A 54,275-nucleotide genomic window follows, 5' to 3' on the forward strand; every position below is an offset into this window, starting at 1 on the left:
CAATTATTGGGACGCTTCCTATGTGCCTTGGAAACAACGGTCAGTCAAAAAGACCATGAAATTGCTAACTAGATGAATCCCGGATTTGCGGGCTATGTGTTCCAGGCACCGCTCAATTATCAATCAAAAGAAATTGACAAAGGATTCACGACGCGGGCGATCGCTCCAAGCGTCATCTCTTCCCTAAAAGCGACAGACCAACTCGAAAACGCACGTGAATATCAGCGTCTATCGCCAGCCACGTGGCAACCTTGTGACAGAAAGCATTCCTAAATCATTGGGATAATTGTCACCCGTTGCCGGTCGTTGCTATGAAACGTTGTTTTGCGAAATCGCTTCGCCTTTTTCAAACATTGGAAGAACGAGTCCTGTTTGACGCTGCGGTTGCTACTGAGCCCCCCGCCGAGTCGCAGACACCCGATCAAGCTGAACAAGCTGATTCAGCGACGATGGTTAATGACGAATCCGCCTTAGACGAGGCCGCTGCGGAGAACCTGCAGCTGGTTGAGAAACGCCGCGAACTGGTCATCGTCGATCCGGCCGTCGAGTCGTACCAAGAACTCATCGACGATCTCATTAATCGTTCGGAAGAAGACCGCACACTCGAGGTGATCCTATTGCAGGGAGATGCGAGCGGTTTTGACCAAGTGAGCGAACTGCTAGCAAGTCGACAGGACCTCGATGCGATTCATGTGGTGTCCCACGGCGAACAAGGAGCGTTTCGCCTTGGAAACGACTGGGTCGACTCGCAGAGTCTGTATGTGAATTCAGGAAGTGTCGCGGCATGGGGCGATGCTCTGACGACGGACGCTGATATCCTGCTGTATGGTTGCGATATCGCAGGATCCGAGCAAGGCATTGAGCTGGTGGAACAACTCGCCAGTCTGACAGATGCCAACGTCGCGGCCAGCGACGATGACACGGGCGCATCTCAACAGGATGCGGACTGGGAGCTGGAACATCATCATGGATCAGTCGAAACCGAGATTGCGTTTAGCGAATCGGCTCAGAGCTCCTACTCGCACCGCCTTGCTGCAGGGCCTCAGGTCACCTTGCCAAACGCGACCCGCGACGTGCAACTCGGCTCAACATTCAACTTCGACGTGACGTTTGAAAACACGGGAAGCGATGTCGGATATGGGCCGGTCGTCGACTTGCTGTTTCCTGCCGCGGGCATCGACGGATACGATGGAGTATCGTTTGGCTCGGCTAGCTATCTTGGCACTGTGGTCAACTCGACCGTCAGCACGTTCGCCAACGATTCCAATGGATTCGGAGTGGTGGAGCATCCTTACTTTGAAATCGTTCAAAACGAGACGCAAGCAATCACGATTGATTCCGCGACGACCGGTGGGACGTTCACGTTAGGCTTTGGTGGTCAGACTACAACGGATCTTGCTTTCAATGCGGATGCCGCCACGGTGCAAGCGGCTTTGGAAGCACTTAGCAGTGTCTCGCCTGGTGATGTCAGCGTCACCGGTGGAATGAGTGACGGGTATGTGTTGGTGGAGTTCATCGGCACCCAAGCTCAAACGGACGTCAGCGACATCACAGTGAACAACGCGAGTTTGGTCGGTGGAACGGCCGCCGCATTGACCGTGAACGACGGCTCCGCGACAGCAACGAGGCAACGTCTGTTTGGACGCGCAGGTGACCAGCTCGTCACTTTGGAGTTGCCCTTTGGCTCGTTTGCTCCGGGGCAGCCTGCGGCAACTGTGAACGTCACTGCCACCCTGAGTGAATTCGCTGATCTCGGTGAGGCGTTGACCATTGGTGCACGGAGTGGTTTTCGTTTTGGTGAAGACCCCGTTGATAATCCTGACGCAGACGCCGTTTTGCTGAGCGACAACGAGGTGGACGTCAGCGGTGCTTCAGCGGGCAGCCAATGGTCAGAAACCATGGCGGTCAATCCAACACTCATCTCGCTCACCAAATCCTATTCGGGAGCGGAGAATGAGATGGCAACCGGTCCAAGCTACGAATCACAGTATGTCATTCGAGTAGACATTGCCGATGGTCAAACGATTTCGGATTTAGATGTCATTGATTCGCTTCCAGACAACATCGTTGTTACCAGCATCGACTCGGTGACCGTCGGTGGATCAAACGCAGCCTACACCGATAATCTCGGCAGTTTGACAACGCCGGGCACCTCGCAAGACCTGATTGTCAGTTTAGACAATGACGTGACGGGGACGAGTTCCAGCAGCGACGTCGTTGTGACGTTCAGTTTCTATGTGTCGGAATTCGATGGCAATTCGGATCGCGTGATTCCAGTCAACGGGGAAGACGATACCACATCAACTCCAGATTCACGATCATTCAACAATGCTCGTGCCGAAGGAACCTGGACGCCGACCGATGGTCTGGATGCGCCGGCGGTCGCCATGGCGGATCCGACTGGTCCCGAGCACACGTTGGATAACAAGGCTATTGCGATTCAAAAGACAGTTGCGGTTGTCAACGATGTTGGTTCGCCTGGTGCGACGCCCGGTGACGTATTGGAGTACACCCTTGAATTTCAAATCAGTGACTATTTCACGTTTGGAGACCTTCAAATCACCGATTTGTTTCAGGACGGTCAATTATTTGATTTCGGTTACGGGGCGACATTTGACATCACCGATTTGAATGGCAGCGTCACTGGTAGCTTCACTGTTCGTGAAGTGATCGATCCCGACGGTGGTGAGACATTGGTTGTCGACCAAACTCAGATCGACCGCTCGGATGATACGTCCGAAAGTGGAACTTCCGACGGATCCACAACGCTGACATTCGATCTTTCGCAAGTACTCGTCAACAACGGTGCTGCCGACGGAATTTTGCAAGGCGGTTTGAGTGACGGCCCCACCAATCAAGGTGCCGCCACCGGGACGATCCGGTTCCGAACCGTGATCCAAGATGAATACGCCGATACTTTTCCATCAGGAGACCGCAGCGTCGACCAAGGCGACGTGATCACAAATTCCAGTCTGACGATTTCGGGGACGGTTCGGGAAAACGCCGAAGACGACGATCTCGCAGACGGATTCGCCTCGATGGAACGTGTTCTGCACACCGAGTCCGACACCTCATCGGCCTCCATTCAGATCCAAGGCGGCACGCTTGCAAAAACGGTTTATGCGATCAATGGCAGCACCACCTTGCCGACCAATCCGGATACTGGAAAGGTAATCTTGGTCGCGGGCGATGTGGTGACGTATCGGATCAACTACTCGTTGTCCTCGACCGACTTCGAGAATTTGGTCCTTACCGATTACTTACCACTTCCGATTTTTGACGTCACCGATCATGACGCGGATGGATTCGACAACGCGGGTGCCACCTATGGATGGACAGTCGACATTGGGAATTCGTTTGATACAACGCCACCGGGTTCTGGAGTCATCGAATTTGGTGCCAACGACTCCTTCTTCTATAGCAATGGGACGAACTCGAATATCACACCCAATATCCTGATTGACCCTGTCTCCAATTCACTTGCATTGGAATTTGGGAACTACGACGACCCAAGCTCACCTGCCACTGAAATCGAATTGTATTTGTCGGTGACTGCTAGCGATCTTCCAACGGCCGATGGTTTGTTTTTGACCAATCAAGTGAGGGCCTCCGAAGGGACCACCCAGCAAGATTCCACTGTGCTGGATGAGATCATTCAAGTTGAGATGACTCAACCCTTATTGGCAATCCAAAAAGGCGTCGTCGACACCGACAGCACCGATGCCAATATCACGGGTTCGGTTGGGCCAGTAACGTTTGCGTCCGTCGGGTCAGGCGGGACGTTCACGGGCACTCTCCATAGCGACGGACTAGAAGCCACACCAGTCGACGCGAACATTGACAATCTCGAAGCGGGCGATCGTGTTCGCTATGCCATCGTGATTGAGAACTTCGGTTCCTCTTATCGCGGAGCCCATGACGTCACCCTCCAAGACCAATTGCCTGACGGATTTACTTTCGTTGGCGGTTCGATGCGAATCGTCGACGGGACCGGGGCCGATCACACGTTCACCGACGTCAATGGCGGCAACCCAGGGCTCTTTGGAGACGGGATCATCATTGATGACCCTGGCCCCACCCCCGGATCGTCTGGAATCGATGCAGGAGCGATTGATGGAGACGACCCCACAAACGGCCGGAACATTCTCGTGATTTTGTACGACGTCGAGCTCACCGACGCGGCGACGATCAATCAAACGCACACCAACACCGCCGAGATCACGCACTACGCGTCGAAGGAAGGCGGACAGAATCATGCGGCTGGTTTGACTGAAACCGCTGATGCGACTACATCCAACTTTGATGGAACTAAAACGATCGTCTCGACGGATCAGGCGCACACGACATTCGAGAGCGGCGCCGAACGCGTGACCGTTGGCGAAACGATCCGGTATCGAATTCAAGTCGAAATTCCCCAGGGGAGTTTAGACGACTTTGTAGTCCGCGATCTTTTACCAAACGGCTTGACGTTCATGGACGATGGCATGGCGAATGTCGCATTCATTAGTGACGGTGGATTGTCGTCGGACACGATCTCAGGTGTCGGGCTGGATTCGACCAACCCGGCGTACACACCAACCTTCGCATTGCCTGACACTGCTGTTTCGATTTCCGCCAGCGGCCAAGACGATACGTACGCAACCGGCACCGACGTCTATTTCAAACTTGGGAATCTGACGAATTCAGATACAGATGCCAATGCGGAGTACGTGGTCATCGAATTCAATGCTCTGGTCGACAACAGCGTTTCAGGCAGCAACGACAGTGGCGATGGACGCTACAACGATTTTCGCGTCCAATCCGGGGACACGACTGAATTTGATCTTCCAGACGGAAGCCGGCCGTTGGTTCAAATTGTTGAACCATTAATCAGCCAACCCAGCATCACGTCCAGCATCGCAAACGTTGATGCAGGGGACGCAGTTGAATACACAGTGGACTTCGCGGTCACCAGCGGAACGAATCAATCCGACGCATTTGATGTCGTATTCGATGCGACATTGCCTGACAATTTCACCTTCGATTCCCTCAATTCCATTCGAATCGATGGCGTTGTGGTGAATTTCGGTGACGCGGACTACCCGACCATCTCTCAGTCAGGCTCTAGCTTGACGGTTACATTTGATCGACTCAATGAAGGTCAGACTGTTGAGATTGTTTATGACGGAGCGGTGGACGGTACTGTTACACCAGACGATACGCTGACAACCGCTTCGACGTTGACGTGGACCTCCCTGGCAACCGACTCTGGATCAGGGACAACCAACGGGGAACGCGATGGGAGCAACACCACCGGCGTCCCCAACGACTACTACCAAGCCGCGTCGCAGGATGTAGACGTCGCCACGACTTGGAACATCACGAAGACGCTCGTTGGAACCGAAATTGTCTCGGGTGGAAATGGTGCGAACCAAGGTGTGATTGGCGAGTTGGTCACCTACCGCTTGGTCATTGATTTCCCGGAAGCAACCGTTCCCCAATCCATCATCACGGATCAATTGGATGCTGGGCTGGCGTTTGTCAATGTGCTCAGTACATCGGATAGCGGGATCACCTTCAGCGGATCGCTGACACCCGCGATTACCAACAACGGCCAAACCATCACCTTCGATTTGGGGACGGTGACCGATAGCGACACCAGTGACGGAAACGGTGGGCAACTGACGATCGAGTACCAAGCTGTGGTACTGAACACCTCGGGCAACCAAACAACCACTGCACTCGATAATGTTGCCACTTATACCTGGGGCAATAACTCCGACAACAACGTTACTAATGACGCGGCTGACGTGATTGTTGTCGAACCTGAAATCACACTGGATCAAAGTATTTCCATTGCCGGGAATGCAGGCCAAACAACGGGGGATGCTGGCGACGCGATTCAATACACGATCGAGATCACCAACGGCAGCGGCTTAGACGCATTTGAGCTAGGCTTCCTGGATGATCTGCCAACAAACGGTTCCGCATCCGTATTAACAGGAGTCACCTTCTCGGTCACTGACACGGAAGGCTTGGTGTCCAACTCTGATTTCACTCTGTCTGGGTCGGACGGAACCGGATATTCGCTGGAATACACCGGTACCGATTGGGACATGCTCGCCTCACAGGTTGGACGGACGATCACAATCACCGTAGATGGGACGATCGCGTCCACCGTTACCCCCAACGCAAGCTTCGAAAACAATCCTGAAGTGGATTGGTCTTCGTTGAATGGGACCGTGCTAGATCGAAGCCCACACAACACTGCCAGCGACGAGCGAGTCGGAACGGATTCGAGTGATAACACGGCCGACTACATCAGTGGCGATGCACTCTCGTTCGTAGTGAACCCGCCCGGTTTTGTGAAGTCCCTAGTTTCAACGAATCAGACGGAGACGACCGGAAGCAATGTGACGATCGGTGAAGAGATCACTTATCGATTGTCGGTCACGATGCCGGAAGGAGAGTCCCCCGACTTGACCCTTGTCGATCAACTTCCAGATGGTTTGCAGTACGTATCGTTTACCTTGGATACGGCCGGATTCAATGGAACCGTCGGGGCACCGACCGTGACCGGTGGCACCTCGGACGGCGAGGATGTCACGTTCGCCTTTGGTGCGATCAGCACGGCAGTCGACAACAATGGAAGCAACAACTCGTTCAGTATTCTGGTAACGGCGGTCGTGACTGACAATCCTGGCACGACGGGATACACCGGTTCCCAATCAGTGCTCAGCAATGTTGCGACGATTGATCTATCTGGAGATGCGGTTGCCCCGGCTTCATCCAACTCTGTCGATGTGACCGTGGTCGAATCAAATCTGGGAATTTTAAAGTCGATCGACCTGGCCGACGTGAACGCTCGAGACGAGGTCACCGTCACCATTGAAGTCGAAAACGATGGCCCCCACGCGGCGTACGAAGTGAACCTGCAGGACGTTTTGGATCCAACGGTCTATGACATCTCCACGGTCAGTTTCACGACCACTGAATCAGGATTCACTGAGGCCAATAGTTCTGGGACCATCACCTATTCCGGTGGGGACATTACGTCGGGGGCGACCGCGACGTTCGAGTTCACCGTGCGAGTTCATGACGATGTTGTCGTGGGGCAAGATTATACGAACACGGCACGAATCACGTCGGCAACCACGTTGGATGGAACGGAAACCGGCGAACGCGACCAGACTGACGCCGATGGCGATTCGAGTGATGTGGACACGGATAGCATCCATGCACGTGAACACACACTGGATGGATTTGTTTACTTCGACGCAGACAACGACGGCGTTTTCGACGGCTCCGAAACTGGAATTGACGGGGTCACGGTCACCCTCACCGGTACCGACCACCTCGGGCGTGCAATAACCCCTCGAGTCTTCACGACCGGGTCGGGCGCGAATCCAGATGGTTTCTATCTGTTCGAAGACCTTCGACCGGGGACCTATTCAATCACCCAAACTCAGCCCACCACCGCCCCCAACGGAAAGGCTTACATGGATGGAACCGATACCATTGGAACCGGTGGCGGTGATGATTCGGCCAACGACACTTTCACGACCATCGTTCTGTCGACGGCAAACGAAAATGGCGGAGCCGACTACAACTTTGGTGAATTGGAAGAAGGCGAACTTTCCGGAATCGTCTATCACGACGCGAACAACAATGGCGTCTTTGACGCGGGCGACAGCGGGATCGACGGCGTGACAGTCACATTGACCGGGACAGATGACAATGGCGTGATCACTCCGATCGTGTTGGTCACCAGCGGCGGAGGGCTGTATGCATTTGATGAATTGCGTCCGGGCGAATACACAATCACGGAAACTCAACCAGCTTTCAATGCCCCCTCTGGCCGAGCCTACGCCGACCGAGCAGAGACCGATGGTTCGCTCGCGAACGGAGCTCTTTCCATCAATGACCAGATCCATAGTATCAACGTAGCGGCTGGGGACACCGGAACCGAGTATCGCTTCGGCGAAGTCATTGAGTCCGTGATTTCTGGCTATGTGTTCACGGACCAGAACAACGACAGTGATCGCTCTGACGGAATTGGAATCTCGGGACAATCGGTTCGCATCACAGGAACCGATGACGTTGGCAATACCGTGGACCAAACGGTGTCCACCGATGGCAATGGCTTTTACCAGTTCGCTGGGCTACGCCCATCCGATGCGACCGGATACACCATCACCCAAGTCAGTCAGCCTACCGGATATTTGGACGGGATTGATACCGTTGGTTCCCAAGGTGGAACGTTGGGCAATGATCAATTCACCGCGGTCGTGATCAACAGCGACACCGATGGCTCAGAAAACAACTTCGCTGAACTTCGTCCCAATTCGCTCGAAGGCTATGTTTTCAATGATCGCGACAACGATGGCGAGATTGACACGGGTGAGGGCGGAATCGCATTGGCCACGTTGCGATTGACCGGAACCGATGATCGAGGAAACGATGTGGACATCACCGTCCAAACGGATTCGAACGGCCGGTACGAATTCATCAACCTACGTCCTTCAGATGCAACCGGATACACCATCACCGAAACACAGCCACCGGAATGGAATGATGGCCAGCACGTCGACGGCAGTCTTTCCAATGGCGATGACAGCGTCGCCAACGTGATCTCTGGAATCGATGTTGTCGAGAATGCGGCAGGTATCGATTACAACTTCGGCGAGCGTGGTGCCTCGATCTCCGGAACCGTATTCTTCGACGACGACCGCAATGGAACGCAGCAAGCGGGAGAAACCACAGGTATTAATAACATTCGCGTCGAGCTCTATGACAGCGCAGGCACCAACCTGCTGGAATTCACGACGACCGATTCGGCTGGCGACTACCGTTTTGATCATCTCGCCGCTGGGGACTATGTCGTGCGTCAAATTCAACCACGCTATTACACCAGTACCAGTGCAGATGAGCTGAACGTGACCTTGCCAGTCACTGGTTTGACGGAACAGGATTTCGGTGAGACTCAATTTGAAATTGGAGGCGTTGTCTATTGGGACGCCGACAACGACGGAACCAACGACATTGGGACGGAAACAGGATTGTCCGGCGTCACCGTGACGTTACAAATGGACCACGATGGCGACGGGAATTTCGAAGAAGACTTTGTCACCACCACCGACGCGAACGGCAACTATCTGTTCACCGAAAAACCAGGCGTCGACTATCGAGTCGTTGTCACACCGCTTGCGGGCACGACCCAAACTGACGATCCCGATGCAACGCTGGATGATCAAGCCACCTTCGTCGTGGGACTCGCAAATTTGCCAACGGATCAGGATTTCGGTTATCGAGGCAATTCGTCCATTGGTGATTTGGTGTTCTTTGACTACTCCGGCGATGGCGGAGCTTTCGACGCAGGCGACAATGACCGAGGTTTTGCTGGTGTCGATATCACCTTGGAGATTGATGTCAATGGAGATACTTCGGTCGACTACACCCAGACCGTCACCACGGCAGCGAATGGCAGCTACTTGTTCGATCATTTGATCGCTGGCGACTACACCATCACCGTTGATTCAAGCGATCTACCAGATCAAGTTGGCAACAACCCGACCTATAACAGCGACGCCACGATTGACGACGCGACCATCATCGTTTTGCCTGTTGATACCGATAACTCCACAACGGATTTCGGCTACCACGGTCATCCGGATTACACGATCACCGTTGTTGACGGAAACGAAAACGTTGTGGCTGGCCAGAGCGTCACCCATGACATCACGCTAGTGAACAACGGCACGTTTCATGGTCAAAACGTCGTGGTGGTTGCCGAGTACCCGACCAACGTGTTGGAGAATGTGACTGCGACCAACGGCGGCGTCATCGACGCCAGCGCCGGAACGGTCACTTGGACCCTTCCCGTCGTCCAAGACGGGGAAACGGTTAACCTTTCGATTACCGGTGATGTTGTCGATGTCTTGGATGCAGAGAATGATCCGCTGACTGTAGACGTCAGCGTTTCTGACGATGCATTCAACGGCGTGGATCTGACAACGCTCAACAATCAAGATTCGGACACCGACCAGATTTCAAACCTTCAATCACTTATGAATGTTCTGGATGTTTCTGCAAATGGCGATCTTTGGGATGTGACCTTCGAGATTAGCATTGAGAACACGGGATCCGTTCGGCTCGATGAGCTAACCCTTCTCGATGACATTGAGGCTCAATTGGGAAGTCGCTTCGTTTCAGTGACGACTCCGGTCGTGGTATCCACCGGAGCCGGAACTCCAACGATCAACTCAGGATGGTCGAGCGATACATCACTTGACCTATTTGACCCCGTCGTGACGAATGAGTTCTTGGACGTGGGTGAATCTTTGACAGTGACTTTTGTCGCAACGATCGATCCTGATGCCAGCGGTACGTCGGCCGCGATCGATAACACCGCAATTGCGGGCGGCACCGATGTGACAACTGTCCCCGGCACACCGCTGCAAGTGACCGACGTTTCGGACGGTGGCAGTGATGTCGCGGGTACCAACCCTGGGGCACCTGGAGACCTAGGCACCGAAGACGATCCAACGCAGGTTTACATTGCCGATCTTGGCGTTGCAACGCACCAGTCATCAGCGGTGCAAGATCCGGCGACTCGCGACTACACCGTCACGTACACCTTGTTCATTGAAAACACGGGTTCCGTCACCTTGGATCAATTGTCGATTTTAGATGATGTCGTCACTCAGTTTGGCGACGCATTTGTCGAAATCGAAGCGGGGACTCTCGCGATCCAAAACACCAGTGGCACGGGAACATTACCAAGCGTCAACCCGGGGTGGGAAACCGACACGACACAATCCTTGATCGACGGCGCATCGGCTTCGCTCGATGCGGGGGACTCATTCGAGATTACTTTCAACGTTGTCGTCGATCCCGATGCGGTGGACGGGTTATCGCAAACGGCTGAGAATCAAGCTTCGGCTTCTGGTCGAGCGTTGGACGAGTATGGAGATGCCTTGCTTAATGGCGGGTCTCCTGTGACGGCAACCGATTTGTCGGATAGTGGGACAGATGCCAATTCATCAAACGCGGGTTTCGACGGCGACACGGGGTCAACGGATGACGCAACGCCTCTCGTATTGCCCGAGATTGGTGCAGCCAAACGCCTTGTGAGTTCCACTGGCGCACCCGATGGAAACCGCGACTTAACCTATGAGATTGTGATTCGGAACCTGGGCACCGTGCCTCTTGATAACATCACACTGACCGAGGACCTGGACGACCGTTTCGGCCCTGGCTTTATATCGGTCGTGAGTCCTCCCGCAATCGTCGCGTCCACGGCGGATCAAGATCCCAATCTTGCTGCATGGAACGGCGATTCCTTAGTGGAAATCTTCGATGGAGCGTCCGGAACACTCGATCCCGGCGATCAGGTTGTGGTTCGCTTCACGGTTCGAATTGATATTGATCAACTTGATTCAACGTCAAACAACCAGGTGGAAGTTTCTGGCGACTACGACTCACGCCCCATGATCGCCGGATACGACGGGACTGTGACGGACTTGTCCGATACCGGAAGTGATCCGGCCAGCAGCAACCCGGGTAACCCGGGCGATTCGGGCGGATTCGATGACCCAACATTGGTTCCCGCGATCGGTGTTGCTTTAGATCATGGCGATCCAACACCAGTCCCCGGCACCGACAACTTCACCGTGCCGGTCACGATCGTGGTAGAGAACTTGGGAGCAACGGATCTGAATAATCTTCAACTCAGCCAAGATCTTGCGGCGACTTTCGGAGACGTCTTTTTAAGCGTGTCCAATACGCAAATCCCAATCGCGGGAGTGACGGGGACGCCTCCGACATTGAATCCGAATTGGGAATCGGATGTCTCGCAAAACATGCTCGATCCCACCACTGGAATCCTGCGTCCGGGAGATGTCTTTGTGGTCACCTTTGACATGCAAGTGGATCCCGATGCAGGTGGAACATCGGCTTTCCTCAACAACCAAGCTGTGGTCACGGGGGCTGACCCAAGCAACGCCACCGCGGTGGTCAATGACCGAAGTGATTCGGGGCAGGATCCGTCAACCACGAATCCTGGCCAACCGGGAGATTCCAGCACGGCTGACGATCCAACTCCATTGCATATTCCTGATATTGGAATCGCGAAATCGATCATTGAAGCACGCCAACGCGGATTGACTTACGACCTGACGATCCAATTCATTGTCGAGAACACGGGCACGGTGGATCTTACTGATTTGCAATTGTTCGACAATTTAGCGACTGAGTATGGAGTCAATTTCGGTCGTGTCGTCGGATCACCTCAAATTGTGCTATCCAACGCGACCGTCGCCCCCGTCATCAACCACGCCTATGATAACGACACCACCCAAAATATTTTCGACGGGTCTACCGGGTTGGTCCGCCCCGGTGAAAGCCTAACGGTGCAAATGACCGTGGAAGTAGTGAGCCAACCGGGGCAAACCGAGGCGACGCTCACGAACCAGGCGCAGGCCGTTGGCAACCCGCTGGACGAGAACGGCGCCCCGCTTCGCAACCAATCCGGCGGCTTGGTCGGTCCTATCAGCGATCTATCCGATAGCGGCGTTGATGCCAACGGAATCAATGCCGGAGAGCCCGGTGATGAAGAAACATCTGATGATCCCACAACGATCGACCTGACCTTCTTTACATTCGATGCTTACAATGATTTCAGCCAAAACGAAAAAGGGCAATTGCAAGATTCAAAACGCGATTCGTCAAAACCGTTTGGTGAAACCGCAGATGGAGGTTTTTACCACCGACATGCGAATCAACCGCGTGTTCTGAGCCAGAACATTCACACGCTGGCTCCCGATCCGATTTTCAGTGGTGCAGCACGGCCAGGCACCCAGATCATTGGTCGGATCTATGACGGCGCGGGTCGGCTGCTGGGAGAGGAGATCTCGCTCACCGATGTCGGTGGCAACTGGATGATGCAGTTCCATCAAACGAACCCAGAACAGCACGTTCGCATCGAATTTGTTGAATTGCCTGGCCAAGCGGGATCGTTTGAGGGCAATGGCGGAGACGGTTTCGGATACCTCGGTATCGATCGCTTTGACAACGAATACGCCTCGCTCGAGCCATGGACTTCGTTCGATCAAGGCAGCGAATTCGTCGCAACGCTACGGCCTTCGGCGCGAAACTCGCTGATGCAAGCACATCGACATTCGACACGACCGCTCGGCCTCGGCAACCATTGATTGTCGGGACGCTTGGTCCATCGCTACGGCTGCTCGACGCGTGGACGAACGGAGTACTTCTCTACCAGAGCTGACGATGCCTGATCAAAACTTTCTCGATCGAGGAATTCCTTGTACACAGCGATCTCTGCGATGGTTCCCGTGAAGAAACTCTTGGTTCGGTGATAGTTGCAGCCGATCAGGTGGGAAGCTTCCGTCGCGATGGGGCAGTTGGCCTGATCTTCCGCGACGAGTTCTCCATTTGCAAACAATTGCAAGGTGTTCTCGGCAAGGCTGTAGCGACAAGCAAGTACGATGGGTGCTTCGGGCGTGATCGATGACGGAGCTCGCGTGCTATGAGTCTTCCTCTTTTCCCACCAAAAGACCTGGGCGACAGGTATGCTGCCCTGTTCCTGCTGAATCGACAGTTTGGCCCGCCCTGTCAGCATCAACAGTTTACCAAAATCGGTTTTTCTAGCACCGTCAAAGTCGCAAACGATGAACACCGTCATCTCATTGCTCGTTTGGATCGGCGTGGTTGCCAGAAAGTGTTTTTCAACGCCATCGAACCGAATCGCTGGGCGAGATGCTGTGTGACTCTCTTCGTAGAGTGGGCGATGGCTCGCCGCGACCTGCCACGCAGCGGAAGGGTACTCGTTGTTGCTGCTGGCAAGATTCTGCCACGAAACGACGCGTGAGCGGGGATCAAGCTGCACCCCGTGACCGGCCTCGAACCACATGACGAGATCGTTTTGGCGGGGCAGAGGCGTAATGATTGCGAGGTCCGATTGGACCTCACCCGATTCCGGAGGCATACGAATGAATCTCTGGGGCAGAGCTTTCATGGGTGTGCCTATCGAATTCTCATCTCCATCAAATCGAACCGCTTCGGTAGCGGTCAGCCGCGTGGACTTGGTGGGCGTATCGCTGCCGGTGTTTCTCCGAGTCGCGAGCAGCTCGACTTCGCCCTTGAAAACATGTGTCTCCGATACGCCCGCTGAAACTCGGACGGCGAACTCCGTACCATGATCGATGACGCGGGAGTCGGGCGTAAGGATTTCAAACCCAACGGCTGATTCTGGAACGACCGCTGTCAGCTTGCCTTCATGCAAAAAACCGCTATTACCAGACAGGACTTCTAATTCCGCAGGCGCTTCCAGCGTCACCGATGCGCCGCTGGAGAACTCAATCACGGCGACGCCTTTGGCCAATTGAATCGACTGACCGGATTGATACACAGACGATTGAACGTTCCACCGATCCTGTTCGAGCACACAGTCAATGCGTTGGGTGATCTTCGCGTCACTGGCGAGCGACGATATCTGGGGCATCAGCTTCGGCTGCGAATCTTCTGACCACCAACTCGGGATCAGAAAGTACCCGGCGGACATCACCAAGGCGACACAAGCGGCAGTCGCTAGATGCTGATAGAGTATCTTGTAACCATGCCGCAACTCGACTGCTGATTCCGGGCCATATCGTGATGACTCAGCATCGACACTCTGCACGACCGCATCATGCAATGCCTTTCCCTGCATCGCCGTACGTGTATCCAAATGAGTCGCCGACCATTGAACGAACTGCTGAGCATTGCGTGGATCTTTGTCAATCCAAGCTTCGAGCTCGACGAGCTCTCCCGGCGTGAGCTCGTTATCGAGATAGCGGTCAAAAAGTTCTTCAGGTGATTTCACGATGCAGTTCCTTCGACATCTAATGATCGATTGATACACTCTCGCAACGCCGTTCGAGCGCGGTGTAGCGTGACAGCCACGGTGCTACGGGTGGTAGCGAGCTCACGGGCGATCTCTTCGAGCGGCTTTTCTTTAATATAACGCAGTTCAATCACCCGCCTTTGTCTGCCTGCGAGGCGTTTGACACAGCCCTGCAAGGCTGCCCGTCGATTCGCAAGATCTTCTTCAGACAGACTCTGGACGGCAGATTCCAGATTGAGCAGCGTGGCGTCGGACAGGACAACTCGATCTCGTCCACATGACCGCAAGTACTCCAACACTTTCAGTCTCGCGATTCCGAGACTCCAGGGCAAGAACGGCCGAGCAGGGTCGTACGACGCAAAGTTCATCGAGACGACGGATGCGATTTCTTGCAGCACATCTTCGGCATGGTGGACGTCCCATACCGTTGCGGCGACAAATGCGCGGAGGTTCGGCTCGGCTTTCACCCACAACACGGTCAAGTCGACTGCCTTTTCAGATACATTGTCATCGCTGGACATGATTCTAGGTCATGGGTTTTTGGAGCAATAATTTCATTTTTCGCTTCAGGCTCTTGCCTGCCGCAGGCAGCGGGTTGGCAAATATCTCGATCAATAACGTAACCTTTCTGAAACCCGCCAACCCAATCCTGAGATTGCGATGTTGTGGTGACAGAGTGAGCGCCGACCATTTCAAGTTCCATGCAATGTGATGTGACCTCGAAACTGAGGGCCGTCGACAATGATGACGACCACCGAAGGGCGGTTGCCAAGGAGCGGAATAAACAACGAGCACGAGTTTGCGGCACCGACTGGACGATTGGATTCGGCGATGCAAACGGATAAAAACCTCGGACAACCGAAGTTGTCCGAGGGTAATTTTGTTAGAACCAAGTGAATGGCTCACAGTTCTTTATCGATCACTTCCTTCGACGCACGCGTGCCAAGGGCACCCCACAGGCCGTACGGACTCCTCGATCCTGGAACGTAATTGCCCGTGCCGAGGAGCTTAACGGGCACGTTGCTGGAATTGCCAGCGTCGATCGAATCGGTAATGAACTTGACCGCCCCATCGCCCATCAAGATGTGACAACCACCTTGGTGACGACTGCTCGGAGGCAGCACGCCGGATCGCGACGAATCAGGCTGATTGGCGTTGGTTTCCTTCTTGCTGAGACAGACTGGAGCATTTGGCGGCAACATCGTATTCATCACCGTGTAAGTTGGATTGCCGTCTGACCAATGATAGCCTCGAGCCTCACTCGGGGTCATCGTCGCCAAAAAGCTCGCTGTCGTGCCGGAACCTTTCCAAAACTGGGGTCGCTGGGGGTCAATATCCGCATGCGTTTTGCAATCATCTGGTGTTCCTGCCTCTGCCGCTAGATCACCGATAGTCTCGATCGAGACCAGTGGATTGGTTCGTGTGTCCTTATCACCCAGATCGCTCGCGATTTCACCCATCATCACCGTATTCGCGAGGCCATCCAGAATGTCACGGAAGGCCATCGTTTGTCGAGGCACAAAAACCCCTCGCATCGCAGCACGCGTCTCTTGGGCCAAACTACTATTTCTCACCAGCTTTCGATTCGTTCCACCCTCGGTGCCACGGAACGGGCTATCTCCCAAGCAAGCCCCATAATTCGTACGGCCCATCGAAGGGAGACCAACACCAGGATCACTGGGACAACGAAGAGTCGGGATCTCCGTCATCCATGGTCCGTAGTTCTGGTTCTGAGGAGTGGGTCCCATGGCAGGCCATGGATTCGCTCTCACGCTACCGTCTGCGTTGAATCCGTTCGGGTTGACGATTTGCTCCCAAAGTGCCTGTCCCTCGATAAACGGGGTCAAACCAACCAACATGCTAAGCTCTTCTTTGTTCAACGTACCGCTTACCCCGTCCCAATTGAAATTATTTGAACTCGTGCCCGTTTTGTGACGTGGCAACTGGTTGTAGGCAGAATGGTAATTGTGAATCCCAAGGCCGATCTGCTTGAAATTATTGCTGCAACTCATCCGGCGAGCCGCTTCACGGGCTGCCTGAACCGAAGGCAATAAAAGACCAACAAGAACCCCAATGATCGCGATCACGACCAACAACTCAACGAGCGTAAAACCTCTAATACTTTGCCTTTTCATCGATAATCCAAACTTGCTTTCGAGAAAGAAACTATTGACTCGTGAGTCGTCCGCGTCTGCGAAAGATCATGAGCCGATATCAATTAATAAAGGTTGTTGATTCGAAAGCGATTATTAACAGTAACCTCCTAAACAGCTGAAAGATTTCATGAAGCAGATCACCACCATTTGCTCTGCTTTCTTTCGTTCACAACGGATACTCACGCGCTGCGTGGCTGCGCTGTTCCGTTGGCTCAAAGTCTTCCATCCTGTTTGACCAACGTTCCGTTGTGAGGGTTCAATTGCTAAACCAGAGAGCGTCTGCACCAGCGACGACACAAGACACGAACTCGGCGATGCCCCCGCCGACTACAGCGCTATTTCCAACGAAATTAAAGGATTGATTACAACTCAAAATCGATCACCTCGCTTGCAGCACGCGTGCCGAGAGCACCCCACAAACCGTACGGGCTCGGGGAGCCTGGCACATTGGCACTGGGTGGTGTCGTACTGGTGCCACTGAGATGCACGGGCCATCTTTCGGTGCCGCCAGCTTCGATTGAGTCAGTGATAAACTTGACGGCACCATCTCCCATCAATACATGGCAACCACCTTGATGCCGGCTGCTTGGCGGTAGCATCCCGGTACTATGTCGAATCGTCGCATTCGGACTGACCGCCGGGTCCGCGACGGTGATGCACGTCGGACCGTTCGGTGGTAGCATCGTGTTCATCACAGTGAACGATGGATTTCCGTCGGCCCAACGATACCCGCGTGCATTCCCGGCTCCAGTGGAAGTGAGCACACCCGCGAAACTCGATTTCCAGAACTGGGGGCGAAGCGGATCGATTCGCGAAGAGTTCTTGCAGTTGCTCACGCTTGGCTGATTCGGTGTGGAAATGTCGCCAGTTCCCGAACCGGGATTGGTTCGGGTATCGCGATCCCCCAAATCGGTCGCAATTTCACCGGCTATGATCGTATTTGCCAACCCATCGAGAATGTCCCGGAACTTCATTGTTTGCCGGGGCACAAACGCACCTCGCATCGAAGCACGTGTTTGCAGAGCAGGACCGCTGGGTCGCCTCAGCATCGCGTCGGTTCCGCCAGCCGCGCCGCGGAACGGACTGTCGCCTAAGCAGGCCGCGTAGTTGGTGCGGCCGAAACTGGGAAGCCCAGTACCGGGGTCGCTCGGACAACGCAGAGTCGGGATTTCGGTGAACCAAGGTGTGTAATCACTGCCATCCGTCGCAGGACCTGAAAGGTCCGGTGTCGGCCCCATCGCAGGGAAATCAACCGAACCGTTAGCGTCTGCATCCAGTGGATTGGCAATCTGCTCCCAAAGAGCCTGTCCTTCGATAAACGGCATCAACCCGACCAAAAAGCTAAGCTCTTCGTGGTTTGCTAACGCTGAGCTGTCGGTCCAATCGGTCGGCGTTCCCGAGGTGCCGCCTTTGTGTCGAGGGAGCTGGTTGTAGGCAGAATGATAATTGTGAATCCCGAGCCCGACCTGTTTGAAATTATTGCTACAACTCATCCGGCGTGCCGCTTCACGCGCAGCCTGCACGGCAGGTAACAACAGACCAACAAGAACCCCAATGATCGCGATCACGACCAACAATTCGACCAGCGTAAATCCTCTGAAACGTTGCCTTTTCATGGGTACTCCAATACTGCTTTCGAGAAAAAAATTTGGCCCGCTAGCCACTCCAAGAGAACGACAAAAAAGAACGAGCCTTCCAATTAATTGCTCGATCGTCAGCTTCCATTAGCATGAAATCAAAAAGAGGCAGGATTTATTGAGCAGCTCACTCACCGGAAAGCGGCGGCGATTGCCCCCCGGCCTGCACTCGCACCGGATGCACCTTTTTGAATGAGCGTGCAATTTTCTTGTTAATACCGCTGCGACAGAAGACAATTGTTCTCTTGAATGGCCCTCTGCTGTGATCAAGATCGCGTGCGATGATGCCTTCGAGGTGGTTGGTCACCGTCTGCCAATCGTCCGGTCGACCAATATTTTCATTCGTAAAAGAAGGATCCTCTTTTGACTAAGGCATTGCTTGAGACGCTTATCTTGATGGTTCTGTTTTCAGCGACGCTTCCAGCCGAAAGCGAAGGCACGCCGAAATCACCAAACTTGATCGTCATCATGGTCGACGACATGGGCTATGCGGACGTTGGGTTCAACGGTTGCGAGGACATCCCCACGCCCCATATCGACTCGATCGCAGCGGGCGGGGTGAAGTTCACCAGCGGCTATGTCGCCTACGCCGTCTGCGGACCAAGCCGAGCCTCTTTCATCACGGGACGGTACGGCCAACGTTTTGGATTTGAACGCAACCCGCAGTATCAACCCAGCGATCCGAACATGGGTGTGCCGATCGAAGAAACAACGATTGCGGATGCATTGCAGGAAGTCGGTTACCACAGCGGCGTGATCGGCAAATGGCACCTTGGCGCTCATGAGGTGCTGCATCCTCTCAGCCGCGGATTCGATGAATTCTACGGCCATCTCGGCGGCGGTCACCGCTATCTGCCCGAAGAACTCACCATCCAAGACAGCTATGAAGCGAAGGGCGAAAGCGAAAGCTATCAAACCTGGATCCTTCGCAATCGCGAGCCGGTACAGCCGACGAAGTATTTGACCGACGAGTTCTCCGATGAGGCGGTTTCGTTTATCGATCGCAACCATGCGAAACCGTTCTTTCTTTACCTAGCCTACAACGCACCACACTTGCCGCTGCAAGCGACCGAGAAATACCTTGCTCGTTTCCCAGACTTGGAAGGCAAACGAAAAATCTATGCGGCGATGGTCAGCGCAGTCGATGATGGTGTCGGTCGGGTGTTGGAGTCGTTACGGAAAAACCAAATCGAAGATGATACGCTGGTCTTCTTTCTTTCCGACAACGGTGGACCGGAAACAAAAAATGCGTCTGATAATGGACCTCTTCGCGGCGACAAGGGAAGCGTTTACGAAGGCGGTCACCGCGTACCTTTCGCGGCCAAGTGGCCAGCACGATTTCCCAAGGGCGTGGTTTACGATCAGCCGGTGATTTCACTTGATATCTTTGGCACGATTGCGGCTCTCAGCGGCGCCCCCACCGATCCAGAGCGTCCGCTGGATGGCGTCAACCTGACGCCCTACGTCACGGGCGAGAGAAGCGGTCGGCCTCACGAAGCGACCTACATGCGTAAGTTCGATTCCGGATCTTTCATCGTCCGCAGCGGTGATCACAAATTAGTCATTCCCGGCCGCGATGAAAAAGCACAGCTCTACAACGTCACCACCGACATTGGTGAAACGACCAACCTCGCTTACAAGGATTCCGATATCCGCGATCAGTTGAAAAACAAGCTCGATGCTTGGACTGACGAACTCATCGAACCGCGATTTCTTGGGCTGATCCATACCGAGGCGTTTCAAAAGAAGAACCAAAAAGCAAACGGGAAACAGAAATGAGTGCGACTAAATTCATTCTGTGCAGCATTGCGGCGTGCATTTCACTGTCGGCTCAGGCGGCGGACAAACCAGCCGCACGTCCAAACGTCGTGCTGATTGTGTGCGATGATCTCAACGACTACGTCACCGGCTTCGGCGGTCACCCGCAAGCCCGCACCCTGAACATGGCACGTCTTGCTCAAAGCGGCGTTGCGTTTCAGCGTGCCTACAGCAACAACCCGGTTTGTGCTCCCTCACGCTCGAGTTTTCTCACTGGCATTTACCCTCACACTTCCGGGAATTTTTTCTGGACGAAGTGGTTTCAAAATCCGGTCTTAAAGAACTCCAAAACGATCATGGAGCACTTTCGTGACAACGGTTATCACGTGGCCGGTTCAGGAAAGTTAATGCACCACGGCAAGCCGGATGTCTGGAGCGAGTTCAAGCACTCGGCCGACTATGGTCCGGTCGTTTTCGATGGGACCGCTCGTGTCGCACATCCCTCGGTGCCACTTCCGTTCGGAAACATTGGTGCGATCGATGGTTCGTTTGCTCCACTCTCGGACGTCCCGTTCGCGGACGATGGCGACCCCAACATCGGATGGCTTTATGGTGATTGGCGTAAGCAGCAAACGTTCCGATACGCCAGCGAAGACGATCGGGATCTGACACCGGATGAACGCAACGCGACCTGGGCCGCAGAAAAGATTGATGAGTTTGGAAAGCAGACCGGCGGCAAGCCGTTCTTTCTGGGCGTCGGTTTCATTCGCCCTCATACCCCGCTTCATGTCCCGAAAAAATACTTCGACATGTTTCCGCTCGAAGACGTCGAATTACCCGTCATTCAGCCGAACGATGCTACCGATACACACTACGCCAACGTCTTTCCATCCGACCAGAAGGGATTGAGATACTTTCGAGATCTTGTGGCGTCGTATCCCACCAGCGACGAGGGCATTCGAGCATTCACGAGAGCCTATCTGGCATGCGTCACAGCAGTGGACGACTGCATTGGGCAAGTTGTCGATGCGATCGACAACAGCCCTGCGTCAGTACGCGACAACACGATCATCGTCGTCACCAGCGACCATGGTTGGAACATGGGGCAGAAAGATTATCTGTTCAAAAACTCGCCCTGGGAAGAAAGCACTCGTGTCCCATTCATCATCCGTGCACCCGGCGTGGCCAAAGCGGGCCACGTCTGCCAGCATCCCATTTCACTGATTGACCTGTACCCGACGCTCGTCGACCTGTGTTCGCTCGAAGGTGACACTCGCAAGAACAACAAGGGATCCAAACTTGACGGGCACAGCATTCGCCCGTTTCTTGTTGATCCGGAAAATGGAAAGTGGGGCGGCCCCGATGCCGCCTTGTCAGTGCTCTTTGTCGGTGAACACGCTTCCAAACAAGGGCTATCCCAAAAGGATGTCTGGAATGTCGATAACCAGCACTGGTCCATCCGCACTGCCGACTGGCGATACATTCGCTACCGCACGGGCGAGGAAGAACTCTACGATCATCGCACCGATCCACGTGAATGGACCAATCTGGCAGATGATCCGACATTCGATGCTGAGAAACAACGGATGAAACAGCGTTTGCATACAATGGTGCCAGCAATCTCCGGGCTTGAATAACCGACACACCGACTGGCAACCAAAGATGAACACCCGCAACCTCTGTCTATCAGCGTTCTTTGCAAGCATTGCTCTATTGAGATCCGTTTCATGCGCTGATGAGTTAACGCCCATCAACGAGCTGCTTCCTGTTGCCGAGAGCGGACGGGAAACGATTGAATTCAACGAAGCCTGGCGATTTGCACGCTTCGGTCTGATGCCAGATGGTTCCCAGCTCGCGGAGCCGAAACGTCTGGAATCACCGTTGTTGGATGATTCTCCATGGCGTCTGCTGAACCTTCCGCACGATTGGGGAATCGAGGGGCCGTTCCGCGATGACTTGCCCAATCGAACCGGAAAGCTGCCCTGGGCGGGCATCGGTTGGTATCGCAAGAGTTTTTCATCGTCGGAATCTGACGCAGGGAAACGCGTCTTTATCGAATTCGATGGATCCATGTCCGGCACAACAGTGTGGCTCAACGGTGAGTACGTCGGCGAGTGGCCGTACGGATATTCTTCCTTTCGTTTTGAGTTGACCGATCATCTCAAACCGGGCGAGACGAACACGATCGCCGTGCGTCTGGACAACAAACCCGAATCATCGCGATGGTACCCTGGCGGCGGAATTTACCGAAACGTTCGGCTCGTCAAGTGTCACCCGGTCCACGTTGGTCACTGGGGTGTCACAGTCACGACGCCAAAAATCACTGAAGAAAACGCAGCGGTACAGATCAACACTCAAGTCGAAGGTGCCAACGACTCCACGGAAGTGCAGCATGAAGTTCGTGCAGCTGCAAGTTCCGAGGTGGTGGCAAACAAATCCGGTGCCAATTGCACCATCCAGATCGACAACCCAAAACTCTGGGACTTGGAAACGCCAGAACTTTACGTGCTCAAGACGACAATCATACAGAATGGCGTTGTCGTCGACGTGGTCGAGACAACCTTCGGCATTCGCACGATTGAATTTGATGCCGACCGGGGCTTCCTACTCAACGGAAACCTGATTCGGATGAACGGTGTCTGCCAACACCACGACCTCGGGCCACTTGGCTCGGCAGTCAACACACGGGCGATCGAGCGCCAAATCGAAATTCTGCAAGCGATGGGATGCAACGCCATTCGGACTTCTCACAACCCGCCGGCGCCCGAATTGCTGGAGCTATGTGACCGCATGGGAATGTTGGTGCAGGTTGAGGCATTCGATTGTTGGAAATCGGGCAAGGTACCCAACGACTACAGTCTCCATTTTACTGATTGGCACGAAAAGGATTTACGGGCCATGGTGCGTCGGGACCGCAACCATCCGTGTGTCGTGATGTGGAGCACCGGCAATGAAATCCGTGAACAAAACAACGAAGCGGGTCATGCGATTTCGCGGCGACTCACTGAAATCATCCACGCCGAGGATCCGACACGTCCAGTCACCGCCGGTTGCAATAAGCCGGCAGCGGGCTTCAACGGTTTTGAGAAAACCGTCGACGTGTTCGGCTACAACTACAAGCCGCATCTTTATCAGAAGTTTCGCCAGACGCATCCACGTCAACCGCTATACGGCAGTGAAACGGCGTCGACGGTCAGTTCACGTGGCGAATACTTCTTTCCGGTCTCGAACGACAAGAGCAAAGGATCAGGCGGCTGGTTTCAGGTCAGCAGCTACGACCTATCCGCTCCGCCATGGGCCAATAACCCCGACATCGAATTCGCGGCACAAGACAAGTTCCCGAGTGTGTTCGGCGAATTTGTTTGGACGGGGTTCGACTATTTGGGTGAGCCGACTCCCTACAACAACGACGCCACCAACCTGCTGAATTTCTCGGACCCCCAAGCACGAGAGCGGATGGAAATGGAACTGAAGAAGCTCGGCGACAACATCCCCCCACGCAGCTCCTACTTCGGGATTGTCGACCTTTGCGGGTTTCCCAAGGACCGATTCTATCTCTACCAGGCACGCTGGCGTCCGCAACTGCCGATGGCTCACATCTTGCCGCACTGGAACTGGCCCAACCGCGTGGACAAAGTCACGCCGGTGCATGTCTACACGTCCGGCGACGAAGCAGAACTGTTCCTCAACGGAAACTCACTGGGCCGTAGGAAGAAAGGCGAATACGAATACCGTTTGCGTTGGGATGATGTCGTCTACCAGCCCGGAGAACTCAAAGTCGTCGCCTACAAACAGGGAAAACGCTGGGCGGAAGCTACTTCGAAAACCACCGCCGATGCGGCCAAAATTGACATGTCGGCCGACCGTAGCACGATTGAGGCTGACGGCCAGGATCTCTCATTTGTCAGGGTTCAAGTTTCTGACAATGAAGGGCTACTGGTACCGCGATCCGACAACCGGATTCAGTTCGCCATCGAGGGCCCCGGAGAAATCATCGCGGTGGGCAACGGCGACGCCACCAGCCATCAATCGTTCCAAGCCATGGATCGTGAGGTCTTCAATGGCCTGTGCCTTGTGGTCATTCGTTCGAGAAAAGGTGAGTCAGGTGAAATCAAGCTGACCGCGAAGTCAGAAGGCCTGCAGAGTGCTCAAATCACAGTGAAAGTAAAAAAGAGTTTGAAATGAACCTACGAATCTTGCTGACTTGGTCCTACGTCCTATGCTTGACGTTTTCGGGGCAGATTTTGGCCGCCACCGAATCGAAACCACCTAACTTGCTGATCATCCAAACGGACGAGCACAACTTTCGGACGCTTGGTTGTTACCGGCAACAATTGAGCTACGAACAAGCTCATGTTTGGGGCCCGGGCGTGCGTGTGGACACGCCGCACATTGATTCAATTGCTCGCGATGGAGCGATCTGCACCAGCTTCTACGCAGCCTCGCCGGTCTGTACTCCATCGCGAGCGTCATTGGTCTCGGGTCTGTATCCGCAGGCGACGGGTTCGCCTTCCAACGACCTGCCGCTCAATGATGACATTGTTACCTTCGCAGAAATCCTTCGCCGTCGAGGCTACGCGACCGCGTATGTCGGCAAGTGGCATTTGGATGGCAACGCCAAACCGGGTTGGTCACCAGAACGCAAGTTTGGCTTTGAGGACAATCGCTACATGTTCAATCGGGGGCACTGGAAACTGTTTGAGCAGACGGAAGACGGTGCCCGCGTCCTCGGCAAGTACGACGAGAAGACCGAGAAGTACAAATACAGCATTGAGAAAGCCACCGACAAATCGTTTGCCACTGACTTCCTGATGGATCGTACGTTGGAGATCATCCAGCGAGAGAAAGACAAACCGTTCTGTTTGATGCTGGCGTTGCCGGATCCGCACGGTCCTAATACCGTGCGTGCCCCCTACGACACGATGTATCAGAACCTGCGTTTTGATCAGCCCGGCACGATGGCGGCCACGTTGGCCAAGCCAGACCAACGCCCGAAATGGAACCTGCCGAGCGGAAATAATGTTGTCTCCAAAATCAATCAGGATCAGATGGCCAAGTACTTTGGCATGGTTAAGTGTATCGACGACAACGTTGGGAAACTGCTGGAGTATCTGAAGTCATCTGGCTTAGACAAAAACACGATTGTGGTTTTCACCTCCGATCATGGCGACATGATGTGTGAACATTGTCGTTTGAACAAAGGGCTACCGTACGAAACGTCGGCCAAGATTCCGTTTGTGATTCGCTATCCAGACAAGATCAAACCCGGCAAGGTCATCCGGACGGCGTTTACCACCACCGACTTTGCACCAACCGTGCTGAGCTTGATGGGCGTCGATTCCGATTTACCTGACTTCCACGGACGAAACGGCTCGGCTGATTTCCTATCCGACGGCAAGGAAGTCCAGGACGATCGAATTGTGTATTTCCGCAACGCCGGCAATCGATGGGTGGCCGCTGTCAATCACCGCTACAAGCTGGTGCTTTCTACGGCCGACAAGCCATGGTTATTCGATCTCGGTCGCGACCCCGATGAACTGATTAACTTCTACGCGGACCCCGCGTACGCGGAGATTGCAGCACGTTTCAAGACTCGGTTGGTCGAACTGATGAAGCAATTCGACGAACCAGCGTTGACGAAAGCTCAGTTGCAATATGAATAACGTCAACATCATGACGACATTGCGACTGCTACTCGTTGGTTCATTGCTGACTCTGATCTGGATCAATGAATCCCTTCAAGCCAACGATTTGTCTCGGCGACCCAATGTCCTGTTCATTGCCATCGACGACCTAAAGCCGTGGCTTGGTTGTTACGGGAATCCGATCGTCAAGACTCCCAATCTGGATCGCATCGCCGCGATGGGTACGGTCTTTCGACGGAACTATTGCCAAGTTGCCATTTGTGGCGCATCGCGTATGAGTCTGTTGACCGGACTGCGTCCCGATACGACGGGTGTCTACAACATGGGTGGCGAAATCTTTCACATCGATTCGGCACGAAAGCGTGCTCCGCAGTTGACGACGTTGCCGGAACACTTCAAGCACCACGGTTACATCTGTCGTGGATTCGGGAAAGTGTTCGATTCCCGCAACACCGACAACGGTCAGGACAAGCAAAGCTGGAGCAATCGTGAAGGCGTGCTCTGGAAATGGGACGAAAGCCTTTGGCCAGCACCGGCGAGAGGTGGCTACCAGAATCCACACACCCGCAAGCTGATCGACTCTGCTCTGGCCGATGCAAAGCAGCGGGGCATTGAGCAAAAGGCTAACATCCTCGACTTCTTGTCGAGCGTGGACGGCACCCGGCCGGTCTGTGAAAGCGAAGACGTTCCTGATGAAGCCTATGCGGAAGGAAACGCGATGGCGACACCAGCCGTGAAGATGATTCATCAACACGGTAGGAACTATCGCGAAGGCGGCCAGCCGATGTTTTTGGCCGTCGGTTTCTACAAACCGCATCTGCCATTTGTCGCCCCACAGAAATACTGGGACTTGTACTGTGAGGATGATTTTGAGCCGGCATCGGCTCAACACTATCCCACCGACGGTGTGAGCTATGCGGAAACCGTTTATGTCGAAGGTCGCGGTTTCCATCCGGTTCCCTCACAGGGCAAGATACCGGAACCACTGCAGCGACACATGATGCACGGATACGCAGCGTGTGTTTCCTACGTCGATGCCCAAGTTGGCAAGTTGCTCCAGGCATTAGAAGATGAATCACTTCTGGGCGACACAATCATCTGCGTGTGGGGCGACCATGGATTCCACCTCGGCGACAAACAACTTTGGGGCAAGCACACCAACTTTGAGCAAGCGACCCGATCGCCGCTGATCATCGCATCACCGAAGATTCCCGGCGGCCGAGTCGACGACGACACACTAACGGAATTCGTCGACGTTTTCCCAACCCTTTGCGAGCTGGCCGCGATGGATCCGCCGTCGAAACTGGAAGGCGAGAGCCTAGTCGCGTTGATGCGTGGTGAGCAACCTACGGCTAACCCGCCTGCCGTCAGCCAGTACATGCGAGATACCGAGGAAGGAAAGGTGATGGGCTGGGCCATCCGTAACGCACGTTACCGCTATGTGGAATGGCGCCCAATCTCGAACAAGGACTTACGCTTCACGTTCTCTAATAGCGTTGTCGGTGCCGAACTCTATGACTATCAAACCGATCCAAATGAAGCTTACAACCTAGCAGAGGATCCAGAGTACAACAAAATCCGAAGCGAAATGGTCAAGCTGTTCGACGAAGTCCTGCCGCACCTTCCGGCTCGGAAATAGAGATTCATGATCACGGACCATGAACGATTCGCAAGGAAAGATCTGGCCAAGGGAACGTCGGCCCTTTCGTCGATTCATCTATTCTGCCGTACGAGGCATTTTCCAGCTAATGCTTTGCCCACCGGTGTCAACTAACAATGGGTCGCATCATCAGCGAGTTGGCACCATTAGGAAAACAGGATCCCGCAATGAAATTCATTACTATCGCATGTCTGGCAATGTTCGGAGCGGTCTTGTCTTGCCACCAATTGGCGGCAGAACCTCAAACTCCGCCAGCGGGATGGACTGACGGCTACGTTATGGCCAACGGCATTCGGATTCATTACTGGCGTACGGGTGGTGACAAACCGGTGCTGTTGATGGCTCACGGTTCTTCCGATGATGGGTTGTGTTGGACCCATCTAGCTAAGGAACTTGAACAAGACTACGACATCATCATGGCCGACGCGCGCGGCCACGGATTGTCCGATCCACCTTCGGCGTCGGATTCAGTCGACGCCCAAGTCGAAGATCTCGCCGGTCTGATTGAGCAACTGAATCTCAAGAACCCAATCCTGATGGGTCATTCCATGGGCAGCAGTTCGGTTGCCTGGTTTGCCGCGAAGTATCCGAACATTCCCCGCGCGGTCATTCTCGAAGACCCGCGTGTGATTTCTCGACCAGCAAGTGAACCTCACTCAACCGGAGCAAACGATTCTGCTGCCGCGGCAGACCAGGAAAAGCGTCGTGCCCAGATTCTAAAACGGAACAACACGAGTTTGGAAGATCTCGTTGCCCAGTGTCTGAAGAACAACCCGCACTGGGGACAATCCGAATGTGAATACTGGGCTCTCTCCAAAAGGCTCCATCATCCGGATACCGCAATCCGCAATCGCGGAGACCGACCGTCGGTCGATGAGTTATTCAAACAGATCACCGCGCCGACTTTAATCCTAAAGGCCGACGCAGAAGAAGACGTCAAGAAACAAAACGAAGCCGTTGCCGGGTTACTCAAGCACGGAAGCATCGTCCACGTCGAAGACGCGAAACACAACGTCCGCCGCGATCAGAAAGCACGTCTTCTCGTTGCACTGAATGCGTTCCTGAGTGAGTTGTAGACCTTGAAATTCATGGCTGCCCAAACACGACTGCATAACGAGGAACCTGATCCAATGAGCGTGATTTTAATGCTCCGAATAGTCACGATTTTGACTGCGAGCGCATTGGCTACGACGGCAGTGGCTGAGAAACGCCCCAACATTCTGTTCATTCACATGGAAGACATGGGTGTGCAGATTCCCACCTACGGTGACCATACCGTGGCCACGCCGAATCTCGATAAGCTTGCTGCGGAGGGCGTCGTTTTCGAACGAGCCCATGTCACCGCCGCCACTTGCGCTTCCTCACGAGGCAGCATCTTCACGGGTGTCTACCCTCATCAAAACGGGATCATGGGATTTGTCCAGCAGCACGGGTTTCACTACCGCGAGGGCATTCCGACGTTTGTGAAAGATCTCAAAGCCGCCGGCTACTACACCGGGCTCACCTACAAATACGGTGTCGAAAGCAGTCACTACAAAACCGAGCCTGTGCCGTTCGACTTCCATCCGAAGTACACCGAAAACTGGCTCACTGGAGCAAAAGGAAAAAACAAACCCAAGATTGAAGGGAAGCCACCGTTGGTCAGCTACTCGATCGACAACTTCAAGTACTTCCTCGAAAATCTAGAACAGGGCCAGCCGTTCTACTTTCAAGCTCAAACACCCGACACGCATCATGTTTGGAAGCGACCGCATTTCATTCGCCAAGGCGACCTCGGCTGGCCGTACCCTGAAGTCAATTTGGCGAAGGTAACTGAGACGCCGGGCTGGGGGCATGCCTTGCCACCGAAAGGCGAACTGCGGAAGACCGTCGCTGAATACTATCGCGCCATTCAGCGTGTCGACTGGTATGTCGGCCGAATTCTGGCGTTGCTCGACGAATACGGACACGCTGATAACACGCTGGTCATTTTTTCGGCCGATCACGGCCCGTCGCATCTGCTGCGAGGCAAAACGACTCCCAATGAAGACGGCTTGCGGGTCCCCTTCGTCGTGCGGTGGCCTGGACATGTGAAAGAAGTAGGAACTCGCTCGGACGCATTGGTTTCCTTTGTCGATCTGTATCCCACGTTCGTGGACGCTGCAGGTCTTGAAATCCCCGATCATCTTCCGGGTTTCTCGATCGTTCCGGTACTCCAAGGTGAACCGTCGCAACGCAAACATTTGTATTCCGCGTTCGTGGCACACACGACAGGAATTCATCAGTACTGGCCGACGCGGACCGTGACGGATGGTCGTTGGAAATTGACTCAACATGTTTTCGGCGACGGAATACGCGAGAGGTACCCCGACGGTAACAAAGCCGTCTTCAGCCTTAACAGGCAGCTGAGTGAACTGCCAGCCGATTCGTTGGCGGTGAAGTTAGCCAAACGCTGCGAAGTTCCTCCCGCTTTCGAGCTTTACGATCTCCAGGAAGATCCTCACGAACTCGTCAATCTGATCAGCGACCCGCAACAAGCTGAAGTGGAAGAGCGTCTACGGACTCAGCTGCAAAGTTGGCGCCGGCAAACCGTCGATCCGTTTGTCGATCCAGACTTCGTCACCCGATTCACATCGCATTACATGCAGAACTACAACCTCTGGAAATCGCTCGGGGGTAACAAAATGAAAGAGAAGGACGCGCTCGATTTTGAAGAGTTCATTCCGAACTGGGATCCGACCCCTTACCTCGGGAAGAAGGATCAATAAGTGACTCTCTCTCTGAAACGCTTGCGTCGTCAGCTTGTTTGGTTGTGTTTGGTTTTCATTGCTTCGACAGTGTCAGCGGCGGATCACAAAAATGTGTTGTTGATCTGCATCGACGATCTCCGCCCGGTAATGGGTTGCTATGGCGGAGCGGCCACGACCCCACACATCGACGAACTGGCAAAGAGCTCGGCCGTGTTCACGCGACATTACAACCAATGGCCCGTCTGCGGCCCATCACGTGCCTCCATGTTGGGCGGACTGCGACCCGATTCGACCGGGATCTACGAAATCGGAGACTCTTGGAAGATCTCAAAACGACCCACCACCCATCCCACTCTGCCACGGTACTTTAAAGACAACGGCTATCGCACGCTCAGCTTCGGCAAGGTGTATCACGGCAAAGGCAATGGCAAAGGCTATGGCTGGAGCGACGAACCCTGGAAGCTCGATTGGACCTGCTATGTCGACTTCGACTATGTCGAGGGCAAGAAGAAGCGATGGCGTCCCGCCTATGAAATCTACGACGGCCCCGATTCTATTCACAACGATTTCCAAACCGCCGATCGGGTGATTCGGGCGTTGGAAGACAACAAGAATCGTAAGTTCGTCATTGCGGGCGGATTCTACAAGCCGCACCTTCCCTTCGTGGCTCCCAAACAATACTGGGATCTCTATTCTGACGATGAAATCAAAAGGCTCGATCCAGCCGGCCTGCCGAAAGACGCTGCCGACTTCATGTACAACTGGACCGAGATCGCATCCTACGGCAGTCAAGATGGGAAGTTGTTTTCGGACGATGACGACGTGGGCGCGGCACAAGCCCGAGAGATGACTCACGCGTACTACGCCTGTGTTAGCTTCATCGATGCACAAGTCGGGCGGATCCTCGACGCTTTAGTGAAGAACGGCTTGGCAGACAACACTGCGGTTGTCATCTGGGGCGATCACGGATTTCATCTGGGCGACCACGGTCGCTGGGCAAAACACACGCAGTTCGAGCAGGCGATGCGATGTCCGTTAATCGTGCGATTGCCGGGGCAACATTCCATGACTGGCGAAACGAAAGCAATCGTCGAATCGGTCGATATCTATCCGACGCTGTGTGATTTTGCAGGGCTGACGACACCGAGCTTTGTCGAAGGCCAGAGTCTTGTCCCCATCATCCAAGGGACATCCAACGGGAAACAAGCGGCCTTCAGTCAGATTCGGCCGGTGAATCGGAAGAAACGAAACCTGATGGCCTACTCCGTCCGCACAAAAGATTTTCGCTATGTGCAGTGGTGTGAGCCCGACAACCAATACGCAATCACCTGGCGAGAACTCTATGACCATCGTACCGATCCGGAAGAGACCGTCAGCGTCATTGACGACCCACGAAATGCTGAAGTGATCCGGAAGCACGAAGAACTGGTATCTGAGAACTACGCAAGCATAAAAGAAAACATTGCCGAGTATTTCCAACGACCGCAAAACGAATCCCCAGGAGAAGTATCACGATGAAGACCAACCTGTTACCACGTTCTCGAATGCTAACCCTGTGCGTCTCGCTGTTGGTCACGGTGCCGGTCATGGCTGAGAAGCCGAATGTCATCGTCATCATGGCGGACGATCTCGGGTACGGTGATCTTTCCTGCTACGGTGCGAAATCGCTAACGACGCCCAACATTGATCGTCTGAGCGAAGAAGGCTTGCGATTTACCAGCGGCTACTGTTCGGCTTCCACTTGCACGCCGACGCGATATTCACTGTTGACGGGAACCTACGCCTTTCGCGGCGAACGCACGGGCATTGCCCCGCCTAATGCGCCGGCCATCATCAAGCCGGGAACGGAAACCGTCGCGTCGCTGCTTCAGCGAGCCGGTTATGCCACGGCAGTCGTCGGCAAATGGCACCTCGGACTCGGTGGGGAGAATGGCCCTGATTGGAACGGCGACCTGAAACCGGGGCCGCTGGAAATCGGTTTCGATACATGTTTTCTGTTGCCGACGACCAACGATCGTGTGCCCCAAGTCTACGTTCACGACCACCGAGTTCCCGATCTCGATCCTGCTGACCCATTGTGGGTTGGGAACAAAAAGCCGAGCCCCGATCATCCCACCGGAATCTCACATCGTGACTCGCTGAAGATGGATTGGTCGCATGGGCATAATTCAACGATCCATAACGGCATCAGCCGGATCGGCTTCTACACCGGCGGTCAGGCCGCACGGTTTCGCGATGAAGACCTCGCCGACAAATGGGTTGAAAAATCCGTGGAATTCATCGAGCAGCACAAGAGCGAACCATTCTTTCTGTTCTTTTCATCCCATGACATCCACGTGCCCCGGATTCCGCACGAACGATTTCAGAGAAAGACAGCACTCGGTTTCCGTGGTGACGCGATCATCGAACTCGACTGGTGCGTCGGCGAACTCATGAAGACACTCGATCGACTAAAGCTGGCCGAAAACACACTCGTTGTCTTTTGTAGCGACAACGGCCCTGTGTTGGACGATGGCTACAAGGACGAGGCGATTGAAAAGATCGGCAACCACCGCGCCGCCGGCCCGTACTCGGGCGGCAAATACAGCGTCTACGAAGGTGGAACTCGAACGCCGCTGATCACACGCTGGAAAGGTCACATTCAGCCGGGTGTGAGCGACGAACTGGTTTGTACGATCGATCTGGCGGCCAGCCTGTCCGCGCTCACCGAGCAACCACTTCCCGACGATGCCTGCCTGGACAGTTTCAACGTCCTCGGTGCTCTGTTGGGCGAAGACAATGCCAAAGGCCGCGGCCACCTTGTTCAGCAAGACAATGGCAGCAGCGGGACTTACGGGCTACGCGCTGGGCAGTGGAAGTTGCACCGATACGACAAGCAGACGGCTTACAACGTCGTTGTCGAAACTCAGCTTGCCAATACGAAGGTACCGCCGTTCCAACTGTTTGACCTCGATAACGATCCGGCCGAAACGACGAACGTGATCGAGGACCACCCAAAGGTCGCCGCTCGACTGAAGAAACAGCTCGCCGGAATCATCGAGCAGGGACGAAGTCGCCCCTGATTCGGGCGATTTAGATCGTTCACCTTGCAAGTGTTCATCCCAGAACGACGTCATAAAACCATTACCCCTGAAAAACCGGAAACCATCAACATGCGAATGTTTCTTACACTCATTGCAATCGCCGCGCTAACGATCACGGTGCAGGCTGAGTCGAAGCCGAACATCTTGTTCATCGCCATTGACGACATGAACGACTGGACGGGCTTCCTCGGTGGGCACCCGCAGGCGAAAACACCGAACATGGACGCCCTGGCAAAGCGCGGCGTGAATTTTACAAACGCACATTGCCCGGCACCGGGATGCTCGCCCAGTCGCAATGCGTTGTTATACGGCGTGGAACCGTTCAACTCCGGGTTGTACGCGTTCTACGACCACGACCTGCACCCGGATTTGTTGGAACAGTATGGCAGCCTGCCACAGTTTTTAAACGACAACGGCTACGACACGTTTGGTGCCGGCAAAATCCATCATGGATCCAAGAGCGCACCGCAGGAGTGGAGCAATTACCACGAACTGACCAAGAGCCCGCTGAACCTGAACGTGGAAGCTGGTTACCAAGTCGACGGCCAGTTCAAAATGTCGTTTTGCCCGACGACAGCCCCGCTTGAAGATCATCCGGATCATAAAGTCGCTTCGTACGGAATAGACGTTCTCTCACGCGAGCATGACAAGCCGTTCTTTCTTGCCGTGGGCATCGTTAAACCACACTTGCCCTTCGTCTGTCCGCAGCAGTTTTTTGATTTGTACCCGGACCCGGTGGATCCACCGCGTATCAACCCCAACGATCACGACGACATTCCCCGTGTCGGGCGTTCAATGGCCAAACTGGGAGACGACAACCGCTTCAAGAAAGATCAAGCCTGGGACCAAATTCGTCGGTCCTATTTGGCTTGCATATCCTGGGCTGACTACAACGTTGGCAGAGTCCTCGACGCTCTCGAAGCCAGCCCGTATGCGGACAACACCATCGTCGTGCTGTGGTCCGATCACGGATATGCACTGGGCGAAAAGAATCACTTTCGCAAGTTCGCTCTCTGGGAAGAGACGACTCGGGTGCCTTTTATCATCTGGGACACACGTGACAAGGTTGCGGCAGCAGGCCGTGAAGTGACCGCTGGCGTGTCTCTGATCAATATCTACCGCACGCTGGCAGAGTTAAGCGACCTCACGCCGCCCACGAAAGTCGACGGATTTAGCCTGGTTCCCCAACTGAAGAACCCAGACACGCCGTTTCCCAGTCCTGCGATCTGCACCTGGGGGCGAGGCAATTACACGATCCGCGATCGCGACTTCCGTTACATCCGCTACTTCGATGGCGGTGAGGAACTGTACTCACACACCACGGACCCGGACGAGTGGACCAACTTAGCCGACAACCCCGAATTCGCGACTGTCAAGAAACGCCTCGCCGCATTTCTTCCCGAGCAGGAAGCCCCACTGGTCCTAAAGGGGATCACCACCGTGAGGGCAAAGTTGAGCGCCGACAAACCAAAATCAAATTCAAAAAACAAATAAAGACCCAACCTCATGGACTCCAACTTCGTCGCCCGGATCTTACTTTGGGCTCTCATCATAAGCTGCGGCAGCACTCTGTCATTTCGATCCGCTGTTGCTCAATCTGATACTCTCATCGTGAATGACACAGTCTGGAAAGACACCAACGGAAACGAGGTCGCCGCAGGCTTCGGCGGGCATATTACGAAGATCGGTGACACCTACTATTGGGTCGGGACCGACCCTCGACCGACCGATGGCTCCGTGAGACTGTACTCCTCAAAAACGCTCGGCAGCAGCACCTGGAAGCTTGAAACGGTCGTCGAGAAACGCAAGCCGGGGCTCGGCCGCAGGAACTGCACGCTCATTCATTGCCCTACAACCAATCGGTACGTCATCGTCTCGAAGGGAATCGGCTTCTACCAAAGCGAAGGCAGCGACGTGAAAGGGCCATACAAATACGTCAAGAAAATCGGCGCAGAGAAGCTCAAGAGCAAGAACTATCACTCCGGAGGCATGTCAGTCTATACCGAAGGAAACAAGGCGTACCTGATCATTTCGATGCGGCAGCTCGATGAGTCACGAGACAGGTATTGCTTGATCCACCAATTAACTCCGGACTTCCTGGGGATCGAGAAGGAGATCCTGTGGATGCGAGTCGCCGACCAACGGGAAGCCTTCTGGTTGTTCAAAAGAGATAACAAGTACTACATGACGTACGACGGCCCTGGTGGATGGATGGGTTCGGATTGCTATTACCGAACATCGGACAGCTTGGCGGGGCCTTGGACTGAGGAGAAGGAGATCGGCATGGATCCGGAACCGAAACGAAGACAAGATCGGTCCCATGCATCGCAGCACCGCTACATCATGAATATCGACGGACAGTGGATCTATGGTGGTGATCGCTATCCATACCAGGAGCCCGAATCTCATCCGCCTGCAAAGGGCTCGCACATCATTTGCCCTCTCGTCTGGGAAGGCGACCATCCGATCGTAAAATGGGAAAAGCAATGGGATATCGCAGCGTATGGCGATCGTCGATCGCGGAAATGACTCCCCAACGTTTCATTCAGCGTTGTAATTGAGACGGCTTAGATTTCCTTTCTGCCAGAACGACCATGTTGAAACTCTCACGGGATACTGATTGATGTACTTCCGATTTGGACTAGTAAAAGGACTTGTGTTTTGCATCTTGCTCGGTTTTGTCTCGGAAACGCGAGCAGACAAGATACTCTTTGATTTCGAACCAACTTTCGATGTCGGTTTGGTACATGCCTCAAATGCACAAGTTGCCTTGACCAAGGGAGCGACAGGACAAGCGATGGCAGTCACGCTGAGTGGCCACCACCGCAAGGCCTACGTCCGACTGAAGTCCCCGGGATGGGACTTGTCCGGCTACCGATGCATCACCATGGACATCACCAATCATGGCCAGGTCGGAATCGGAGTCCTGGGTAGCATCAGCGTTGGCGGTGGAAAGACATCCGCAGAGAGTTTCGTCTGGGTGGAACCGGGACAAACGGAAAAGATGGTCATCGTCTTTTTTCGTAGTCAACTTCCAGAATACATGGAGCGGCTGGTGACGGGCATGCGGGGATATCCAGGCGGCTTTCTATCGCACTGGATAACACCCGACCTTAGCAAGCTCAATCGAATCACCATCAGCAAAGCCCGCCCCCATCAAGAGATGCACTTCAGCGTCGACGATATTCAAGCGACCGGTGAGTACCGCCTGCCGACCGAAGAAGAACTGAAATCGAGTTTCTTTCCTTTCGTCGATCAATACGGTCAGTACCGTCATGCTCAGTGGCCCGGCAAGACGACTTCTCAAGACGACATCGACTCTCAACATCAAGCCGAACTGAAAGACCTTGCATCCAACCGCGGCCCTGAGGACTGGAACCAGTACGGCGGCTGGACTGCCGGACCACAACTCAACGCGACCGGCCATTTCCGCACACAGAAGCTGGACAAAAAGTGGTGGTTGGTCGATCCCTCAGGCCGGCTCTTCTGGTCCCAGGGCGTGACGGGGGTGCGGCTTTCACAGACCACAAGCACACGGCGGCGGGAACACTACTTCGTCGATTTGGTTGACCGCGGCGACTTTCGACAGGCCAACCTGAAACGTAAGTTCGGCGACAATTGGGATACCGAAGCGGCTCATTTGACACATACACGCTTTAGGTCGTGGGGTCTCAACACGTTTGCCAACTGGTCCGATCCGGAGTTGTATGGCATGGGCAAAACACCATACGTAGTCGACCTATGGTCGGGCATCGCCAAAGAGGTTCCAGCCCAATTGAACGAGAAAGCTTTTGAAACGCTGGTCCGCAAACGCATCACGGCAGGGCGGGTTGCTGAATTCAAAGATGATCCCTGGTGTATGGGCGTGTTCGTCGACAACGAGCTTCGTTGGCCGAAGGAAAATGTCGGGCCTGTTGCCGAGACCTACTACAAGGTCGTCAATCAGGTTCTCAAGGAATTCGCTCCCAATGTTCTGTATTTAGGAAGCAGAATCCACGGTAGCGGGGAACCACACGCCGCTTACACGGCAGCCGCAAAGCATTGTGACGTCGTGAGCGTTAACCGTTACCAATTCGCCATCGTTGACGAAGACCTTCCGCCAGACAGCCTCGACAAACCGATGATCATCGGCGAGTTTCATTTCGGCGCATTGGACCGGGGCCTTCTGCACACCGGACTTCGTGCGGTCAGCAATCAGCATCAGCGGGCATGTGCCTACACCGACTACGTGAAACAGGCGTTGGAGAACGATCGCATCGTGGGTGCCCATTGGTTTCAACACACCGACCAATTAGTTAGCGGCCGAAGCGACGGCGAGAACTTCCAAATCGGGTTCGTCGACATCGTCGACCGGCCTTATCCCGAAATGGTCGCCGCAAGTAGAAGGCTGGCAGCGATCTTGTACGAGTACCGCTATGCACGGCGCAAAAGCAATTGACAAGTAGCTTTCCATTTCGACAGAACGTCACACAATTAAGGAACACACCGCATGTCCCTACACACCTATTGCCGAGTTGCACTTCTAGCTTTCATGATCGGCTGCTGTGGCTCTCTGCTCGCTCAATCCGATGTCGGGTCGCCGCCTATCGCAGTCAGTGTTCAAACCTACAACGAAGCCGGCCACTTGAGGTCTCCATATCGTTACCAGGTTAGAAAGATCAGTAACAAGCCAGACGGAACCCAACTGCCTGCGGTGATCTTCTGCCATGGGTCTGGTGGAGGCGTCAAAGACTTCCCGCCTGCGGAGAAAGAAATTGAATGGCAACGGGCACTTTCTCAGAATGGTGATTCCTTCTATTTCTTCACACCCAAAAGCGGGACGAAGAGCGGCAGTCTTTCCGCAGACGGGCTTGAGCAATTTATCGGTAACGTCGTGGCGAACTACGATGTCGATCCGCGGAAAATCTCGATCGTCGGTTACAGCGCAGGCAGCGGATCTGTCACCAGCACCGCCGTGAACAAAGGCCACTTGATCAAATCAGCGATTGTGATCGAAGGCGGCTTCCGCGGCACTGTTCCGGACGACCATACGCTTGCCGGTCTGCCGATCTGGGTTTTTCACAACGAAAACGATCAGCGGGTCGCGTTAGACCGTGGTGAAAGCTTTGTAAACACAGCACGTGAGGCTGGAGCGGACGTCCGTTTCACCGTCAATCCAGATGGCGAACACAAGATTCAGATTTCAAGAAATCTAACGCCGGAAATCGTGAAGTGGATTTTCGGAGTCACGGGTGCGTAATAGCCAATCCCCCCGCTCGCCCCGAAAACTTTCATCGACACCGTGAACACAATCTTCTCCGTGACCACTACACGGCTTCTCGAAACTTCCACTGCCTCATGCTATGTCAGTCGATGCATTCGTGGATGACCACGCCACCGCGCAGCTGGAAGGTCGACGACCGGCTTGCGGTGAGTGACAGTTTCGAAACGAACTCGCCAGCTGCCTCGCGGCCCCTGGGCTCTCCAAGCAACTCACGAACCGCGGGCTGATCCTGACGTGGCCGCGTAAAATCCTGAAAGCCCGCGAGTATTCAAAAAAAATCGCAATCGCTCCCTTCGCTTACATAAGCTCTCACGGGTAAATCTTCTCTGCTCAGCACAGAGAAGAACCAATCTCGCGAGACCCTATTGAAATCACTTCGTAATGGGGTCGTCAGCCGAACTCTTGATGGGCGCTGGCGTGTAGTCGGGAGGAAGTTGGCTTGCATACTGCTCCAACTCGCTTTGGTTCACACCACTTTGCGCTGTTGATCCCGATCCGCAGCCAACACAAAAATTCGTTGCAAACAAAAGGGGTGCGATCATCCAAAAACGAAAACTCATCACAGAAACCCGTTGAAATAGGAAAGGAAATCGACACAAAAACACCGGAGGCACAGGGGCCAACAAAGGCTCCCTACTTCGAAGGATTGCCACTCGGATGTTGACCGATGCGAAATAAAAAGCGTTCTAACTGGACAGCATTGCAAATGGGCATGAGCCCGGAGGGCTTGCACCGTTCCGCTAAGTCTTCTAGCGGTAGGGCGCGAGCCCTCCGGTTCAACCCACCAAATTCAGATTAGACGAAGCACGAGTGCGTTGTCAGCATTCAAACTTGGCCCGGGACCGGACGGCTTGCGCCGTTCCGCTAAGCCTTCTAGCGGCAGGGCGCGAGCCCTCCGGTTCAACCCACCACCAAGTTCAGATTAGACGAAGCACGAGTGTGTTGTCAGCATTCAAACTCGCCCCGGGACCGGACGGCTTGCGCCGTTCCGCTAAGTCTTTTAGCGGCAGGGCGCGAGCCCTCCGGTTCAACCCACCACGAAGTTCAGATTAGACGAAGCACGAGTGTGTTGCCAGCATTCAAACTTGGCCTGGGACCGGACGGCTTGCGCCGTTCCGCTAAGCCTTCTAGCGGCAGGGCGCGAGCCCTCCGGTTCAGGAAACCACCAAGTTCAGATCAGACGAAGCACGAGTGCACCCCACACGCCGTTACTGAACAATCTCTTAACGCTCTTTCATGGCTAGCTCAGCCTCTTTTTTCAACTGCTCTTGCTCGGCGTTATATTCATTCCAGTCTTCGGCGGTCATGTCCGCGAATGTGTTCGTCCCAGACAAGTCACTTGGTCTGCCACAGCCCGCAATGACGAATCCGGAAACAAAACAAAACAAGAACGGTGCACAGAAACGAAGCATCACTTCTCCAACAATGTCGTAGACAAAATCACGTGAAAAACATTTAGATCAAGACACCACTGGAGAAAGCACTCCCGTAGTGTGCACTCATCTTTCCGTGGAGGCCCCTTAGAAGTCCTCGCCGATTACTTCCTGGTTGGCGCGAGTACCAAGAGCCCCCCAAAGGCCATAGGGGCTTTTGTTTCCAGGTGCTTGAGCTCCCGTTCCACCCGACCAGACCTGAGGACTGTTTGAGTTCCCCGCGTCAATCGAATCGGTAATGAATCGCACGGCGCCATCCCCCATGAGCACGTGGGCACCACCGGGGTGACGGCTCGATACGGTTGCGATCGCGTCCAGGTCATCCCCATTGCTGCGAGAACAAAAACCTTTATTCGGAGGCAAGATCGTCATGCAGGCAGAATGGATCGGCTTGGCACAAGCCCAGCGATAGCCGCGTCCCCGATCTTGTCGTGAATCGGTCTGCCACTTCATCGGTTTATTCGGGTCAGGGCCGCTCGCGTGCTCCTCGCAAATGTTGGGATTCTGGCGAATGTTGACGTTGGTTGTATCTAAGTTTCCGCCGGTGAGATTGCCACCTGGTAACACCGTCCGCTTGTCTTTGTCTTGGACATAGGTGGCGATCTCTCCCATGGCGATGGTGTTCGAAACCCCGTCCAGAACGTCTCGAAACGCAGAAGCCCTCAAAGCAAACGGCTTGAAGAATCCTCGGTGAGTTGAGCGAGAATCTGCGGCCCGGAACGAGGGATCTGTCCTTGTCTGATCCCAGGTGCCGTACATGACGTTGTAGCTGGTGTCACCCAAGCAAGCGGCGTAGTTTGACCGGGCCAGTGCCGGGCGTCCCGTGCCCTGATCGCTCGGGCAGCGGAAGGTAGGGAATTCGGTTACCCAGGGAATGTACTGTGCGTTCTGGGGCGTGGGCCCCATAGGAGGCCAAGGCGATGCCGGCGTACCAATCGCAGCTGCTGTATTACCATCGGTTCGCTCCGCACTTGGGTTGCTGATTTGCTCCCAGGACGCCTGCTGCTCCACAAACGGAAGAACACCAACCAACATGCTCAACCGGTAATTGTTGAAGTCATCCGAGTCGCTCCAAGCATTTAACCCGACACCACCATTCCCGGTGCCGCTGCCCTGCTTGGGAAGCTTTTGATACGCGGCATGATAATTGTGAATCGCCAAACCAATTTGCTTAAAGTTATTACTGCAACTCATCCTTCGGGCTGCTTCCCGTGCCGCTTGAACCGCCGGCAACAACAATCCAACCAAAACGCCAATGATGGCGATCACCACCAGCAATTCCACCAACGTGAAACCGCGTCGCCTTCTTGTTTTGAACATCTCATACCTCGTAATTGAAGAAAATGCACTCATGCTTAAACCGAATCACCCGTGATCATTCATGGGCAGATTTCGTCTGAGTTCGCACGATCGTGCTTCGCTCAGAGCGACAACCGCAAAGTGGCCCCGACGGCGGGAAAATGGGTTAGAAATCGCCATCAACAACTTCACCGACATTGGCGGTTCCAAGGGAACCCCACAGCCCAAATGGGCTGTCGTCACCGTGAGAGGCGCCCGCACGATTGAAGACGATGCAGCGGGCCTGCTGCTGGTCACCGGCCTCGATCGAGTCGGTGATGAACTTCACCGCCCCGTCTCCCATCAGCATGTGGCAACCGCCTTGGTGGCGACTCCCCGGAGGAAGCACTCCATATTCGCCAGGATCATCGGCACCCATGCAAATCACGCTGTTCGGCGGGCTACAAATCATCACCGCTGTGAACAGCGGCCTTCCATACGCCCATTTATAGCCACGCCGATCTTCGGCATCGGCAAATGTCCCAAGCGCCGTCGCATCCGCCCAGAACTGAGGCCGCGCGGAATCAAGATATTGATTGCATGCTTGAGTAAAACCAGCGATGTTGAGCAAGTTCTCACCGACCGCTTCCACTGGCCGCGTCCTCGCATCGTTGTCACCCAAATCCGTCACGATTTCACCCGCGCAGAACGTGTTGGACAGTCCATCGGTTATGTCTGAAAACCGCCGTACGCTACGGGATCGAAAAAATCCACGACAAGCCGCTCCCGCGTTCCGCTCCCAGTTCGACGATCCTTCCAACAACCCATCATCGTCTCGGATATGACCGTAGTGGGAGTGGTGAAGACTGTCGCCCAAAGAAGCGGCGTAATTCGTTCGCCCTTGAGCGGGAAGCCCCACGCCGGGATCGCTGGGACACCTCAGCGTAGGCACATTGGTCAGCCATGGCTGATAAGGGTCGGCAGCGTGATCGGTCAGCGACCTAGCGGGCGAAGGGCCCATCGCTTGAAAGAAAGGTGCGGTACCGTCTTCATTGGGATCAAGCGGATTAGAGATTTGCTCCCATAACGCCTGCTGCTCAATATAAGGCGTCAGCCCCACCAACCAGCTCAAACGAAAACGATTGTGACCGCCGGCCACATCGGATTCAGGACTGGGAGTGTTCGCGTTGACGGCATTCGTCGTCCCGCCCGATTGCATTGGAATCTGATTGAAGGCGGAGTGATAATTGTGCACTCCGAGCCCAAGCTGTTTGAAGTTGTTACTACAACTCATTCGCCTCGCCGCTTCCCGAGCAGCCTGCACAGCGGGTAGCAACAAGCCGACCAGAATCCCAATGATGGCGATCACCACCAATAGCTCAACAAGAGTGAACCCTACTCTTAATTTCAATGGTTTCATTCGAAAATACCCTATAAGAAACACGGAAGGTAGACTGCGCTATGTATGTATTGCTGAGTTGTTTTTGCACGACCCAGCACGTGGACAAGCCGTAGTGATGTAGCCTTGATAAACCGAAGAAACGCTTAATACCGTCTCCCCATATCTGAAGAGCGCTCTGCTGCGTATTCTTCGAGTTCTGCATGACCGATACCGCACTGAAAATGCGCCCTATTCCAACGACGCAATCAAAACCAAAGAAGGATTGTTATCGTAGAGAGAACAAGAGTTTTCATATGATTCGTGGGTAGCCACGTAGCTATATGAGATGAGCACAACGGCAGCCGCGCATCCGACGTGGGATAGCTGCTTCGCAGTGTTGGATATGCTCCACGAGCACTCAATAGTTGCCAAAAAAAATCTATGTGTTTTCGATTTCTTTGGGGAAAGCTCCGCGACGTTACGCTTTGAACGTCGTGGTGAACGATGCGAAATCCCGAACCAGAGAAGATGGCTCGTGAGAATAGACGCGCGCGTTTTTTGCCAGGAAGGAAGTGCTATCGCGCAGCAGGCCCGAAAGAGATACTTTCAACATGAGACCGGACGGCTCGCGCCGTTCCGCTAAGTCTGCTAGCGGCGGGACGCAAGCTCTCAAGTTGAGGTCAGACAAAGCGTGAGGCGATTACACTCTTGTTGACCGACGATCTAGAAATAGAACACTCAATCCCCTGACCCTCAAACTACTGCTTCGAAAGTGTTGAGGTGTTCCTAAGAAGAACAATCCAGTCTTGCTCCGTCGCGTTTGGAGGACTCCCGAGCAACACATGTTCAGTTCCTCCTTGTACGCTCTCAAACGTGCCTTGCGTCATCTTTCCGCCTGTGCGTGGGTTGAACCATTGCACCGAGAACTTCTGATCTTTGGCCGCGGATAGATCCGCAATGGCCTCTCCGCCATTTTTGAGATAGAGCAGGTAAGTCAGTCCTTTTTTTGCCATCGCCCAGTTTTCATCCCCGATAGCCAAAGCGTCATTGGGCTCCATGTCGGCGATTTCGCTTGCCAAGTTTTCATTTACAAATTTGGCGGCATGTCCAATCGATCTCCAGCAATCTTCGTAGGACCGGTAGTCGATATGTTTGACATCGTCACCGCCGGCATAAAACTCCATCTGCCCGCCGGCTAGGATTGCACCCCAAACGACCTCTTTGCGCAAAGTGTCCGCCAGCCCATCTGGTCGGCGTCCCCACCAAGGTTCATCGATTGAAACAACCCATGGATGCCCGCTCTTCTTGCTCTCTTCAACCCACTTCGCAACCTCATCGTGGTTGCTCAGCACGTTGCTACCTTTTCTCGCCCGATTTGGCTTGGTCAGGTACGTCTGCAGGCTCGGTCCAGTGATGTCTTCAAATCCGATCAACTGGGGAAAGATATCGTCGAACTTTCCAGCAGGCCCGTTGTGAACCGAGATATGGTCTTGATAGGGAGCTAACGCCCGGATGCGAGTCGCGAATGCTTTTCTTTGCGAATGAGTGTTGGGCGTTTGAATCCCAGAACCTGCTGCTTGGTTTTCCTCACCGATATTCCAGGTGATGGCGATGTGATGCCCGAAGCGGGCAATGAGTTCGCGGTAGAGAATTTTCCGGGCGTTGGAGAATGTCCCTTGTCCGTCTCTGGCTTCGAGATAGTTCGTGTTTTCAGATTCCGAAATTTGAAAATGGACCATCAGTCCCATTCTGTCGAAATGGGTAAAAAGCACCTCCCATTGCCCCAGCTTCGACACATCATAGACATCAATGTCGTCGGCACTGATCCAAGGCCAAGCTTCTTGGCCGTCACCATATGCGTTCATGCACAGGAAGTAGTGTGAGTTGATGCCTAACGAAGAGAGATAGTTTACCAGTCCTATGATTCCCTTCCCCTTGTCATCTCCCCACGTCGGGTCGCCCTGGTTCCAGTCGCCAATGTTTGGCGCATAGACGTCGTTGACGTGCCCAGGGGTTCCGTCAAATTCACCATACTCCAAAAGCACTTCAGGACTATTGGCTCCCAGTTTGATGAAGTAGTCACCGTCAGCAAATCGGAGATAACGTTCGCCAACATATTCGAGTTTCCCCTTGGCGCGGAAGTCTTTCCCCGTCTTGTCCTGGGGCCCAATCTGAAAAGCCCCTGTTTCACCATCGGGGGCAGGCCCGCTTTCTCCACCCGAAAGGTTCGCCGCGACGTTCTTGCCAGTAACAAAGCGGGCGATGTAGGTCCATTCGCCTTCTTCTCCTGCCGTGAAACGCGTCTTCCATTTCTTTCCGCTGGTCGCGGAGGTGTTGGCCGGATCCCCATCCGCGTCAAAAAAGCCAGGGACTTGGTATTCCTTGCCACTAGGTGAGGTGAACGTCACGTCCAGCCGAAAGTTCCTGAACGTTGCCGACGATTCACTCGCTTGCGGGCCATCAAACACGACCTCAATGCGATGCCATTTTTTCAAGCTTCCGTCAGCGTTCCGCTCCCCTTCGACAACAGCTGCCGATGACGATAGAGACAACACGCAAACTAGAATTGAGGACAGTGCTATCGAGAGGAGATTCATTGTTTGCGGTTTCATGATGGATGGGTTGGGTATTCGTGCGATGCAAGGTGCGAAGTCGTTGCGAGATTGATCCCTCAGCCTCGGGGAACATCGTGTGATTTAGGGCCCTTCTTAGCGGAACGGCGCAAGCCGTCCGGTCCCGCGTGACCTGACGACTAGCGTCGTTCCGCGCTGCCTCACAGCATACTGTCGCTCACGACCGCGATGTAACGATCGATCCTCGGCGGACGAACGTGTGCGTTTGTGTTCGACCCGGTTCGCTTTGCTGACGGGATCTTGCTCAGTCTTAGACGTCCGAGATGGTGCCGGTATTGTCCGCGAATGTTTCAGTCTCCACGCCCAGCCTTTGCAGCATCGTGACGAACAGATTTGACAAAGGCAGATCGTTGTGGGATGGCCTCATCTTATAGGGCTCTGGCTGCCCTTTGATCCATCCACCCCGGTAGGCGTTCTCGCCGGCATAATCCAGATATTGCCCATGCCGGAATCCCATTGATTTACCACCAGCCAAAATCAGTGGATAGTTTCGCGAAAGGTGGAAGGCACTGGATGCAGAGCCAAACAGGAGCAGCGTATTGTCAAGCATGCTGCCTTCACCGGCAGGCTCTGGAGTCGCTTTCAGCCTGCCGGCAAAACGGCCGAATTCTTCACTAAGGAATCGGCAAAAGGTACCGAAGTTCTTCCAGCCACCAGGCTTTTTGGTTTGGTGCGAGAGTTGATGGGTCAAGGGAAGCCCGACTGCCCGAGCAAGATAGTCGCTGATCCCTTTACTGACCTCCTTGCCGAATTGGTAGGTTGCCACGCGCGTCGAATCGGTTTTAAACGCCAGATAGATCAGTTCGTACATCGTTTGCATGTACTCTCTCGGATCCTCCGCCGTGATGTCGAGACTCAGGTGATCGACGTCGACGGTCGGAAGCGGAAGATTGATCCACCGGGCTGACTTCGTGACATTGATTTCGGTATCCCGCACGGAACTAAGAAACTCTTCAAAGGTTGCTCGATCATGTGTGGAAAGCTGTCTTTGCAACGAACTCGCGTCTTCCATGAGATGATCCAGCACACTTTGACTGAGCGCCAGTCGTCGTGCGGCATCTTCGTCCTTTTTGGCAAACAGCATGTCGAAGATCCGCTTCGGTTTGTTTTCAGCCGGGATGGGCCGCCCCTGGCTGTTGAACGAGATCGTGTGTGCCTTCCGCTCCGGACCGGTGCCTCCGTCAGTCGACATGACGAGCGATGAGAAGCGAGTCTGCTCTGCAACCTTTGCTGCATAAACCTGGTCGAGCGAAATCGAGTTTCGATACTTTCCTCCGCCGCCGATCGGCGCCCCCGTGAGAAACTGGTCGGCATTGTGGTGACCATGGTTATCGCGTGACGCCGGGTGCGACAATCCAGAGAGTACCGTCAAATCCTCTCGCAGCGGTTCCAGCGGATCGAGACATTTGCTGAAGCGAAAATCCTTTCCCTCACCGTGAGGAAACCACGACCAATCTTGGTAGGCCGGATCCTCTGGAAGTGGCATGGGGACACCGTTGGGCAGATAAAAGCAGGCGAGCCGGCGAGGGACGACGTTTTCAGCCGCTCCCGCACTTGCGGAAAACGCCTCAAACGCAGGTAGGGCAAGGGCAAACCCGCTGGCTCCCCGAAGAAAGCGACGACGATCAAGAGCATTGAGGTTCATTATTTTTCCCTGGGCTGGACGTGATTTGGGGCAACAAAGTGATCTCGCTCTCCCGCTTGCAGGAGAGCCGGGCTTTCAGACGCGAAGAGGGCCCTCTCCGGCCGCTTGCCGTGTCCGACCGTTCCACACGAAGGGCAAAACGGTTTGGACTCCTCTTAAAACATTCCTATTCATTGGCTTCGGATCTCTGAAACACGTCACTCTCGACGATCAAACGAACCAGAGTTTGGAGGCCGTCGCCGTTTTGTCGGAGTTGTGCCGCAATACGCTCGACATCCGCTCGATCACCGAAGGTCAGCGGACGCCCCAGTGCGAAGGTGGTCATCTTGTGAACGATGGCCCGTGCGAATTGGTCTTGGCGGTTAGCGAGCAGGAAACGCTTCACCCCGTCAACGCCGTTAAGCTCGTGTTCGTTGTACAACAGGCTCGACGCGTCGATGTCTTTTCCTGAACTCTCTGTACGCCAGATTCCGAGGGCATCCAAGTTCTCAAAGGCGATGCCCCACGGATCGATCTTCACATGGCACGACATACAGGCAGCTTGGTTGCGATGGTCTTCCATCTGCTGCTTGGGCGTCATTTTCATGATCTCCGGATCGGCGAGATCGATCTCGGGAACAGCAGGTGGTGGCGGAGGCGGTGGGTCGTTCAAAATACTCTCAAGCAACCACATGCCACGTTTGAGCGGATGCGAATCCTTGCCATCAGAATTCATCGCCATCAATCCAGCCTGAGTCAACAACCCGCCGCGATCATCTTCCGGATCCAACGACACTTTCTGGAATTCGTTTCCACGGACTCCCTCGATTTTGTAGTGTTGTGCGAGTCGCTCGTTGACCACCGCGTAGTCGGCGTGAATGAAATCGATCACGCTGCTATCGTTTTGCAACATCTCTTCAAACAACGCGATCGGTTCTTGCTGCATCGCGTCCTTCAACTCGTCATCAAACTGGGGATAGGTCCTTCTGTCGATCCTCACGAACTCAAGTGGCGCCATGTTTAACCATTGCTGTACGAAGTGTTTCGAAAATCGCTCATGCCGTGGATCGGCCAGCATACGGTGCGTCTGACGGATTAGGTTTTCCGGATGGCGCAGTTGCCCCTTCGCCGCAAGATCGAGCAGTTCATCGTCTGGCGTGCTGCACCAAAGGAATATGGATAGACGAGTCGCCAGCTCGAAATCATTCAGCGTGCGTGACGCTTCCGCAGACGAACGATCGGACGGCACGAGATACAGAAAACGCGGAGAAGACAGCACCGCGGCCAGCGTCTCGACCACGGCTTGCTCGAAGTCGCTGCAGATCGGGCGAACGCGGTCAAACAACGCCATTTGCAGATCGACTTCCGACTCAGTGACTTCGCGTCGCCACGCCCGACGCATAAAATGCGACAAGATTTCTCTCGCGTATGCTTCTTCGTCATCGCAGTTTTTGCTTTCAATGAAAATCGCCGAATGCGTCTCCGGTGGCCATTTGTCGTAGACAGGAGCCGACACCTCGACATAGTCGAATTGAATGTCTACGGATGGGTCCGACGAGGTATTGAATAGTCGGATGTATTCCGACGGATTGGTTTCGCCGACCGTCCCCAACTCCACCGTCTTGCGCACCGGATTGCGAGGGCTGATTTCGCTCAACGGGATGTCCCACTGATAGAACACCGGCTCTTCGGGAGAAGCGTCGACAACGACGTCACGCTTGCTGATCCTGAACGAGGCCCTCTGGTCTTTGTCGCCTTGCCAGCCGAACTCCAGAGCGAGTTTTGGGGCAGGGGTTTGGTCGGCAGAGGTTCGCCACGCACGGACACGAACCCGCATGGCCCCCTTGTCGGGCAAACGGTTTCCGAGTTCGACAACAATCCGTTGCCTAGATGGAAGCACGGCGATGAAGTCGGAAGGATCAGGCACTTCAGGGCTAGACGTCGTCGGCGACCACGCATGCACGGCTCCGGTGTAAGACCACGTCGCGGGAACCGTCTGGCCGGTCTGGGTGTTCTTGTAATGAGCCGGTCCGCCACGCGGGGCGTCACTTTCACCTTCACCGCGTCTCTGCCCGCCTCTTTGCCCATTTCGTGCTTGCGTTACCTGCCTTTGGTTCCCCGCACGCTCGTTCTTCGTTTCGAGTTCAGCAAACTGGCTTGCCGACGCCTGCTCGGCCGAGACGCCCCAGTACAACACCTCGGGACGCTCGCCACCCACTGTGACGTGATTCAGGGCCCGCCGATTCACTTCCAGGTACTCCGCATACTGCTTACCCGTCATTTGCAGCATATCGGAGCTATTCATGAATCCGTCGGGGGAGATAGGATCCGGCGGCAGATCTTTCGTGAAATCCAGTTTGAGCCCCAGCAGATCCTGGAGTGCATAGTTGTATTCGTATCGCGTCATGCGGCGAAACGATGAACGCCCTTGCTCCAATCGTCGTACCTGCGAAGCCTTTTGGAGTTCAGCGGAGAGCCACTCGATGATCTTTTTGCGATCCTCGTCAGCCAGATCAGGACCGTCTTCGGGAGGCATCTCGCCGTTGCTCACGGCCGACGAAACCTCCAGCCACCAACTGACATCATCCCCGTGCAGAAGGTCCGGATCCAACGTATCGACTCGAATGTCAGCTTCGGCGGTTTCAGATCCGTGACACTCAAAACAGGCTTTACGAAGCGTCGGCTCGATCTCGTCGCGAAACACCTCCAGATCCGCTTGCGGCGTTTCAAACGTGATCGAATCCGGGATCTGCTTGCGGAGATTCGACGTCAGCGTTCCGGCTACCTTCACTTCTGCGAGCGACAGCCTGACGGCTGACGCGAACTCCTCCGCTTTCACAAGGCTCGGCGATAGCGGGCCCATCATTGACCCGACCAGCAATACCGCAACGAGTGCTGGAGGGAACGTCATCGCTATAAAGTTTACAAGGAATATCCTCATGGTCTTCCAACCTCGTGAATGTGACGCACTTCCTCGCCATCGAGTACTTCGCCGAAGACGATCAATTCATCGATGCATCCGTTGAGATTGCGGATCCCTGGCTGATGATGCTGCTCCGGTTCACTCCAATTGCCAATCGTTGCATTGCCGATTTCAAGGAGGCCGCCTGCACTTGACTTCAACCGCTGTTTTCTGACGAGCTCCCCATTGACGTAATGCTTGACGAGCGAACGACCAGCGTCGTAGACCGTTACCAAGTGCATCCACTGCCCAAGTCGGAAGGCGTCAAAAATCGATCTGGCTTGGTAGTTGAAGGCGTTGTTCCCGGGGTGCTGAACGCCGAGGACGAGGTTCCCGTCGCGGCGAATCTGCCAGTGCGGAGCGTTTTCTCGAAAACCATCGGTCAGCAAGAGCGAGCTGTGCATGCGGTCGAGTCCGTCCACTCGCACCCACGTTGAATACGTCAGCGATTCGAACTCACCCTGCACGGTGATTCGCACGCGATCACCCGGCCTTTTAAACTGCAGCGATGACTTGCTAGACCATCGCCCATGTGTCCATTCACATCCAACGATAGCCCCCTCAATCACATCGCCATTACGCCCATATCCGGTCAGGACACGATCGTCCGAGGCATTTCGCTCGAACGGAAAGTAAGCAACAACGCGTGGATCGTCTTGCAACGAATCACGAAAGGCCTGCCAGTCGCGGTGCGTCTTCTGCTGATGCACATCAGACATCAGATTGAGCCGACCCGGAGTGACAAAGTCAGCGTTCCGGGAGGCAATCGGTTTTGACGCGCCATCGCGATCGACGGAGACGGCGTCTCCCGCATTGAGCTGACGCCGCGTTGCCAGATCACGATTCGATTCCACATCGAAGAGTTCGACCGCGCCGTCAAACACATGCACTTCCACTGAGCCGTTGTCGAGGATATCAAGCCCGAAATCCGTCCCGAGGTCGACCAGTTCAACAGTTGGAGCAACGACGGCAAACCCTCTCGCTGGTTCGGGAACCCGTGCACGAATTCGGCCTGATTTGCAGACGACGCGAGACTCGTCGAGGATTTCGATTTCCGCCGGACCTTCGGCAACCACGGTCGCCCCACCATAGAACTCCAACTGAAGCAGACCCGAGTCCCACTTCATCAACCCCGGCGGTATCGTGCCCCCGATTTGCCAATTAGCTGATGCGGCTCCTTGAAGACCGGCGGTACGCGTCAAGACGGCAACGCCTCTGTCCCTGACCGCAGCCGGCCTAGCAATGATTTCCCCGATCATTTGAGAGCGTGCTTCGTCTCGCTCTCGGTTGACCGTCTGGAGCGTCAGCACCGACGAAAACAACAGCATCGCCGCAGCGGTCAACCAACCGGCCGGCCCGAGAAAACGCGGCCATCTCGATTCGCGTGTTGGCAGTGGCGCCGCACCGTGAATGCGAGGCCCGGCAACGGGCTCGCGTTTGTCTGGCAAGGCAGCGAGCGCCGACTCAATGTTGAGGTAACGCAGGTACTCCCTGCGAACCTCGGCATCAGCTCGGAGCAACTCTTCCAATTGCGCGAGCTCCTCATTGGTGGCCTCCGCATCGAGACATCGCCGCATCAATTCGAGTCGGGCGTTTCTATTGTTCATGAATATTCCTCAGCCGCCATTTCGCGTTGCGTGCAATCCATCAACTGCAATCGGATACGGTGGAGTTTTTTGTAAAGGGTCATTGATGTCCATCCGAGCTTTTGTGCCAGGCCTTTCAAATTGACACCCGGTTGATAGGCCGACTGCAGCAAGTCCTGCTGGTCGGGACGGAGCTTCCTCACGCACGTTTCCAGCGCATTTCGCTCGCACTCCAGCCCGCTGGATTCATCTTGAATCGTGCGGCCGAGCAACTCCGCGACGTCATCTCCGAAAAGGTGACGATCCCGGGCACGATCCCGCCGGAAGGCCAAAGCCTCCATCCGTGCCACACCGAAAGCCCACCGCCGAAACGACGCGTTATCTAACGAGCCATCAAACTTTCGCCATAAGACGATGGCAACTTCTTGCATAACCTCTCGCGATTCTTCCATATTGAAAAGCAGCGAACGAACGAACAGACGGAGCATCTCTTCGTGCTCCATGAAGAGCCGAAGAAACTGGTCGTGTTGTTCGCGATCTGATTTTTGCATTGATCCATATGCTCCGCCGACTCTACGCTCCACTAAGTTCCCGCATTTGCCGAAAGAAATCCAGTAAAAGCCGCCGTTTTTGATCAACGCGTCACCTTCATTCTCGGGCGTCACCGCGATTGCCTTTTCTAAGCTCGATCTCCCGAGATTCGTACAAGCCTTCATCACCACCAGTGAACTGTTGTGCCGGTGCCTAAGTCGGACAATGACGCCCGCGAACCGCAATGCCGGAGAGCGCGAGCTAGCAAGAACGATGCTGTCGAACGGACTCGATCCAAGAACTTCGACCAACTATCCGAATGCCGCGCGACGGAATTACCGCTGGACGCCTGACACGCGAACACGATGAACTCCGCGACGCGGCGGCGGACTTTTGCCAGCGACTGCGTCGTCCTGTGCGTGCGTGCCGAAATCGAAATGAGTGCCATGGAGCGCGACAACCGCTTAGCCACCAAGCACCACTGAGTTTGGAATGTTCTCTATCCCACGGAAGAAGAAAGAGTCCAGCACCTTCTACGACAACACGCTTTTTCCAACGGGACACCGGACGGCTCGCGCCGTTCCGCTAGCAAAGCAGGGACAATCTGCAACCACGAAACTCGCGAACCAAACGAAAGAAACCCCACCAACCACTTTCGTGTCTTTCGTTCATTTCGTGGTAAAAACAAACGCCACCATCACTCCGACGACGCCAACCGACGGCTGTCCCATGACTCCACCATTCGCTTCCTCACCGGGGTGTTGGTGATCGGCAAAGAAATCATGTCAGGACTAAATGGCACCTCTTCTTTCCTGCGATTTCGAAAAACTAGGAATCGGTGGCACTGTCAAGCGTGGACTCCGCAACAACGTCTGGCTGCGTTTGGCTGGCAGCGATTGCGATTAAGCAGAGACAACCGCAACCGAAAATCACCAGCGCAAAAAGCTGATCAGCACGAATCAGTCCGCTGAGATTACGGGCCAATTCAGAGGGTGATGCGTTGCCCGAGTTGATCGCTTGCTCAAAACTGCTCATTGACGAGCCGCTCCAAATGATGGCCACCACAACGAGGACTGCGGTGCTGATAGCCACAGCGTGCTGGAAAAGGGAGCGTGATTTCAAGTTCCAGTAACTCCACCATTGCCGCCTTTCGTTCTCGATCGGGCGTCCTCTGAGACTGGCTATACAAACCAAGGTCGTAGCGGCGACAACGGCAAACCAACCTACTAACATTGGCGTCCTCGCTTTCATGACATCTAACGCAAATTTATCCGCTGTGAGAGCCTGAGAAGTAGCGAGTTCCATGAATGCCGCTTGCATTTCCCAGGCTGCATAGGCGAGACATCCTGTCGCCAAGAAACACGATGCTGCTGCCAAACAAGCAGGCACGGTGAGTTGAGAGGATTTCTCAAAGTCAACCAGAGCAAACGCGAGCACCCCGAGCACAATCATCAACCATCCACTCAGACCAAGGAAATGCCGCGATGAAAAATGAAGCTCGTTCCCGGGCTTGAACGTGGTAAATGAAATCAAGGCATCGTAAGTTGATGTCGAAGTGAACAGCAGTGCCAGGACGGCACCCATCATAGCGAGGACTACGAACCACTTAGGTGACATGTTGAGACTCTCTTTTCGCTTGTACCGTGACGGGTTGAGAAAATCGCTACTAGAGTGTCGAAACGATTCATCGAGAGGCATTATACAACGAGCGGTAAGCCGGGAATGAAACGGAGAAAAAAAGCTGCAGGACTTTCTCATGGAGATGGAGATCGCTGTATCGCTGGTCTCAAAACAGCAAACCACTGCCGAGGCAACCCCTCTGGACAGTCAACCTGGGTAGAATCGATCCCACGTCGCCTCGACCTCGAATCCACCGTCCGCCCACGCGGAAGGCCCAGGTAAGCAGGTACATAGAAGTGATTCGGTATAACGACAATTCAGCGGATCGTGATCGGTTCGGCGTAGGCCGGACCAAGGAGCCTAAGCGACGCAGTTCCGGCACGACTGAGCAAGTGAATGCCGGAACTCGCAAAGC

General features: G+C 54.5%; 28 protein-coding genes. 15 read left to right on the forward strand and 13 right to left on the reverse strand.

The genetic code is table 11. The features are described from left to right. Positions 1-72 precede the first annotated feature (72 nt). Together NB063_RS18655 and NB063_RS18660 are read left to right on the forward strand one after the other, a co-directional pair. Positions 73-273, forward strand: coding sequence for a hypothetical protein (locus tag NB063_RS18655; RefSeq protein ID WP_250930274.1), 201 nt, complete (start codon positions 73-75; stop codon positions 271-273). A gap of 38 nt (positions 274-311) precedes the next feature. Then, on the forward strand, positions 312-13,190 hold the full coding sequence (locus NB063_RS18660) for an SdrD B-like domain-containing protein (RefSeq protein ID WP_250930275.1): 12,879 nt from the start codon (positions 312-314) through the stop codon (positions 13,188-13,190). 23 nt (positions 13,191-13,213) lie between these two features. Here NB063_RS18660 and NB063_RS18665 read toward each other — a convergent pair whose 3' ends face one another. The 4 genes from NB063_RS18665 to NB063_RS18680 all read right to left on the reverse strand — a co-directional run bounded on the left by NB063_RS18665 (position 13,214) and on the right by NB063_RS18680 (position 18,653). After that, a complete protein-coding gene (locus NB063_RS18665; RefSeq protein WP_250930276.1) occupies positions 13,214-14,860 on the reverse strand; it encodes a FecR domain-containing protein in 1,647 nt (548 codons plus the stop codon). Next, positions 14,857-15,402, reverse strand: a complete 546-nt coding sequence (locus NB063_RS18670) for a sigma-70 family RNA polymerase sigma factor (protein ID WP_250930277.1) — start codon at positions 15,400-15,402, stop codon at positions 14,857-14,859. The genes NB063_RS18665 and NB063_RS18670 overlap by 4 nt, the downstream gene beginning before the upstream one ends. A 381-nt stretch (positions 15,403-15,783) precedes the next feature. After that, complete coding sequence (locus NB063_RS18675; RefSeq protein WP_250930278.1) at positions 15,784-17,016, reverse strand: DUF1559 domain-containing protein; 1,233 nt, start codon at positions 17,014-17,016, stop codon at positions 15,784-15,786. 383 nt (positions 17,017-17,399) lie between these two features. Further along, positions 17,400-18,653, reverse strand: coding sequence for a DUF1559 domain-containing protein (locus tag NB063_RS18680; RefSeq protein WP_250930279.1), 1,254 nt, complete (start codon positions 18,651-18,653; stop codon positions 17,400-17,402). Between the two features lie 384 nt (positions 18,654-19,037). Between NB063_RS18680 and NB063_RS18685 the strand changes: the two genes are divergently transcribed. From NB063_RS18685 to NB063_RS18745, 13 genes are all read left to right on the forward strand, one after another. Next, the gene (locus NB063_RS18685; protein ID WP_250930280.1) at positions 19,038-20,453 is read left to right on the forward strand and encodes a sulfatase-like hydrolase/transferase; all 1,416 of its coding nucleotides are present in this window, start codon (positions 19,038-19,040) and stop codon (positions 20,451-20,453) included. Then, positions 20,450-22,069: a sulfatase gene (locus NB063_RS18690; protein ID WP_250930281.1), complete on the forward strand. Its 1,620-nt coding sequence runs from the start codon at positions 20,450-20,452 to the stop codon at positions 22,067-22,069. The genes NB063_RS18685 and NB063_RS18690 overlap by 4 nt, the downstream gene beginning before the upstream one ends. Positions 22,070-22,094: 25 nt before the next feature. After that, positions 22,095-24,617: a beta-galactosidase GalB gene (gene galB / locus NB063_RS18695; RefSeq protein ID WP_250930282.1), complete on the forward strand. Its 2,523-nt coding sequence runs from the start codon at positions 22,095-22,097 to the stop codon at positions 24,615-24,617. Next, complete coding sequence (locus NB063_RS18700) at positions 24,614-26,095, forward strand: sulfatase family protein (RefSeq protein ID WP_250930283.1); 1,482 nt, start codon at positions 24,614-24,616, stop codon at positions 26,093-26,095. Before galB ends, NB063_RS18700 begins: the two co-directional genes overlap by 4 nt. Beyond that, positions 26,088-27,716, forward strand: a complete 1,629-nt coding sequence (locus NB063_RS18705) for a sulfatase (RefSeq protein ID WP_250930284.1) — start codon at positions 26,088-26,090, stop codon at positions 27,714-27,716. Before NB063_RS18700 ends, NB063_RS18705 begins: the two co-directional genes overlap by 8 nt. Positions 27,717-27,904: 188 nt before the next feature. Then, entirely contained in the window at positions 27,905-28,813 is a 909-nt protein-coding gene (locus NB063_RS18710) for an alpha/beta fold hydrolase (protein ID WP_250930285.1), read from the forward strand. Positions 28,814-28,867: 54 nt separating this feature from the next. Further along, positions 28,868-30,484: a sulfatase family protein gene (locus NB063_RS18715; protein WP_250930286.1), complete on the forward strand. Its 1,617-nt coding sequence runs from the start codon at positions 28,868-28,870 to the stop codon at positions 30,482-30,484. Continuing rightward, a complete protein-coding gene (locus NB063_RS18720; protein ID WP_250930287.1) occupies positions 30,485-31,984 on the forward strand; it encodes a sulfatase in 1,500 nt (499 codons plus the stop codon). Beyond that, positions 31,981-33,528: a sulfatase family protein gene (locus tag NB063_RS18725; RefSeq protein ID WP_250930288.1), complete on the forward strand. Its 1,548-nt coding sequence runs from the start codon at positions 31,981-31,983 to the stop codon at positions 33,526-33,528. Before NB063_RS18720 ends, NB063_RS18725 begins: the two co-directional genes overlap by 4 nt. A gap of 90 nt (positions 33,529-33,618) precedes the next feature. Further along, on the forward strand, positions 33,619-35,043 hold the full coding sequence (locus NB063_RS18730) for a sulfatase (RefSeq protein WP_250930289.1): 1,425 nt from the start codon (positions 33,619-33,621) through the stop codon (positions 35,041-35,043). A 117-nt stretch (positions 35,044-35,160) separates the two neighbouring features. Further along, entirely contained in the window at positions 35,161-36,078 is a 918-nt protein-coding gene (locus NB063_RS18735; protein WP_250930290.1) for a family 43 glycosylhydrolase, read from the forward strand. 268 nt (positions 36,079-36,346) lie between these two features. Then, positions 36,347-37,987 carry a hypothetical protein gene (locus NB063_RS18740; RefSeq protein ID WP_250930291.1) on the forward strand — a complete coding sequence of 547 codons (1,641 nt, stop codon included), beginning with the start codon at positions 36,347-36,349 and terminating at the stop codon, positions 37,985-37,987. A 51-nt stretch (positions 37,988-38,038) separates the two neighbouring features. Beyond that, positions 38,039-38,788 (forward strand): dienelactone hydrolase family protein, encoded by a 750-nt coding sequence (locus NB063_RS18745; protein ID WP_250930292.1) that lies wholly within the window; start codon positions 38,039-38,041, stop codon positions 38,786-38,788. 1,247 nt (positions 38,789-40,035) lie between these two features. Here NB063_RS18745 and NB063_RS18750 read toward each other — a convergent pair. The 9 genes from NB063_RS18750 to NB063_RS18790 form a co-directional block, all read right to left on the reverse strand. Next, a complete protein-coding gene (locus tag NB063_RS18750) occupies positions 40,036-40,224 on the reverse strand; it encodes a hypothetical protein (protein WP_250930293.1) in 189 nt (62 codons plus the stop codon). 108 nt (positions 40,225-40,332) lie between these two features. Continuing rightward, complete coding sequence (locus tag NB063_RS18755; protein ID WP_250930294.1) at positions 40,333-41,565, reverse strand: DUF1559 domain-containing protein; 1,233 nt, start codon at positions 41,563-41,565, stop codon at positions 40,333-40,335. 145 nt (positions 41,566-41,710) lie between these two features. Further along, complete coding sequence (locus NB063_RS18760) at positions 41,711-42,943, reverse strand: DUF1559 domain-containing protein (RefSeq protein ID WP_250930295.1); 1,233 nt, start codon at positions 42,941-42,943, stop codon at positions 41,711-41,713. A gap of 719 nt (positions 42,944-43,662) precedes the next feature. Next, entirely contained in the window at positions 43,663-45,516 is a 1,854-nt protein-coding gene (locus NB063_RS18765) for a DUF5060 domain-containing protein (protein WP_250930296.1), read from the reverse strand. Between the two features lie 271 nt (positions 45,517-45,787). Continuing rightward, the gene (locus NB063_RS18770; protein ID WP_250930297.1) at positions 45,788-47,182 is read right to left on the reverse strand and encodes a DUF1552 domain-containing protein; all 1,395 of its coding nucleotides are present in this window, start codon (positions 47,180-47,182) and stop codon (positions 45,788-45,790) included. Positions 47,183-47,348: 166 nt separating this feature from the next. Continuing rightward, positions 47,349-50,072: a DUF1592 domain-containing protein gene (locus tag NB063_RS18775; RefSeq protein ID WP_250930298.1), complete on the reverse strand. Its 2,724-nt coding sequence runs from the start codon at positions 50,070-50,072 to the stop codon at positions 47,349-47,351. A 26-nt stretch (positions 50,073-50,098) separates the two neighbouring features. Next, a complete protein-coding gene (locus NB063_RS18780; protein WP_250930299.1) occupies positions 50,099-51,730 on the reverse strand; it encodes a LamG domain-containing protein in 1,632 nt (543 codons plus the stop codon). Then, positions 51,727-52,260, reverse strand: a complete 534-nt coding sequence (locus tag NB063_RS18785; protein WP_250930300.1) for a sigma-70 family RNA polymerase sigma factor — start codon at positions 52,258-52,260, stop codon at positions 51,727-51,729. The genes NB063_RS18780 and NB063_RS18785 overlap by 4 nt, the downstream gene beginning before the upstream one ends. Before the next feature lie 808 nt (positions 52,261-53,068). Next, complete coding sequence (locus NB063_RS18790; protein WP_250930301.1) at positions 53,069-53,857, reverse strand: hypothetical protein; 789 nt, start codon at positions 53,855-53,857, stop codon at positions 53,069-53,071. Positions 53,858-54,275 lie beyond the last annotated feature (418 nt).

This window comes from Aporhodopirellula aestuarii, from assembly GCF_023701485.1.
GTDB lineage: Bacteria > Planctomycetota > Planctomycetia > Pirellulales > Pirellulaceae > Rhodopirellula > Rhodopirellula aestuarii.

What these genes read in the sequence shown, in the direction of transcription:
- NB063_RS18755 (WP_250930294.1), bottom strand. Translation starts at nt 41,565, where the DNA reads ATGTTCAAAACAAGAAGGCGACGCGGTTTCACGTTGGTGGAATTGCTG.
- NB063_RS18675 (WP_250930278.1), bottom strand. Translation starts at nt 17,016, where the DNA reads ATGAAAAGGCAAAGTATTAGAGGTTTTACGCTCGTTGAGTTGTTGGTC.
- NB063_RS18760 (WP_250930295.1), bottom strand. Translation starts at nt 42,943, where the DNA reads ATGAAACCATTGAAATTAAGAGTAGGGTTCACTCTTGTTGAGCTATTG.
- NB063_RS18700 (WP_250930283.1), top strand. Translation starts at nt 24,614, where the DNA reads ATGAACCTACGAATCTTGCTGACTTGGTCCTACGTCCTATGCTTGACG.
- NB063_RS18790 (WP_250930301.1), bottom strand. Translation starts at nt 53,857, where the DNA reads ATGTCACCTAAGTGGTTCGTAGTCCTCGCTATGATGGGTGCCGTCCTG.
- NB063_RS18680 (WP_250930279.1), bottom strand. Translation starts at nt 18,653, where the DNA reads ATGAAAAGGCAACGTTTCAGAGGATTTACGCTGGTCGAATTGTTGGTC.
- NB063_RS18785 (WP_250930300.1), bottom strand. Translation starts at nt 52,260, where the DNA reads ATGCAAAAATCAGATCGCGAACAACACGACCAGTTTCTTCGGCTCTTC.
- NB063_RS18705 (WP_250930284.1), top strand. Translation starts at nt 26,088, where the DNA reads ATGAATAACGTCAACATCATGACGACATTGCGACTGCTACTCGTTGGT.
- NB063_RS18765 (WP_250930296.1), bottom strand. Translation starts at nt 45,516, where the DNA reads ATGAAACCGCAAACAATGAATCTCCTCTCGATAGCACTGTCCTCAATT.
- NB063_RS18745 (WP_250930292.1), top strand. Translation starts at nt 38,039, where the DNA reads ATGTCCCTACACACCTATTGCCGAGTTGCACTTCTAGCTTTCATGATC.
- NB063_RS18715 (WP_250930286.1), top strand. Translation starts at nt 28,868, where the DNA reads ATGAGCGTGATTTTAATGCTCCGAATAGTCACGATTTTGACTGCGAGC.
- NB063_RS18780 (WP_250930299.1), bottom strand. Translation starts at nt 51,730, where the DNA reads ATGAACAATAGAAACGCCCGACTCGAATTGATGCGGCGATGTCTCGAT.
- NB063_RS18690 (WP_250930281.1), top strand. Translation starts at nt 20,450, where the DNA reads ATGAGTGCGACTAAATTCATTCTGTGCAGCATTGCGGCGTGCATTTCA.
- NB063_RS18740 (WP_250930291.1), top strand. Translation starts at nt 36,347, where the DNA reads ATGGCAGTCACGCTGAGTGGCCACCACCGCAAGGCCTACGTCCGACTG.
- NB063_RS18750 (WP_250930293.1), bottom strand. Translation starts at nt 40,224, where the DNA reads ATGCTTCGTTTCTGTGCACCGTTCTTGTTTTGTTTTGTTTCCGGATTC.
- NB063_RS18730 (WP_250930289.1), top strand. Translation starts at nt 33,619, where the DNA reads ATGCGAATGTTTCTTACACTCATTGCAATCGCCGCGCTAACGATCACG.
- NB063_RS18655 (WP_250930274.1), top strand. Translation starts at nt 73, where the DNA reads ATGAATCCCGGATTTGCGGGCTATGTGTTCCAGGCACCGCTCAATTAT.
- NB063_RS18670 (WP_250930277.1), bottom strand. Translation starts at nt 15,402, where the DNA reads ATGTCCAGCGATGACAATGTATCTGAAAAGGCAGTCGACTTGACCGTG.
- NB063_RS18710 (WP_250930285.1), top strand. Translation starts at nt 27,905, where the DNA reads ATGAAATTCATTACTATCGCATGTCTGGCAATGTTCGGAGCGGTCTTG.
- NB063_RS18770 (WP_250930297.1), bottom strand. Translation starts at nt 47,182, where the DNA reads ATGAACCTCAATGCTCTTGATCGTCGTCGCTTTCTTCGGGGAGCCAGC.
- NB063_RS18725 (WP_250930288.1), top strand. Translation starts at nt 31,981, where the DNA reads ATGAAGACCAACCTGTTACCACGTTCTCGAATGCTAACCCTGTGCGTC.
- NB063_RS18775 (WP_250930298.1), bottom strand. Translation starts at nt 50,072, where the DNA reads ATGACGTTCCCTCCAGCACTCGTTGCGGTATTGCTGGTCGGGTCAATG.
- NB063_RS18660 (WP_250930275.1), top strand. Translation starts at nt 312, where the DNA reads ATGAAACGTTGTTTTGCGAAATCGCTTCGCCTTTTTCAAACATTGGAA.
- galB (WP_250930282.1), top strand. Translation starts at nt 22,095, where the DNA reads ATGAACACCCGCAACCTCTGTCTATCAGCGTTCTTTGCAAGCATTGCT.